Origin of the sequence: Streptomyces sp. NPDC093221, assembly GCF_044753885.1 — a bacterium.
Classification (GTDB): domain Bacteria; phylum Actinomycetota; class Actinomycetes; order Streptomycetales; family Streptomycetaceae; genus Actinacidiphila.
In genome coordinates, this window is the sequence record NZ_JBIVOA010000005.1 from 581,817 (window position 1) to 633,414 (window position 51,598).

General features: G+C 72.7%; 35 protein-coding genes and 1 pseudogene. 29 read left to right on the forward strand and 7 right to left on the reverse strand.

The window, feature by feature from the left end:
* Positions 1 to 193: 193 nt before the first annotated feature.
* Positions 194 to 2,782, reverse strand: coding sequence for an ABC transporter permease (locus ACIQCJ_RS22900; protein ID WP_402712337.1), 2,589 nt, complete (start codon positions 2,780 to 2,782; stop codon positions 194 to 196).
* The gene (locus ACIQCJ_RS22905; RefSeq protein ID WP_402712338.1) at positions 2,779 to 3,639 is read right to left on the reverse strand and encodes an ABC transporter ATP-binding protein; all 861 of its coding nucleotides are present in this window, start codon (positions 3,637 to 3,639) and stop codon (positions 2,779 to 2,781) included. Before ACIQCJ_RS22905 ends, ACIQCJ_RS22900 begins: the two co-directional genes overlap by 4 nt.
* A 550-nt stretch (positions 3,640 to 4,189) precedes the next feature.
* On the opposite strand from ACIQCJ_RS22905, the gene ACIQCJ_RS22910 reads away from it, so the two are divergent.
* On the forward strand, positions 4,190 to 4,489 hold the full coding sequence (locus tag ACIQCJ_RS22910; protein ID WP_402712339.1) for a hypothetical protein: 300 nt from the start codon (positions 4,190 to 4,192) through the stop codon (positions 4,487 to 4,489).
* Between the two features lie 365 nt (positions 4,490 to 4,854).
* The gene (pepN, locus tag ACIQCJ_RS22915) at positions 4,855 to 7,428 is read left to right on the forward strand and encodes an aminopeptidase N (protein WP_401715539.1); all 2,574 of its coding nucleotides are present in this window, start codon (positions 4,855 to 4,857) and stop codon (positions 7,426 to 7,428) included.
* A gap of 303 nt (positions 7,429 to 7,731) precedes the next feature.
* Here the strand turns inward: pepN and ACIQCJ_RS22920 are convergent, their stop codons facing one another.
* Positions 7,732 to 9,069, reverse strand: coding sequence for an MFS transporter (locus ACIQCJ_RS22920; RefSeq protein WP_402712340.1), 1,338 nt, complete (start codon positions 9,067 to 9,069; stop codon positions 7,732 to 7,734).
* 137 nt (positions 9,070 to 9,206) lie between these two features.
* Between ACIQCJ_RS22920 and ACIQCJ_RS22925 the strand changes: the two genes are divergently transcribed.
* A complete protein-coding gene (locus tag ACIQCJ_RS22925) occupies positions 9,207 to 9,722 on the forward strand; it encodes a MarR family transcriptional regulator (protein ID WP_355337179.1) in 516 nt (171 codons plus the stop codon).
* Between the two features lie 156 nt (positions 9,723 to 9,878).
* Here ACIQCJ_RS22925 and ACIQCJ_RS22930 read toward each other — a convergent pair whose 3' ends face one another.
* Both ACIQCJ_RS22930 and malQ read right to left on the reverse strand, forming a co-directional pair.
* Positions 9,879 to 10,130: a hypothetical protein gene (locus ACIQCJ_RS22930; protein ID WP_188282296.1), complete on the reverse strand. Its 252-nt coding sequence runs from the start codon at positions 10,128 to 10,130 to the stop codon at positions 9,879 to 9,881.
* Between the two features lie 48 nt (positions 10,131 to 10,178).
* A complete protein-coding gene (gene malQ / locus ACIQCJ_RS22935; RefSeq protein WP_402712341.1) occupies positions 10,179 to 12,368 on the reverse strand; it encodes a 4-alpha-glucanotransferase in 2,190 nt (729 codons plus the stop codon).
* A gap of 372 nt (positions 12,369 to 12,740) precedes the next feature.
* Between malQ and ACIQCJ_RS22940 the strand changes: the two genes are divergently transcribed.
* The 6 genes from ACIQCJ_RS22940 (at position 12,741) to ACIQCJ_RS22965 (ending at position 20,918) form a co-directional block, all read left to right on the forward strand.
* Entirely contained in the window at positions 12,741 to 16,244 is a 3,504-nt protein-coding gene (locus tag ACIQCJ_RS22940; protein WP_402712342.1) for a beta-N-acetylglucosaminidase domain-containing protein, read from the forward strand.
* Positions 16,245 to 16,423: 179 nt separating this feature from the next.
* Entirely contained in the window at positions 16,424 to 17,080 is a 657-nt protein-coding gene (locus ACIQCJ_RS22945; protein WP_402712343.1) for a hypothetical protein, read from the forward strand.
* A 20-nt stretch (positions 17,081 to 17,100) separates the two neighbouring features.
* Positions 17,101 to 18,132: a hypothetical protein gene (locus ACIQCJ_RS22950; protein WP_402712344.1), complete on the forward strand. Its 1,032-nt coding sequence runs from the start codon at positions 17,101 to 17,103 to the stop codon at positions 18,130 to 18,132.
* 27 nt (positions 18,133 to 18,159) lie between these two features.
* Positions 18,160 to 18,450 (forward strand): hypothetical protein, encoded by a 291-nt coding sequence (locus tag ACIQCJ_RS22955; RefSeq protein WP_402712345.1) that lies wholly within the window; start codon positions 18,160 to 18,162, stop codon positions 18,448 to 18,450.
* A 15-nt stretch (positions 18,451 to 18,465) separates the two neighbouring features.
* Positions 18,466 to 20,403 carry an alpha/beta hydrolase gene (locus tag ACIQCJ_RS22960; RefSeq protein WP_402712346.1) on the forward strand — a complete coding sequence of 646 codons (1,938 nt, stop codon included), beginning with the start codon at positions 18,466 to 18,468 and terminating at the stop codon, positions 20,401 to 20,403.
* Between the two features lie 11 nt (positions 20,404 to 20,414).
* On the forward strand, positions 20,415 to 20,918 hold the full coding sequence (locus ACIQCJ_RS22965) for a hypothetical protein (protein ID WP_401715556.1): 504 nt from the start codon (positions 20,415 to 20,417) through the stop codon (positions 20,916 to 20,918).
* 192 nt (positions 20,919 to 21,110) lie between these two features.
* Here ACIQCJ_RS22965 and ACIQCJ_RS22970 read toward each other — a convergent pair whose 3' ends face one another.
* The gene (locus tag ACIQCJ_RS22970) at positions 21,111 to 21,647 is read right to left on the reverse strand and encodes an HNH endonuclease (RefSeq protein ID WP_075016193.1); all 537 of its coding nucleotides are present in this window, start codon (positions 21,645 to 21,647) and stop codon (positions 21,111 to 21,113) included.
* A 232-nt stretch (positions 21,648 to 21,879) separates the two neighbouring features.
* Between ACIQCJ_RS22970 and ACIQCJ_RS22975 the strand changes: the two genes are divergently transcribed.
* The 16 genes and pseudogenes from ACIQCJ_RS22975 (at position 21,880) to ACIQCJ_RS23050 (ending at position 41,935) form a co-directional block, all read left to right on the forward strand.
* On the forward strand, positions 21,880 to 22,947 hold the full coding sequence (locus tag ACIQCJ_RS22975; protein ID WP_391046747.1) for a mechanosensitive ion channel domain-containing protein: 1,068 nt from the start codon (positions 21,880 to 21,882) through the stop codon (positions 22,945 to 22,947).
* A gap of 170 nt (positions 22,948 to 23,117) precedes the next feature.
* Positions 23,118 to 24,353 carry an ROK family transcriptional regulator gene (locus ACIQCJ_RS22980; RefSeq protein ID WP_355337173.1) on the forward strand — a complete coding sequence of 412 codons (1,236 nt, stop codon included), beginning with the start codon at positions 23,118 to 23,120 and terminating at the stop codon, positions 24,351 to 24,353.
* Between the two features lie 263 nt (positions 24,354 to 24,616).
* The gene (locus ACIQCJ_RS22985) at positions 24,617 to 25,948 is read left to right on the forward strand and encodes an ABC transporter substrate-binding protein (protein WP_402712347.1); all 1,332 of its coding nucleotides are present in this window, start codon (positions 24,617 to 24,619) and stop codon (positions 25,946 to 25,948) included.
* The gene (locus tag ACIQCJ_RS22990; protein WP_355337169.1) at positions 25,948 to 26,898 is read left to right on the forward strand and encodes a sugar ABC transporter permease; all 951 of its coding nucleotides are present in this window, start codon (positions 25,948 to 25,950) and stop codon (positions 26,896 to 26,898) included. Before ACIQCJ_RS22985 ends, ACIQCJ_RS22990 begins: the two co-directional genes overlap by 1 nt.
* A gap of 2 nt (positions 26,899 to 26,900) precedes the next feature.
* A complete protein-coding gene (locus ACIQCJ_RS22995) occupies positions 26,901 to 27,815 on the forward strand; it encodes an ABC transporter permease subunit (protein ID WP_391160398.1) in 915 nt (304 codons plus the stop codon).
* Positions 27,812 to 29,074 carry a 6-phospho-beta-glucosidase gene (locus tag ACIQCJ_RS23000; protein WP_402712348.1) on the forward strand — a complete coding sequence of 421 codons (1,263 nt, stop codon included), beginning with the start codon at positions 27,812 to 27,814 and terminating at the stop codon, positions 29,072 to 29,074. The genes ACIQCJ_RS22995 and ACIQCJ_RS23000 overlap by 4 nt, the downstream gene beginning before the upstream one ends.
* The gene (locus ACIQCJ_RS23005; protein WP_355337163.1) at positions 29,071 to 30,093 is read left to right on the forward strand and encodes a BadF/BadG/BcrA/BcrD ATPase family protein; all 1,023 of its coding nucleotides are present in this window, start codon (positions 29,071 to 29,073) and stop codon (positions 30,091 to 30,093) included. Before ACIQCJ_RS23000 ends, ACIQCJ_RS23005 begins: the two co-directional genes overlap by 4 nt.
* Positions 30,094 to 30,294: 201 nt before the next feature.
* Entirely contained in the window at positions 30,295 to 31,701 is a 1,407-nt protein-coding gene (locus ACIQCJ_RS23010; protein ID WP_402712349.1) for a hypothetical protein, read from the forward strand.
* Between the two features lie 107 nt (positions 31,702 to 31,808).
* Positions 31,809 to 32,783: a glutamate ABC transporter substrate-binding protein gene (locus ACIQCJ_RS23015; RefSeq protein WP_402712350.1), complete on the forward strand. Its 975-nt coding sequence runs from the start codon at positions 31,809 to 31,811 to the stop codon at positions 32,781 to 32,783.
* A 57-nt stretch (positions 32,784 to 32,840) separates the two neighbouring features.
* Complete coding sequence (locus tag ACIQCJ_RS23020; protein ID WP_355337161.1) at positions 32,841 to 34,136, forward strand: hypothetical protein; 1,296 nt, start codon at positions 32,841 to 32,843, stop codon at positions 34,134 to 34,136.
* A 139-nt stretch (positions 34,137 to 34,275) separates the two neighbouring features.
* Positions 34,276 to 36,891, forward strand: coding sequence for a tetratricopeptide repeat protein (locus tag ACIQCJ_RS23025; RefSeq protein WP_402712351.1), 2,616 nt, complete (start codon positions 34,276 to 34,278; stop codon positions 36,889 to 36,891).
* 14 nt (positions 36,892 to 36,905) lie between these two features.
* Positions 36,906 to 36,998, forward strand: a pseudogene (locus tag ACIQCJ_RS23030) (zinc ribbon domain-containing protein); the annotation flags it as partial.
* A 414-nt stretch (positions 36,999 to 37,412) separates the two neighbouring features.
* Positions 37,413 to 38,603 carry a PP2C family protein-serine/threonine phosphatase gene (locus ACIQCJ_RS23035; RefSeq protein ID WP_402712374.1) on the forward strand — a complete coding sequence of 397 codons (1,191 nt, stop codon included), beginning with the start codon at positions 37,413 to 37,415 and terminating at the stop codon, positions 38,601 to 38,603.
* A 14-nt stretch (positions 38,604 to 38,617) separates the two neighbouring features.
* The gene (locus ACIQCJ_RS23040; RefSeq protein WP_355337155.1) at positions 38,618 to 39,964 is read left to right on the forward strand and encodes a VWA domain-containing protein; all 1,347 of its coding nucleotides are present in this window, start codon (positions 38,618 to 38,620) and stop codon (positions 39,962 to 39,964) included.
* 106 nt (positions 39,965 to 40,070) lie between these two features.
* Positions 40,071 to 41,222 (forward strand): FHA domain-containing protein, encoded by a 1,152-nt coding sequence (locus tag ACIQCJ_RS23045; protein ID WP_355337153.1) that lies wholly within the window; start codon positions 40,071 to 40,073, stop codon positions 41,220 to 41,222.
* Positions 41,192 to 41,935, forward strand: coding sequence for an N-acyl homoserine lactonase family protein (locus ACIQCJ_RS23050; RefSeq protein ID WP_355337151.1), 744 nt, complete (start codon positions 41,192 to 41,194; stop codon positions 41,933 to 41,935). Before ACIQCJ_RS23045 ends, ACIQCJ_RS23050 begins: the two co-directional genes overlap by 31 nt.
* A 56-nt stretch (positions 41,936 to 41,991) precedes the next feature.
* Here the strand turns inward: ACIQCJ_RS23050 and ACIQCJ_RS23055 are convergent, their stop codons facing one another.
* Positions 41,992 to 43,218: a methyltransferase domain-containing protein gene (locus ACIQCJ_RS23055; protein WP_402712353.1), complete on the reverse strand. Its 1,227-nt coding sequence runs from the start codon at positions 43,216 to 43,218 to the stop codon at positions 41,992 to 41,994.
* A gap of 73 nt (positions 43,219 to 43,291) precedes the next feature.
* Between ACIQCJ_RS23055 and ACIQCJ_RS23060 the strand changes: the two genes are divergently transcribed.
* From ACIQCJ_RS23060 to ACIQCJ_RS23075, 4 genes are all read left to right on the forward strand, one after another.
* The gene (locus ACIQCJ_RS23060; RefSeq protein ID WP_355337149.1) at positions 43,292 to 43,696 is read left to right on the forward strand and encodes a globin; all 405 of its coding nucleotides are present in this window, start codon (positions 43,292 to 43,294) and stop codon (positions 43,694 to 43,696) included.
* A gap of 132 nt (positions 43,697 to 43,828) precedes the next feature.
* The gene (locus ACIQCJ_RS23065) at positions 43,829 to 47,326 is read left to right on the forward strand and encodes an ABC transporter permease (RefSeq protein WP_402712354.1); all 3,498 of its coding nucleotides are present in this window, start codon (positions 43,829 to 43,831) and stop codon (positions 47,324 to 47,326) included.
* A gap of 217 nt (positions 47,327 to 47,543) precedes the next feature.
* A complete protein-coding gene (locus ACIQCJ_RS23070) occupies positions 47,544 to 50,300 on the forward strand; it encodes an FtsX-like permease family protein (protein WP_402712355.1) in 2,757 nt (918 codons plus the stop codon).
* Entirely contained in the window at positions 50,297 to 51,349 is a 1,053-nt protein-coding gene (locus ACIQCJ_RS23075) for an ABC transporter ATP-binding protein (RefSeq protein WP_402712356.1), read from the forward strand. The genes ACIQCJ_RS23070 and ACIQCJ_RS23075 overlap by 4 nt, the downstream gene beginning before the upstream one ends.
* Positions 51,350 to 51,598: the final 249 nt, after the last annotated feature.

The window sequence follows — 51,598 nt, forward strand, 5'->3', positions numbered from 1 at the left end:
GGGGGGGGGGGGGGGGGGGGGGGCGGGGGTCGGTTAATCACGCCCCGGGGCGCGGGGGGGGGGGGGGGGGGGGGGGGGGGGGGGGCCCCCCCCCCCCCCCACCCCCGGTACGTACCTGAACAGGGCGGCCGTCTTCCTGACGGCCGCCCTGTCCGCGTGCACCGAACGCGTTCAACTCACCGTGTCCGGTAGGCTATTCGCGGGCCGCGCCCGCCGCCGCCGGGTTGGCGCGCAGCAGCGCGCGGGCCGGAAGGGCGGTGGAGAGCAGGCCGATGACCGTCGCGGCGCCCGCGAGGCCGAGAGCCGTGCCCGGCGGGATGTACGGGCTCGCGCCGGTCAGACCGCGGGCGATCGGGACGAGGGTGATCCACGCGATGGCACCGCCGATCAGCAGCCCGGCCGCGGCGACCAGCAGCGCCTCCAGGCGGACCATGCCGAGCACCTGGCGGCGCGTGGTGCCCGCCAGCCGCAGCAGCGCGACCTCGCGGCGCCGGTCCAGCACCGTCATCACCAGCGTGTTCGCGGCGGCGACCGCGGCGAATCCGCCGAGGACGGCGGCCATGACGCTGTTCGCCCAGGCGTTCAACTCAAGCTCCTTGTCGGCCTGCTGGCGGTACCCGGCGCGGTCGGTGACCGTGAGCCCGGCGACGCCCAGCCGCGACAGGTCCCGCGCGACGGCCGTACGGTCCGCGCCGGGCGCGTCGTGCACCAGCACCTGCGTGTCGTACGCCGTCCGCGCGTGGTCGGCCACCGCCGCGCGCGGCATCAGCAACTGACCGATGCCCAGGCCGCGTTCGTACGTCGCCACGACCGTGGGCCGCACCTGGGTGCCGTCCCCGAGCCACAGCGGGATCCGGTCGCCGACCTTCACCTTCGCCGTACCGGCGAGCAGCGAATCCACGGCGACGGTCCGGCCGTCACCGGTCAGCGCGCTCAACGAGCCGGTCTTGACCCCCAGTTGGAGGACGTCGGGCAGCTTGCCCGGGTCTCCGGAAACACCCAGCAGGGACGCGGAGTTGAGCGAGCCGGAAGCCCGGTAGAGCGCGCCGGTGCGCAGGACGCCGACCGCGCCGTCCACGCCGGGCACCTTCGCGGCGCGCTGCGCGGTGTCGGCGGGCACCCCCGCGCCGGACGAGCCGAGCACCTGGTCGGCGACGACGCCGTCCTTGATCTGGTGGGCAGCCTCGTGCTTGAGCGAGCCCTGCATGCACAGGAGCGTGCCGCAGAAGGCGGTGACCAGCACGATCGGGGTGATCGCGGAGGCCAGCCTGCGGGCGTTGGCCCGGCTGTTGGCGGCGGCGAGCTGCGAGGCGGCACCGCCCGCGCGCAGCGGCAGGCCGAGCAGCGCGGCGGCGGCCCAGGCCACGACGGGCCCGAGGAAGGCCACGCCGACCATGAAGCAGAAGACGATGCCGAGGGCGACGTTCGCGGCGTCCTCGCCCGTGGTGTGCGCGGCGACGGCGGCCAGGACGCAGCCGCCCGCGACGGCCGCCGCGCCGAGCACGGTCCTGATGACGCCGGGCCTGCGGCGCTCCACCGCGGCCTCGCCGAGCGCCTGGCTCGGCCGGGCCTTCGACGGGCGGCGGGCGGCCAGATATCCGGCGGCCAGCGCCGCGAGCAGGCCCGCGCCGACCGCGCTCACCATCGGGATCCAGCCGGTGCTGAGCGTCACCCCGGCCGGGACGGCGTCCCGGTGGACGAGCTGCCTCACCCACCAGCGGGCCAGCGCCACGCCGGGCAGGATGCCCGCGGCGCCCGCGATCGGCGCCACCAGCATCGCCTCGGTCGCCACGGTCCGGCGGATCTGCCGCGGGGTCGCGCCGACGGCGCGCAACAGCGCGATCTCCCGGCCGCGCTGGCCGATCGCCAGCGCGACGGTGCCCATCACCACGAACACGGCCGTCGCCGTGGCGATCCCGCCGAACGAGGCGCCGATCGCCGTCAGCATCTCCTTGCCCTCGGCCAGCTCCGGGTGCTCGGCGAGACCGCGGCCGTCGCCGGTGCGCACCTTCGCCGGGTCGCCGGGGGCGCCCTTGACCGCGGCCTCCACCTGCCGGGCCAGCTCGTCCGTGCTCACGCCCTTGGCGGGCAGCACGGCGATGGCGTCGGTGCGGCCCGGGTGTCCCGACAGGCGGTCGGCGACGGGGTCGGCGAAGTAGGCCGAGGCGCCGGCCGTGGCGCTTGTCGTAGCGCTTGCCCTGGTGCCGTCTTTCGCGCCGGCGCCGGTGCTGGTCTCCGTGTCGGTCAGGCCCGAGACCTTGTACGTGGTCGCGCCCGTCGGGGTGGTCAGCGTGAGGGTGTCGCCGACGCCGACGTGCGCCGCCCGGGCGGTGGCCGCCGACAGGGCGACCTCGCCCGTACCGGGTGCCCGCCCCCGCACCACCGTGCTCGCGTCGATCGCGTGGGCCGACCAGTCGCGGCCGGTCAGCGGCGGCAGCGTCTTCGACTGCACCGGGAAGGCCGTGTCGGGTACGGCCGCCGACACGCCCGGCGCGCGGGCGATGCGGTCGGCGAGCGCCGTGTCCACGCGGGGCTGGTCCGGCAGCGACGCCGCGTCGCTGTCGGCGTCGTCGCCGTGCCCCGTGGTGATCCGCGCCGACGGGTCGGCCGCCACCACGACGGGCGTGGCCGCGTACCGCACCGGCTTCACATGCGCCGTGATCCCGGTCTGGAGCATGCTGCCGCACGCCGTGATGACGGCGGACGCGAACAGCAGCGCGACGAAGGTGCCCACGAAGGACGCGGGCCTGAAGCGCACGGAGGCGCGGGCCAGGCCGTTCATGCCGCCGCCCCCACCCGTCCCGCGCCGCGCCCGGTCTCGCGCTGGGTCTCGCGCTGGGTCTCGCGCTGGGTCAGCGCCACCATCCGGTCCGCGACCGCCGTCGGCTCGGGGTGCCACAGCTCGTCAGCGAACGAGCCGTCCGCCAGGAACAGCACGCGGTCCGCGTACGACGCCGCCACCGGGTCGTGCGTCACCATCACCACGGTCGCGCCGAGCCCGTTCACCGCGTGCCGCAGCAGCCCCAGCACCTCGCGGGCCGTCCCCGTGTCCAGGGCCCCCGTCGGCTCGTCCGCGAAGATCACGTCAGGCTCCGTGACCAGCGCCCGCGCGATGGCCACGCGCTGCTGCTGCCCGCCGGAGAGCTGGCCGGGGCGGCGCCTTCCGTGGCCTTCCAGGCCCACCTGGGCCAGCAGCTCCGCCACCCGGCGCCGGTCGGGGCGCTCGCCCGCCAGGCGCTGCGGGAGCTGGACGTTCTGCTGCACGGTCAGCGACGGCAGCAGATTGAACGACTGGAACACGAACCCGATGCGGCTGCGCCGCAGCTCCGTCAGCCGCTTCTCGCTCAGCGCGGTGATCTCCACCCCGCCCAGCAGCACCTGCCCGGCGCTCGGCTTGTCCAGTCCGGCCGCGCACTGGAGGAACGTGCTCTTCCCCGAGCCGGAGGGGCCCATCACCGCCGTGAAGCTGCCGCGGGGCAGCCCCAGATCGATGCCGCGCAGCGCGTGTACCGCGGCCTCGCCGCGGCCGTATGTGCGCCGCAGTTCTCTCAGCTCCACCGCGTACGCCGTGGCCGGCGTGCCTGTCGTTTCGGCGTCCGCCGCCTTCTGTGCCCGCTTGCGTTCGCGCCGCGACGCCATCTCTTTCCCCTCAGCTCAGTTCGCTTCCCGACCCTCTCGACGCTACGGAGCCGCGCTCTCCCGAACCATGGCGTCCCCTGGCGTCCCCATGGTGGGGACAACCCCCGTCCCGGCGTGACGGCTGCCGCCGTTGTCTTGTCTTTCCCGCCCGCCCACCCGTGCGGGTGCTTTCTCCGTCTGCGGGTGCCGCTTGTGCCTGGTCGGTGCCGGTCCGGGGCACCTCCTCGAAATGCGGCTACCTGTTCTCCTGTATCCGGTGCCCTTCTTGTCACCGCATTTCTGCGGGGGCACCCCGGCCCGTCCCCTCCCGGTACGTCGGCGTCCGCCTGTCCGGTGGGGGTGGCCGGGGAGGGGGGTGGGCGGGTGGGCTCGGGTACGTCGGCGCCCGCCTGCCGGTGGGGGTGCCGGGAGGGGGGTGGTGGGCTCGGGTGCGTCGGTGGGGGCCAAGGGGCTGCTGGCGGGTGGGGGCTGGGGGGCGTTGGTGATCGTTGGCAGGGTCGGGTGGAATGGGGGGTGTTGATCACTCTCATGCGATGGGCGAGGAGCTGGCGTGGCCCGATGGATGGTCCTGATAAGTCCGGTCGGCGGTTCGCCTTACGGGCCCTATCGGGTTGACACCCTCACCGAGTTCGAGGCCAGCCATGAGGAGGCGCCGGGCGTCTTCCTCAACCTGGTGAACACCTTCGATCGCGATGTCCGCAAACCCCGGCGCAGGCAGGCGTTCAAGTGCTCCGAGCGGACGTACGTCCTCCGTGTCGAGGGGTACATGAAACAACTCGAGTACCGCTTCGAGCTCGCCGAACTCGTAGCCGACACCGCTGCCCCAGACCTTCCCGACACCATCCAGTAGCCCACCCCCGTTCCCCGCCACCACAGCGGAGAGACCACCGCCGACGGGCCCCACCCCCCCACTACCTCCCTCCCCCGGCCACCCCCACCGGCAGGCGGACGCCGACGGACCGGGAGGGGACGGGGCGGGGTGCCCCCGCAGAAATGCGGTGACGGGGAGGGTGCCGGATACACGGGAGCAGGCAGCCGCATTTCGAGGAGGTGCCCCGGACCGGGACCGACCCAGGCACAGGCGGCACCCGCAGACGACAAAGCACCCGCACGGGTGGGCGGGCGGGAAAAGACAAAGCCCTGGCGGCGAGCCGTGGAACGGAAACGTGCCGTGCGAGGATGGGCGTCTCATCTGACGAGAAGGAGTGGGCCACCGTGCCTGGTACGAACCTCACGCGTGAGGAGGCGCAGGAGCGTGCGCGCCTGCTCACCGTGGACGCTTATGACATCGAGCTGGACCTGCGCGGCGCCCAGGAGGGCGGCACCTTCCGGTCGGTGACCACCGTACGGTTCGAGGCCGCCGAGGCGGGAGCGGAAACGTTCATCGACCTGGTCGCGCCCCTCGTGCACGAGGTGGTGCTCAACGGCGAGCCCCTGGACGCGGCAGCCGCGTTCAAGGACTCGCGGATCGCGCTGCCCGGCCTGCGCTCCGGCGAGAACGAGCTGCGGGTCGTCGCGGACTGCGCGTACACCAACACCGGCGAGGGCCTGCACCGGTTCGTCGACCCGGTCGACAAGCAAGCATATTTGTACACGCAGTTCGAAGTACCGGACGCCCGCCGCGTCTTCGCCAGCTTCGAGCAGCCGGATCTGAAGGCGAGCTTCGCCTTCACGGTCCAGGCCCCGGCCGGCTGGACGGTGATCTCGAACTCCCCGACGCCCGAGCCCCCGGCGGACGGTGTGTGGGTGTTCGCGCCGACCCCGCGCATCTCGTCGTACATCACGGCCCTGATCGTCGGCCCGTACGCGTCGGTGCACAGCAGTTGGGAGGGGAACGGCCGCAGCGTGCCGCTGGGCATCTACTGCCGTCCCTCGCTGGCGGAGTACCTGGACGCCGAGGCGATCTTCGAGGTCACCCGGCAGGGCTTCGACTGGTTCGAGGAGAAGTTCGCGTACGCGTACCCCTTCCCGAAGTACGACCAGCTCTTCGTGCCGGAGTTCAACGCGGGCGCGATGGAGAACGCGGGCGCGGTGACGATCCGCGACCAGTACGTGTTCCGGTCGAAGGTCACGGACGCCGCGTACGAGACGCGGGCCGAGACGATCCTGCACGAGCTGGCGCACATGTGGTTCGGCGACCTGGTCACCATGGAGTGGTGGAACGACCTGTGGCTGAACGAGTCGTTCGCCACGTACACCTCGATCGCCTGCCAGGCGTACGCGCCGGGCTCGAAGTGGCCGCACTCGTGGACGAGTTTCGCCAACTCGATGAAGACGTGGGCGTACCGGCAGGACCAACTGCCGTCCACGCACCCGATCATGGCGGAGATCAACGACCTGGACGACGTGCTGGTCAACTTCGACGGCATCACGTACGCCAAGGGCGCCTCGGTGCTGAAGCAGCTCGTCGCGTACGTGGGCGAGGACGAGTTCTTCGCGGGCGTGCAGGCGTACTTCAAGCGGCACGCGTGGGGCAACACGCGGCTGGCGGATCTGCTGGGCGCGCTGGAGGAGACCTCGGGGCGCGACCTGAAGACCTGGTCGAAGGCGTGGCTGGAGACGGCGGGCATCAATGTGCTGCGGCCGGAGGTGACGGTGGCCGAGGACGGTACGGTCGCCTCGCTCGCGGTACGGCAGGAGGCCCCGGCGCTGCCCGTCGGCGCTAAGGGCGAGGCCGTGCTGCGCCCGCACCGGATCGCGGTCGGCGCGTACGACCTCGTGGACGGCAAGCTGGTACGGACCCAGCGCGTCGAGCTGGACGTCGTTGGCGAGTCGACGCAGGTGCCGTTCCCCGCGGGGACACCGCGCCCGGCCGTCATCCTGCTCAACGACGACGACCTGTCGTACGCGAAGGTGCGGCTGGACGAGCAGTCGCTGGCCGTGGTCCGCGACCACGTCGGGGACTTCACGGAGTCGCTGCCGCGCGCGCTGGTGTGGGCGTCGGCCTGGGACATGACGCGGGACGGCGAACTGGCCGCCCGTGACTACCTGGAGCTGGTGCTGCAGGGCATCGGCAAGGAGACCGACATCGGCGTGGTGCAGTCGCTGCACCGGCAGGCGAAGCTGGCGCTCGACCTGTACGCCGACCCGGCCTGGCGCGACACCGGCCTGGCCCGGTGGACCGAGGCGGCGCTGGAGCACCTGCGGACGGCGGCGCCGGGCAGCGACCACCAGCTCGCCTGGGCACGCGCGTTCACCCTCGCGGCCCGCACCGACGCCCAACTGGACGTACTGGCCGGGCTGTTGGACGGCACGGTGACGTACGAGGGACTGGCCGTCGACACGGATCTGCGGTGGGCGCTGCTGTCCCGGCTCGCGGCGACCGGCCGCGCGGACGAGAAGGCGATCGACGCGGAGCTGGCGCTCGACCCGACCTCGGCGGGCGAGCAGCACGCCGCGGCGGTACGGGCGGCGCGGCCGAGCGCCGACGTCAAGGCGGCGGTCTGGGCCTCTGTCGTGGAGGACGACAAGCTGCCGAACGCCGTGCAGGAGGCGGTGATCGGCGGCTTCGTGCAGACCGACCAGCGCGAGCTGCTGGCCCCGTACACCGAGCGGTACTTCGCGACGGTGAAGGACGTGTGGGACTCGCGCAGCCACGAGATGGCCCAGCAGATCGTGGTCGGCCTCTACCCGGCTCTCCAGGTCTCGCAGGCCACCTTGGACGCCACCGACGCCTGGCTGGCGTCGGCCGATCCGGCCCCGGCGCTGCGTCGCCTGGTCGTGGAGTCCCGCTCCAGCGTGGAGCGTTCGCTGCGCGCCCAGGCTGCCGACGCCGCCGCCGCCGGCTGACCGTCCGGGCTTCTCGCCACCGGGGCCCCGGACCGCCTTCGCGGTCCGGGGCCCCGGTGCGGTTCTTCCGCCAGGGCGGCGGCCCCATCTTTCAGGGGGTACGGGGCTGCGTTCGATGTGCGGCTGCCGCCCTCCTGCGGGTCACCACCCGCCCCGGCGGGGCAGTTCGGTTGTCGCCGGACCACCCGCCGGTGGGGGCTTGTCGCGCAGTTCCCCGCGCCCCCAAAAGCCAGGCCCTGCGCAAGGTGAACGCACCGGGGCCGCGCCCCGGAAAGGCACGTCCCGCGCAAGGTGAACCCATGGCTAGGCCGCGAGGGCCGGGGTCGAGGTGGGCGGCGTCGGGCAGGGAGGCACTGGGCAAGGGGGCGCCGGGAGGGGGGCGAGGCGGACCGCGGCAGCGGGAAGGCGGGGCTCGAGGCGGAGGAGAAGGGCGGCGGCGCAGAGCGCCGTGAGGGTGAGCAGGGCCCAGGGAAGCCGGGCGTCGGCGGCGAAGAGGGCCGTGAAGAGGGAAGGGGCGAGGGTCGCGGCCAGGGACCAGGAGAGCTGGTAGGTGGCCATGTAGCGCCCGCGCAGAGCCTCGGGGGCGGCGGCGACGGCGAGCGCGCTGGAGGACGGGTTGTGCACCAGTTCGGCGACCGTGTAGAGCGCCACCAGTGCGAACACCCCACCGGCGACAGCCCATCCGGCCTGCGGCCGTACCGCGCCGAACACCCCGAGCCCCACGAAGGCGGCGGCGAAGATCACCGCGCCGAGCGCGGCGGACCGGGTGCGGCGGGCGCCGCGCCCGCGGACGCGCCCGGCGACGTGGACGCCGCCGACGGCGCACAGCACGGTGTTGACGGTGAAGGCCGCGCCGGTCAGCGACTGCGGGCCGTTCAGGGTGCCCGCGATGAAGAGCGGGAAGAGCACGGCGAGGGCCGAATAACCCAGCGCGGTGAGGAAGTTGGCGGCGGTGAGGCCGAGGAAGGCCCGGTCGGCGAGGACGAGCCGGTAACCGGCGGCGGCGGGCCGCTCGGCCGTCGCGGAACCGTCCGGCACCCGCGAGGCGCGGATACTCCGTATCAGCAGGGCGGCGACGCCGAAGCTCAGCGCGTTGAGCCAGGCGGCAGCGGTGAAGCCGCGGTCACCGGCGACGGTGATGACCAGCGAGGCGAGCAGCGCCCCGGCGCCGAGCCCGGCGTTGCGCAGGGCGCGGGCGGCGGCCTGGAGGCGGTCGCGGTCGAGGCCGCTCGCGACCTCGCCGATGTACGCCTGCTGGACGGCGGGGAAGGCGCGGTCGCCGAAAGCGGTGCCGAGGGCCACGACAGCGAAGGCGGGCAGCGAGGTCGCGAAGGGATAGAGCGCGAATCCGGCGCCGCGCACCCCGTAGAGCAGGAGTTGGACGCGGCGGGCGCCGTAGCGGTCGACGGCGGTCCCGGCGAGCGGCAGGGCGCCCATGCCGATGAGTCCGACGACGGTCAGGACGGCGCCGACCACGGCGAAGGAGAGCCCGGTGATGTGGTGGAAGAAGACCAGGCTGAAGGGGATGTACATCCCGGAGCCGACCGAGTCGACGCCCATCGCCCCGAGCAGGGCCCGCTCCCCCGGAATCCGGGCGACGGCGGGTCGTGCGGTGGTGGCTCGCGTACGCGGCAGCGACATGGTGAAGCTCCCCGATCCCGGTTCCGGTTCCGAACGAAGGCCGACCGGTCAGGTCGACAGAAGATAGCTTAGCACTAAGCTACTTACTTGTAAGCTACTTTCTTGCCGTCGAGCGACCCCGCCCCGATACTGAGGCCATGACTCAGGAACCCCTCGACGTCGTCGACGCCATCACCGGTCAGTGGAAGTCGGAGCGCCCGGACCTCGACACGCTTCCGATGGCCGTCTTCGGCCGGATCTACCGGATCGCGCGCCTGATGGGCGACCGGATGGAGAAGGAGTACCAGCGGTACGGCATCGGCCGCGGCGAGTTCGACGTGCTGGCGACGCTGCGCCGCTCCGGCGAGCCGTACACCCTCTCGCCCCGGCAGCTCTCGGCCGCCCTGATGCTCACCACCGGCGGGATGACCGGCCGGCTGGACAAGCTGGAGCGGGCCGGGCTGCTGGACCGCGCGCCCGATCCGAACGACCGCCGCGGCCTGCGCGTCTCCCTCACCGAGAAGGGGCTGCGGGTGATCGACCAGGCGGTCGGCGCCGGGCTCGCCCTCCAGAAGGCGACGCTCGACGCCGTCGAACCGGCGCAGGCGGAACAGCTCGCCGACCTGCTGCGGCTGCTGCTGGCCGCGTCGGCGGAACCGGGCGCCCGGCGCTGAGACCCGCCACGCGCAGACCCGCCACGCGCAGACCCGTATCGCGCAGACCCGTCACCCGCCCGCGCGCCCGACGCCGCGCGGGCAGCACAAAGCCCCCTGGCGCGCCGGGAAGTCCGGCGCCGAGGGGGCGAAGGGGCCCGAGGGCCGAGTGCGCGGCTACTGCTTCGGGTGCTCCTGCTCCTTGCGGGTCTTGTCGGTCACCATGACCAGACCCGCGATGACCCCGAACAGGACGAGCGGGGCGAGCACGAACAGGCTGAGCGTCTCGATGACGCTCAGGCCGGAACCCGGGTCGTCGCCGTCGTCGCGGGCGAGCGCGAACGCCGGGGTCGACATGAGCAGCATGAGCGTCGTACCGGCGGTGATGACTCCGGCGCGCACGGCCTTCTTGGTGAGCTTCTTGTCCACGCCCTCAATGTAGTGAAGCCCCTCACGGGCCGCGCGCCCGGGGTGTCCTTACGGGTGTTCCGGGCCTTCCGGGTGTTCCGCCGCCCCGGCCCCGGCCACGACGGCCGGCCCGCTCCCGGTCCCGGCGGTCGCCGCGCTCCCGGCCGCCGCCGCGACCGCCTTGTCCCCCGCCTCCGCCATCGCCTGCCGTACGTCGTCCACGAGCGCGTACAGCCGCGGCGAGACGGCGATCCGGTCCAGGGTGAGCGGGGTGCCGTCGGCGTCGGCGACGGGCAGCCGCCAGTTCGGGTACTGGTCCCAGGTGCCGGGCAGATTCTGCGGGCGGCGGTCGCCGACCGTGTCCGGCAGCCAGATGCCGACCATGCTCGCGGGCGTACGCGCCAGGAAGCGGTGAACGGCCTTCACCACCGCCTCCTCGTCGACCGCGCCCTCCGGCAGCAGCCCGAGCCGGCCGAGCAGCGCCAGCCACTCCGCGACCTCGGCGGCGTCGGCCGCCTCCTCCTCCGCGAGCGGGCGGGTCAGCAGCCCGAGCCGGTGCCGCAGCTCGACGTGTTCGCCGGTGAGCCGGGCCGCCGTGCTGGGCAGGTCGTGGGTGGTGACGGTCGCCAGGCACGACTCGCGCCACGCCTCGGGCAGCAGCGGACGGCCGTCGCCGCCCTCGGGCCCGGTCCCCTCGTAATCGCGTTCGAACCACATCACCGAGGTGCCGAGGATGCCGCGGCCCGCCAACTCCTCGCGTACGCCGGGCTCGACGGTGCCCAGGTCCTCGCCGATCACCACCGCGCCCGCGCGGTGCGCCTCCAGGGCCAGCAGGCCGAGCATCGCCTCCGCGTCGTAGCGGACGTAGGCACCCTCGGTCGGCGGGCGGCCCTCCGGCACCCACCAGAGCCGGAACAGCCCCATGACGTGGTCGATCCTCAGGCCGCCCGCGTGCCGCAGCATCCGCGCGATGAGGTCGCGGTACGGCGCGTAGCCGGTCGCGGCCAGCGCGTCGGGGCGCCAGGGCGGCAGACCCCAGTCCTGGCCGCGGGAGTTGAAGGCGTCGGGCGGTGCGCCCACCGACATGCCCGTGGCCAGGACGTGCTGCATGGACCAGGCGTCGGAACCGGCGGGGTGCACGCCCACGGCCAGGTCGTGCACGACGCCGATGGTCATGCCCGCGTCCCGCGCGGACCGCTGCGCGGCGCCGAGTTGGGCGTCGGTCAGCCAGCTCAGCCAGCAGTGGAAGTCGACCCGGTCCATGTGCTCGCTGCGGGCCCGCGCGACCTGCGGCGAACGCGGGTCGCGCAGCCCCGCGGGCCACTTGTGCCAGTCGGCGCCGTGCAGTTCGGCCAGGGTGGACCAGGTGGCGTGGTCGTCGAGGGCCTGGCCCTGCTCGGCGAGGAAGTCGACGTAGGCGGCGCGGCGGCCGGGGCTCAGCGGCACCTCGCGCAGCAGTTCCAGGGCCTCGGCCTTCAGCGCCCAGACCGCGTCCCGGTCGATCAGCGCGTCCTTGAGCAGCACGGTGTCGCGCAGCGCGGCGGCCCTGCGGGACAGCGCGTCGGCCTTCTCCCTGGCCTCGCCGGACAGGTACGCGTACTCCGGCACCTCCTCGATCCGCAGGTACACAGGGTCGGGGAAGCGGCGGGAGGACGGGCGGTACGGGGAGGGGTCGGTGGGCGGGCCGGGGACGGCCGCGTGCAGCGGGTTGATCTGGACGAATCCGGCGCCCAGCGTCCGTCCCGACCAGGCGGCGAGGTCGGCGAGGTCACCGAGGTCGCCCATGCCCCAGGAGCGCTGCGAGAGCGTGGAGTAGAGCTGCGCCATGAAGCCGAAGGCGCGTCCCGTCGGGCCCGCCAGCCGCTCGGGCGCCACGATCAGGTCGCCTCTGGAGGTACGTCCGTCGGCGGTGGCCGCGCGCAGCGCGTACCGCCCCGGCGGGGGCGTCACGGCGGGGTCCAGCGCCTCGCCCGTCTCGGTCTCGACGGTGAGCCGGGTGTCCTCGGGCAGTGCGCGCAGCGCCTGCGCGAGCGTGCCGCGGCCCGATCTGAGCACCGTGCACGGCGGGAGCAGCCGGTTGGCCCGGCGCGTCTCGTACGCCGTGAGGGCGGACTTGACCGCGCTGGGCGTCGAGGCGTCCACGCCGAGCGCCGCGAGGACGGCGACGACCGTCTCCTCCGGCACCGGGACCTCCCGCCCGGGTGCCGGCCGGTACGTCACGTCCACGCCATAGAGCCCGGCAAGCCGCACCCGGTCCATCGGGCCTCCGCATTCGTCAGTCAAGGGGTTGATCGGTCGGTCACGCGTCCTCGCTCGCACGGGTTTGTCCCGGGAGCCGCACTGACCCCTACCCCGACGCCGCGCGCTGTACCCGGAGGCGCGCCGCGCCGCTCGTTCGAGGGGAGTTCCGGAAGGCGGCCCGCGGCCCGTCCGCGACGCGCCGAAAGGGCCGCCCGTGGCGCTCCCGCCCCTGCCTGCGGCGGAAGGCGGCGGAAGGCGGCGGCGAGGCGACCGGGAGGCGGACGGAATCCGGCGGCAAAGCGGAGGAAACTCCAGCCACATTGACACCGCACCGCGAGGAGTGATGGGCTCGGCGTCCGTCGTCGGTGCAGCACTCCGCAAGGAGGAACCGTGCAGGCCCTCCGGAGGAGTTCCGCCGCAGCCATCGCGGCCACGTTCATCGGCGGCTGGCTGGCCCAGTCGCCCGCCGCGACCGCCGCTCCCGCGCCGCCGAGCACACCGCCCGCCGGGACCAGGACGGACACCGCGGCCTCCCCGCGGCCCCCGGCGGTGTGGCCGCGCCCTCAGAGTCTGCGCGCGCAGGGGCAGTTCGCGCGCGTGACGAGGACGGTGACGCTGGTCGCGGGCACGGACGCCGACCCGTACGCGCTCGATGTGATCGAGGACGCGCTGCGCGGCGCGGGCGCCCAGGAGATCCGCAGGTCGGACACGCCGGGGTCCGGGCTGACCGTCTACGCGGGCGACGCGGCGCAGCCCCGGCTGACCGCGCTCAAGGCCCCCGAGCAGGACGACTTGGCGTCCGGCGGCTACCGGCTCGCGGTGGACGGCGGCACGGTGGCGCTGGCCGGAGCGGGCGAGGACGGCCTGTTCCACGCGGCGCAGACGCTGCGTCAGCTCGTCACCAGCGACAGCGGCGGCGAGCGCGGCTTCGCGGGCGTGGTCGTACGCGACTGGCCGACGGCGGCGGTGCGCGGGGTGACCGAGGGGTACTACGGCGTGCCGTGGACGCAGTACCAGCGGCTGTCGCAACTGGACTTCCTGGCCAGGACCAAGCAGAACCGCTATCTGTACGCGCCGGGCGACGACCCGTACCGGCAGGCGCAGTGGCGCGACCCCTATCCGGCGGGTCAGCGCGCGGACTTCAGGGCGCTGGCGGAGCGGGCGACGCGGGACCATGTGACGCTGGCGTGGGCGGTGGCCCCCGGACAGGCGATGTGCTTCTCGTCGAAGTCCGACCAGCGGGCGCTGGAGCGGAAGCTGGACGCGATGTGGGCGCTGGGCGTGCGGGCGTTCCAATTGCAGTTCCAGGACGTGAGCTACAGCGAGTGGCACTGCGGCGCGGACGCGCGGGAGTTCGGCTCGGGGCCCGACGCGGCGGCGCGCGCCCAGGCGAAGGTCGCCAACGTGGTGGCCGCGTATCTGGCGCGGCGCTACGGCAGCGCCGATCTGTCGCTGCTGCCCACGGAGTACTACCAGGACGGCACGACCCCGTACCGCACGGCGCTGGCGAAGGCGCTGAGCCCGGACGTGACGGTCGCCTGGACCGGTGTCGGGGTGCTGCCCGCGCGGATCACCGGCACCCAAGTGGCGGACGCGGCAGCCGCGTTGAAGCACCCGCTGGTGACGGTGGACAACTACCCGGTGAACGACTTCGCGCCGGGCAGGCTCTTCCTCGGCCCGTACACCGGCCGTCAGCCCGCGGTGGCGACGGTCTCGGCGGGGGTGCTGGCGAGCGCGATGCAGCAGCCCGCCGCGTCCCGTATCCCGCTGTTCACGGCGGCGGACTTCGCCTGGAATCCGCGCGGTTACGACCCGGCGGCCTCCTGGCAGGCGGCGATCGACGACCTGGCGGGGCCGGATCAGGCGGCCCGTGCGGCGCTGCGCGCGCTGGCGGGGAACGAGGCGTCGTCGGCGCTCGGCGGCGACGAGTCGGCGTATCTGCGCCCGCTGACCAAGGAGTTCTGGGCCGCGCTGGACTCCGGCGACCGCGCCCGGCTGACGGCGGCGGCGGCCCGGCTGCGGTCGGCCTTCACGGTGATGAGCGGCGCGCCGCACGCCCTGCGCGGGCTCGCCGACGGCACCTTCGGCGCCGAGGTGCGGCCGTGGCTGGACCGGCTGTCGGCGTACGGGACGGCGGGCGGGCACGCGGTCGACATGCTGGTGGCGCAGGCGGCGGGCGACGGCGCGGCGGCCTGGAAGGCCCGGCAGTCGCTGGACCGCGGCCGGGCGGCGCTGACGCAGGGCACGGCGAAGGTCGGCGAGGACGTGCTCGACGGCTTCCTGTCGCGGGCGGTCGACGACGGCGACGCCTGGTCGGGGCTGCGCGCGGACGGCAGGACCGCGACGGCCACGCTCGCCTCGGGGCGCGGCACCGACCCGTCGGCGATGGTGGACGGCAAGAATTCCACGGCGTGGTCGAGCAACGCTCCCCCGCAGCCCGACGACTCCTTCGGGGTCGATCTCGGGACGGCCAAGCAGGTCGGCTCGGTGCGGATCGCGATGGGCGACGGCAGCGGCTCCGACGACTTCCTGCACGACGCGGTCCTCGAACTGTCCGCGGACGACGGCACCGGCTGGCACCGGGTCGGCGAGTACCACGACCAGGCGGTGATCTCGGCGACGCTCCCCGCGGGCACCCGCGCCCGCCAGGTGCGGCTGCGCGCGAGCGACGGGCAGTCGGGGGCGGTGACGGTGCGGGAGTTCACCGTGTCGGTGAGCGGCGAGGTGGCTCCGACGGCCAGCGGTCCCGACGACGCGTCGGCCGTGGTGGACGGCGACCTCTCCACCTCGACCGCCGCGGATTCCGACGCGGGCGCGCTGACGGTGGACTTCGGCGGCGCGCGGCTGCTGGACAGCGTGACGATCGCCGCGTCCGGTGCGCGTACGGGGTCGGGCGCCCCCGCCGCAGCGGTCGATCCGGCGCCGGGGCCGATGGCGGGTTCCCCCTTCGGCCCGCATCCGATCGCCGTACGGGACACGGGCCCGCCCACCCGCACGGCCACCGGCCGGGTGACCAAGGCGCCCGCGGCCGTGGAGGTGCACACCCCGGGCGGCGGCTGGCAGCGGATCGGAAGCCTGACCGCGGACTGGACGGAGCTGCCCGCGGGGGTCGTCGCCGACGCGGTACGGCTGTCGGACGGCGCCGGGGTGCACGAGGTGGTGCCGTGGTTCGCCGGGGCGCCGCGCGTCACGTTCGACCAGCCGGAGGTGGACGCCGAGATCGGCGGCTCCGCCGTCCCGGTGACGGCGTCGGTGGCCTCGGGGCTGCCGCGCGACGAGAAGGCGGCGGTCTCGGTGGCCGCGCCGAAGGGCAGGGCGACGGCGACCGCGCCCGCGTCGGTCCCGCTGCGGCGGGGCGCCGCGGGAGCGGTGCCGCTGAGCGTGTCGGTGCCCGCGGGTACGGCGCCCGGCACGTACAGCCTGCCGGTGCGGATCACCGTGGCGGGCCGCACCGTGGAGCGGCGGATCACCGTACGGGCGCGGGTGCGGACCGCGGGGCCCGATCTGCTGCGCGGCGGCGCGGCGACGTCCTCGGGTGACGAGACCCCGGACTTCCCGGCCTCCGCGGTGGCCGACGGCGATCCGGAGACCCGCTGGTCCTCGCCGGTGGACGACCACGCCTGGGTGCAGGTGGAGCTGGCGGCCCCGGCCCGGGTCGGCAGGGTCGTCCTGCACTGGCAGGACGCGTACGCGGCCGGATATCAGGTGCGGACCTCCGCCGATGGAGTGACCTGGCACACGGCGGCCACCGTGACCGACGGCGGCGGCGGGACCGAGACGGTGTGGCTCGACGCGCAGGACGGCACCCGGTACGTGCGGGTGCAGGGCGAGCGCCGGGCGACCAAATTCGGCTACTCGCTGTTCGGCGTCGAGGCGTACGCGGTGGCGGACTGAATGGCGGGCACATAGGCGCTTCGGCGGACGCCTGAGGACACCCTGTGTGGCTTGTGTCGCGGTTGGGCAAACCCGCTTCCGACACCTCACGAGCAACGCATAGTGTGAGGAGCCACTAACACATCGCTAGTGGCGTCACGCCTCACGACGACGCCGTTGCCACACAGGGGGACTCGTCCGTGACACGAAGTTCGGTGCCGGCTGCCGCGCTGACCACCACCGCACTTATCCTGCTCACCGCATGCGGCGGAAGCGACGGGGACAAGGGGTCGGACAAGATCGCCTCGACACCGCCGGCCAGGGCCACGACGAGCGCGAGCGCGTCGCCTTCGGCGAGTGCGACGGCTACCGTCCAGCGCCCGGTGATCAGCTTTCCGCCAGGTTCCAAAACGGTGTACGCGGACCAGCACACGGGAGACCCGGAGAAGGACGCGGTTCTCGCTGACGAATCGCATGCGGTCGACTCGGCATACGCAGCCATCCTGGAGGGCAAGGCCCGTACACCGGCCATGGAGTTCTACAACTCCGGCACGGCGCTGCGGGACGCCATCGACTTCGTCCAGGGTTGGCTGGACAAGGGCGACACCTGGGTCGGCACTGTCCGGTACTTCGACCGCAAGGTTACTTTGCGGAGTGACGGATCCGCGGTGGTTATTTACTGCTCCGACGAGACCAAGGCGTTCGTCAAGTCAACCAAGACGGGCAAGGTCGGCCAGGACAGCGCCTCAGCGGATGACTACGTGCTCTACAACGAGCGGTTGCTCAAGAGCGGTCAGGGCGTGTGGATTCTCAACAGCGTGACGCCGAAACGGGGGGCGAGTGAATGCCAGCCGTAAGCTCCCCTACCAGGGCCCTTATGGCTCTGGCCGCAGCCATGACGCTGCTGACGGTCACGCCCGGTATTGCCCATGCCGGGATCGGCGGGCCTGGTACCAAGGGGCGAGCCAAGCCACCTGCTCGCCCCAAGTCCGAGGGGACCGCTGACGGCGGAAAGATCTCAGCCCTCGCCGGCGTCCAGTTCGACCTCTCCAAGAACGGCACTGGTCCCAAAACAGGCGCCGTCACCCCTGTCTCCAACTGGACACCACCCGCGTGCTGGTACGCCCCCAAGTACGACTCCGAAGGCGCAGCTCGGGACTTCCTGGGGTATGACCGCAGCCCGAACCACACCGGCATGGAAGACGCTCAGTGGGTCAGGGACCGGTACGTCAACGGGCACCCGTACACCAATTTCAACCTGGCCAAACAGGGCAAGGGCTACTGGTGGGGCACATTCTTCGACGAGAACCAACTCACCGATCCCGCCGCCGACGATTGCACCAAACCGCCGTTCTGGGTCGACACGGGTGCCGCTCCACCGCCGGTCAAGAACGCCGTCACGCCGGAGATCCTCGCACAGCTCGCCTATGCCCAGATCCTCATCCCGCAAGGCAAAGCGAACCTCAACCCGGACGGCACCCTCATCGTGAACGTGGCCACATGGGTGTGGATGGACCACACGACATTCCACCCGGTGTCCGTACGGGCCTACGTCTCGGTCCTCGGCATCGAGGCGACGACGACGGCTACCCCCATCGGTCTGCACATCGATCCCGGCACCGATGACGCCACCCTCATTCCGGCCTCGGGGGAATGCCCCATCGACGCCCACGGCAACGTCGGAACCCCGTACCCCAAGGGAGCAGACAGCGACAATCCGCCGTGCGGGGTCACCTACCATCGCTCCACCCAGAACCAAGGCCCCTACCCGCTCAAGGCCACGGTCACGTGGAAGATCAGCTGGACCGGCACCGGCCAGCCCACGCCCGTAGCTCTGCCGGACGGAACTTTCGGAACTCCGCAGGACGCTTTCGTACGCGAATACCAAACGGTAGTTGTGAACCGCTGAACGCATCGGCACTCGGGGGGAATCACCATGACGGATCTCGCCGTCAACGAAGCGGACATGCAGTCGCTGAGCGCCGCTCTTGGGACAGCGCTTCTCGAACTGACAGCACTCCAGCAATCCTTGCACCACATGAATCTGGATCCGGTGGGAGCGCCGCCGCTGCTGGATGAGCAGACGATCTACACCCGTACGCGATACGACGACGTCACCGATCTTGGCAAGAACCTCAACGACAGGATCGATGACGTCGAGCGGGTCGGACCCACCCTCCAACGCACCGACCACCAACTGTCGGACAACGCGCCGCAGACGCGGTGAAGGAGGGAGACAACCGTGGGGCTCTCTCGTTATCCGACACTTGGGTTCGACCCGACTCCTGGCGACCCCGAAGGCGTCACCACGCTCGCGGGCGAATGGCAAGACGCAGCATTCCTCATGATCAAGATAGCCATGAAGCTGGACAGCACTGAGGGTGCGCAAGCCCGGTGGCGGGGCAAGGCAGCGGACGCCTTTCGGTCCAAGCTTTCGGCTCAGCGCGTCATGATCGGGAAACTCCGGGCCTCGTACGAGGACAATGCGGCACTGCTGACGGGGTGGGCGGGCCAACTCACCGAGTTTCAGCGGGAGGCCGCCGCGCTGGAGCTTCGGGCCGCAGGGCTCGACGAAAAGCGCCGGTGTCAAATCATCGGCCCGCAGAACATCCCTGTGCCGATGCTACAGGCCAGCCCCGCTCCGCCCGGACAGACCCCGACGCCATCGATACCGCCTGAGCAACTACAGGAAGAGATATCCGGAGTTCATCATCAGGCGGAGCAGTTGCACGAGCGATATCTCGATGCTGCTCGCGCCCTTGCTCGGACGGTGGAAAATCTGCTGCCCTTGCCGACAGGGAACAGGGGCTGGTACGGGCAGGACATCGACGCCGCGCAGGAGTCCATGCTCGTCCAGCAGGAGGCGACACGTAAGGGTGGCCCGGTCCCCGTCGATCCCGCGCTGCGGGCGATTTGGTGGAACAGCCTCACCCCGGACGAGCAGGCCGTAGCGGCCCGCGAATACGCCAACGCCCCAGCCGCCGACGTCTACTCGACCCAGGGCCTGCCTGCCGGCGCGGCCGACAGGCTGAACCGGCTGAGGCTTCAGGCAGAGGTGCGGAAGCCGGGCTGCCCGCAGCGGCTGAAAGATCTGTGGGATCGGCTGACCAATAAGCATAGATACGACTTCCAGGACGACGTCTTCCTGTTGGGCTTCGACGACGTGGGCAACGGTCACGTGGCTGTATCGTTCGGCAACCCTGACACTTCGTCCAACACCGCCGTCTACGTGCCCGGAACGGGTTCTTCCCTGGACAAGGCCAACGGAGATCTGAACCGGGCGCAGACGCTGTACGCGTCGGCGAACAGCCAGAATCCCCACTCGACCGCGTCGGTCTACTGGCTCGGCTACGACGCACCCGGCTGGGACGTTCCCGGTCCGGCGTCGCAGAGCTTCGCCGACGCGGGTGCCCCGAAACTGGCCGCGTTCGTCAATTCCCTCGGGGCGAACCACCGTGGCGCGGGCCATCTCACGGTGATCGGGCACAGTTACGGTTCCACGCTCGTCGGTGACGCCTTCGCGCACGCCGGAATGAAGGCCGACGACGTGATCTTCGTCGGATCGCCGGGCGTCACCGTGGACAGTGCATCGCAGTTGGGCCTCGATCCCAGCCACGTGTGGGCGAGCAAGGCGAAGTTCGACCCCGTACCCGAGATCTCGGCACCGCTGAATCCGTTGAAATGGACCGACGACCACAGTGTCAGATACGGCAACGACCCGACATCCACGGCGTTCGGCGGCCGGACCTTCGACGCCGGTGACGGCACCCGCGTCGGGCACGCGCACAGCGAATACTGGGACCCAGGTCCGTCCCTGGACAACATGACGCGTATTGTGACCGGCCAGCCCGACAGGGTCACGGCAATGCCGACCGAGCACAAGGTCGGCGTCCTCCCGAACCTCGCGGACCTGCCGGTACCTGTCATCGCTGCTCCGGAGTTCGGCGGAGCGGCCCTCCAGAACCTCGGCCACCACGTGGGAGGCTACTGGGGCAAGCCGATGGAGGACGCCGGCGACGCCCTGCACGAATTCGGGCAAGCCGAGAACAACGTGGTCAACATCGGCGGTGACCTCCTGACCGGCGACCTCCACGGCGCGGGCACCGATGCCAAGGACCTCGGCAGCGACCTGAAGGACAGCGGCAAGAACGCCATCAAAACCGTGACCGACTTCTTCTAGCGGTGGGAAGCATGAGCAAGAGCGAGCGAATGGCGAAAAGCGCTGCGGTCGGCACCCTCATGGTGCTGGCGGCAACTGGGTGCGGAGGTGCGATGAACAACGGCAACGTCTCGCCCGACTCGGTCGAGAAGAAGGCACACACGCTCACCCAACAGGCCCTCGACGCCCTCACCCCGGTCATCGGCTCCGCCGACACGTCGGTCGAGCACCAGGGCTGGAAGCAGTGCTCAACCGAAACACCGGGTAATCACCGCTTCGAATACACCTACATCCTGAAACTGGATGTCCTCGTACAGGACCCGGAGGCTGCCCTGGCCGCCGCCAAAGCCCATTTCGCGAAGGAGGGCTACCTTCCCGGCCCACCGCAGACGGACCGGGTCAGCGCCAGTGAAGCGCATTCCACGTGGGGGGTGGCCGTAGGAGTGGACGATGACAAAAAGTCCATGTTCATCAGTGTCGACTCGGACTGCGTCTTCACCACCCACGACCCCCCGAAGACCGGCAGCTCGTCGTAGCAGGCTGCTCGCCGTCCGCAGACATCGAGGGCGGGAGGCCCGCATATATATGCGGGCACATGCACACGTCATCTCACTGAAGTTTACGCCATCAGTGGTAACGCGCCGTTCCCCGGAGGACGCTCCCGCACCCGCATCCGCGCGGATCGGGAGCGTCCTCCCGGGAATACCGGAAATAGCTGAGCCCGGATCTCAGGCTGATATGCCGTCGATCCGGGCCAGGGCGTCGTCCGCGCCGAACGGTTGCAGGTATGGCAACCAGCGCGGGTCCCTATGTCCGGTCCCGATGATCCGCCAGGCGAGCCCGGACGGCGGGGCGGGTTGATGGCGCAGCCGCCAGCCGAGTTCCGCCACGTGGCGGTCGGCCTTCACGTGATTGCAGCGTCTGCACGCGGCCACCACGTTCTCCCAGGCGTGCTGGCCGCCCCGGCTGCGCGGAATGACGTGGTCGACGCTGGTGGCGGCGGCTCCGCAATACGCGCACTTGCCGCCGTCGCGGGCGAACAGCGCCCTACGGGTCAGCGGCACGGTGCCCCGAAAGGGGACTCGCACGAATTTGGTGAGCTTCACGACACTGGGCGCGGGCAGCGCCTGTGTCTCACTGTGCAGATAGGCGCCGGATTCCTCGAGGCAGACGGCCTTGTTGTTGAGCACGAGGACAAGCGCACGGCGGAGCGGTACGACGCCGAGCGGCTCGTACGACGCGTTCAGGACCAGGACATGCGGCACGGATGCCTCCTTTAACGCCGGCGGCGCGTGGCTCGCGCCGGGACGATCTGGCCTAAGTCTCTCCGGAAGGCGGCCCATGGCGCCACCATGCCCGGGTAACGGACCGAGGGTGTTTTGCAGCACACCTGTGTTCATCCCCACGATCGTGGCCTGCCCCTCCTCCCGCACGGCAACGAGACGGCATCGGTCGTCCCGTTAGTGTGGAGGCTTGTTTCCCACCGGAGGTTCCGCAGTGCCCACCGCGACGTCCACCGCCGCCGCCGTACCGTCCCGCCTGTTCCCGCTCGCCGCCGGAGACCGTGATTCGTCGGTCTACCGGGCCGGCGGCTGGATACAGGAGAACTGGGCGAGCTGGCTGAGCGCGGGGCTGCGCATTTTGTTGATCGTCGCCATCGCGATCGTGCTGCGCTCGGTGGTGCGGCGGACGATCAGCAGACTCATCGACCGGATGAACCGGGGCGCGGAGGCCGCGGCCTCCACCGCGCTGGGCGGCCTGCTGGTCAACGCGGAGCGGCGCAAGCAGCGCAGCGAGGCGATCGGCTCGGTGCTGCGCAGTGTGGCGTCCTTCCTGATCCTGGGCACGGCCGCGCTGACCGTGCTGTCGGTGCTCAAGATCAATCTGGCGCCGCTGCTGGCCAGCGCCGGGGTCGCCGGGGTCGCGATCGGCTTCGGCGCGCGCAATCTGGTGACGGACTTCCTGTCCGGCGTCTTCATGATCCTGGAGGACCAGTACGGCGTCGGCGACGTGATCGACGCGGGGGTGGCCAGCGGCACCGTCATAGAGGTGGGCCTGCGGGTCACCAAGCTGCGCGGTGACAACGGCGAGATCTGGTACGTGCGCAACGGCGAGGTCAAGCGGATCGGCAACCTCAGCCAGGGCTGGGCGACGGCCGTGGTGGACGTGCAGGTCGGCGCGGGCGAGGACCTGGAGCGGGCGCGCCAGGTGATCGCGGCCACCGGCGAGGACATGGGCAAGGAGGACCCCTGGGACGAGATGCTGTGGGAGCCCGTACGGGTCCTCGGCCTGGAGTCGGTCGGCACGGACTTCGTGGTGATCCAGACGCACGCCAAGACGATGCCGGGGCGGGCCACCGATGTCGCCCGTGAGCTGCGCTGGCGGATCAAGCGGGCGTTCGACGAGGCGGGCATCGTGATCTCCGGCGGTACGCCGACGGTGGAGGTCACCGAGGCGACGGTGCCCGAGGGCGCGTCGGAGGTGGCCGAGATGCGGCGGCAGACCGCCGTGGAGGACGCGCGCCCCGCGGCGCCCGTGCCGCCGCCCGCCTCCGGCGAGCGCTGACCCCCGGCACCTGTCGCTTTGCCGAAGCCCCTGGCACCCTGATGGCGCCGGGGGCTTCGTTCATAACGACTTGGCCGTCCTGCCGTCGACCCCCCTTGACGCTCCGCCAATGGCGGGCCTACCTTTCGTTTTGCCAATAGGAAACTTTCCTAACAGTGAACTGAGGGAGGATGGCGCGCATGGCTGGCACCCCTGGAACGCCGCGCGTACTGCGCGCCATGAACGACCGCGCCGCACTCGACCTCCTGCTGGAGCACGGCACGCTCTCCCGTACCCGGATCGGCAAGCTGACCGGACTGTCCAAGCCCACCGCGTCGCAGCTGCTGGCGCGCCTGGAGGCGGCGGGGCTGGTCCAGGCCACCGGCACCACGGCGGGCCGCCCCGGCCCCAACGCCCAGCTCTACTCGGTCAATCCGGCCGCCGCGTACGTGGCGGGACTCGATGTCAACTCCGAGCGGATCAGGGCCGCGGTCGCCGACATCACCGGCCGTACCGTCGGCACCTTCAAGCTGCTCACCCCGCGCCGCCGCACCGCGGGCAACGCGGTGGAGCAGGTCGTGCAGGCCGTGGACGGCGCGGCCAAGGCCGCCGGGCTGAACCGTTCCGACCTGCACAGGATCGTCATAGGCACGCCCGGCGCCTTCGACCCCAGCACCGGACGGCTGCGCTACGCCAGCCACCTGCCCGGCTGGCACGCGCCCGCGCTGCTGGACGAGCTGGCCGCCGCGCTGCCGATGCCGCTGGAGTACGACAACGACGTCAACCTCGCCGCCGTCGCCGAACAGCGGATCGGCGCCGCCCGCGAGCACGACGACTTCGTGCTGCTGTGGAACGAGGAGGGCATCGGCGCCGCCATCGTCATCGGCGGCCGGCTGCACCGCGGCTGGACCGGCGGCGCGGGCGAGGTCGGCTTCCTGCCGGTGCCCGGCACCCCGCTGGTCCGCAACGTCACCAAGGCCAACAACGGCGGCTTCCAGGAACTCGCGGGCTGCAACGCCGTGTTGCGGCTGGCCAGGGAACTCGGCATCGACGTCCCGGCCGGCACCCAGCAGGACGCCGCCGCCGAACTGCTCGCCGAGGCCGCGCTGCGGCACACCGCGAGCGAGGAGACCGGCGCCGACAGCGGCCCGTACGGCGAACTGCTCGCCCGGTTCGCCACCGGCACCGCCATCGGTCTGGCCTCGCTGGTCGCCGTGCTCGACCCGGCGATGATCGTGCTGTCGGGCGATGTGACCGTGGCGGGCGGCGAACCGCTGCGCGCCCTGGTCCAGGCCGAACTCGCCGAACTGGCCGTACCCCGGCCGCATCTGGTGCTCGGCACGGTCCAGGACCACCCCGTACTGAGCGGGGCGCTGGAGAGCGCGCTCGCCACCACCCGCGACGAGGTGTTCGACACCTCGCGCTGACCCCGCCCCGACAACAGACCCCGCCACCCCGAACCGCCCGAGCCAGAGCCAGAACCGCCACAGCCAGAACCGCCACAGCCAGAACCACCAGAGCCCAGAACCCGCGTACCCCGCAGATCCAGCGGACCGGCGCACCCCGCCGCTCCGGTGGTCCCGCACACCCTCAGCACACCCTCAACAGGCCCTCAGCACACCCTCGACCAGTCCTTGAAAGCAGTACTTGAAAGGCCCGCAAGGCCCGAAGATCCCCCGGAGGAAGCGCAGTGTCCCGTCTGACGAAGGCAGCCGCCGCCGTAGCGGCCACCGCCGCGATATCGCTGCTCGCGAGCGCATGTACCGGCCAGAGTTCCGGCTCGGCCGACGACGACGCCAGCAAGGACGTCTCCATCACGTTCTGGCACGGCTGGACCGCGCCCAACGAGCTGAAGGCCATCAACGACAACGTCGCCCGGTTCGAGAAGGCCCACCCCAACATCCACGTCAAGGTGCAGGGCAACATCACCGACGACAAGATCAACCAGGCGCTGCGCGCGGGCGGTTCGAAGGCCCCCGACGTCGTCTCCTCCTTCACCACCGACAACGTCGGCCAGTTCTGCTCCTCCGGCTCGATGGCCGACCTCGGCCCGTTCCTGACGAAGTCGAAGATCGACCCGGCCGCCACCTTCCCCAAGCCGATGCTGGAGTACACCCAGTTCAACGGAACCCGCTGCACGCTGCCGCTGCTCGGTGACGCGTACGGGCTGTACTACAACAAGAAGGCGTTCGCCGCCGCCGGGATCAGCGCGCCGCCCAAGACCATGAGCGAGTTCAAGGCCGACGCGATCAAGCTGACGAAGTCCAAGGGCGACTCGTACAGCCAGCTCGGCTTCATGCCGAACTTCCACGGCTACGAGTCCACCACCACGCACCTGGCCGCGCAGTGGGGTGTGAAGTACTTCGACGCGAGCGGCAAGTCCCAGGTGGCCAAGGACCCCGGGTTCGCGAAGATGTTCGACTGGCAGCAGGACATGGTCAAGTCGCTGGGCGGCTTCGGCAAGCTGGAGAAGTACCGCAACACCTTCGGTGACGAATTCGGCGCGAAGAACCCGCTGCTGACCGGCCAGGTCGCGATGGGCATGGACGGCGAGTGGCGGCTGGGCATGGCCAAGGACGCCGGGATGAACGACCTCGGCGTGGCGCCCTTCCCGGTCCCCGACGACCAGGCGAGCACGTACGGCAAGGGCTACCTGTCCGGCACGATCATCGGCATCGCCAACACCAGCACGAAGAAGAACGCGGCCTGGGAGCTGGTGAAGTTCATGACCACCGACACCGACGCGGTCGTCTCCTTCGCCAACGCGATCCACAACGTGCCCTCCACGCTGGCCGCGCTGAAGTCGCCGAAGCTCGACGACGACCCCGGCTTCAGGACCTTCATCGACATCGCGCAGAACCCGAACAGCACCACCACCCCGCCGAGCATCAACGGCGGCGCGTACCAGCTCACGCTCCAGGACTTCGGTTACGCCTACGAGTCCGGCAAGTCCAAGGACCTTGAGCAGGGTCTCCAGGGTGTCGACGCGCAGGTCGACAAGGACATCGCGCAGGCCAAGTGATGACCGCCGCCCTCCATCCCCTGCTGAAGGCCAAGCGCCGCAAGTCGGCGCTGCGCACCCTGGCCTTCCTGTCCCCCTGGATCATCGGGTTCAGCGTCTTCTTCGTGTACCCGCTGGTCTCCACCGTCTACTTCTCGTTCATGAAGTACAACGGCATCAACGCGCCGACCTGGGTGGGCGGCAAGAACTGGTCGTACGTCTTCTCGGACTACCCGTTCTTCTGGCCCGCGCTGCGCAACACGCTGTGGCTGGTCGTCGTGATGGTGACGCTGCGGGTGCTGTTCGGACTCGGCATCGGCCTGCTCATCACGAAGATCAAGACGGGCGCGGGCTTCTTCCGTACGGCGTTCTACCTGCCGTACCTGGCCCCGCCGGTCGCCGCGACGATGGCGTTCGTCTTCCTGCTCAACCCCGGTACGGGACCGGTCAACCACCTGCTGGGCGACTTCGGTCTGCCCACCCCGGGCTGGTTCACCGATCCGCACTGGTCCAAGCCCGCGCTGACCATGCTGGCCGTGTGGGGCATCGGCGACCTGATGGTGATCTTCATGGCCGCGCTGCTCGACGTGCCCAAGGAGCAGTACGAGGCGGCGGAGCTGGACGGCGCGGGCCCCTGGCACCGCTTCCGGTTCGTGACGCTGCCGAACATCTCGCCGATCGTGATGTTCGCGGTGGTCACCGGTGTCATCCAGACCATGCAGTACTACACACAGCCGCTGGTCGCGGGGAAGGTCGCGAGCGGGGTGATCGGCAACTCCGGCCAGCAGGTGGAGCCCGGCTACCCCGACAAGTCGACCCTCACCCTGCCGCAACTGGTCTACGAACGCGGCTTCCAGCGCTTCGACTACGGCTCGGCGTGCGTCATCGCCCTCGTGCTGTTCGTGCTCTCGATGGCGTTCACGGCGCTGCTGCTGCGCCGCCGCAACGGCTTCCTGTCGGCGGAGGACTGATCATGACCCAAGCGACCATCGCGCCCGGCGGCGCCGTCCGCGACCCCGCCGCGGGCCGCGGCCCCGACCTCCGCGCCCGGCGCAAGGCGCGCCGCAAGGAGACCCTGCACTGGATCGCCGTGCACTCGCTCGGCATCGCGGCGGCGGCCTTCTTCGTGCTGCCCTTCGTCTTCGTCTTCCTCACCGCGGTGATGAGCGACAACCAGGCGCTCACCCGCGACCTGTGGCCCGACCACTGGCAGTGGTCCAACTTCCGCACGGTGTGGGACACCCCGGGCTTTCTGACCTGGTGGCGCAACACGCTGGTGTACGCGGTCGGCGGCACCGTGCTGACCGTGGTGTCGTCCCTGCCGGTGGCGTACGCGCTCGCCAAGTTCCGCTTCCGCGGCCGTAATCTGGTCATGGTCCTGGTGATCTCGACGATGATGCTGCCGCCGCAGGTGGTCATCATCCCGATGTACCTGTTCTGGACCAAGCAGTTGGGGATGGACGGCAGCCTGTGGCCGCTGATCATCCCGATGGCCTTCGGTGACGCGTTCACCATCTTCCTGCTGCGGCAGTTCCTGCTGACGATCCCCAAGGAGTACACCGAGGCCGCCAAGGTCGACGGCTGCGGTGAGCTGCGCACGCTGCTCACCGTCATCGTCCCGATGATCAGGCCGGCCCTGGCCGCGGTGGCGCTCTTCCAGTTCTTCTACTGCTGGAACGACTACTTCGGGCCGCAGATCTACGCCAGCTCCAACCCCGGGGCCTGGACGCTCAGCTACGGACTGGAGTCCTTCAAGGGCGCACACCACACCAACTGGAATCTGACCATGGCGGCCACCGTTCTCGTGATGGCCCCGGTGATCGTGGTCTTCTTCTTCGCGCAAAAGGCCTTCATCGAAGGCGTGACCCTGACGGGAGTCAAGGGATGAAACTGGCAGTCGTGGGCGGCGGGTCCACGTACACCCCCGAACTCATCGACGGATTCGCGCGGTTGCGCGACACTCTGCCGATCGAGGAACTGGTGCTGGTCGACCCGGCCGCGGACCGCCTGGAGTTGGTCGGCGGGCTCGCCCGGCGGATCTTCGCCAAGCAGGGCCATCCGGGCACCATCACCACCACCGCCGACCTGGAGTCGGGGGTGGCCGGCGCGGACGCCGTGCTGCTCCAGCTCAGGATCGGCGGGCAGGCCGCGCGCAACCAGGACGAGACGTGGCCGCTCGAATGCGGCTGCGTCGGCCAGGAGACCACCGGCGCGGGCGGTCTCGCCAAGGCGCTGCGCACGGTCCCGGTGGTCCTCGACATCGCCGAGCGGGTGCGCAGGGTCGCGCCGCAGGCGTGGATCATCGACTTCACCAACCCGGTCGGCATCGTGACCCGGGCGCTGCTCCAGGCCGGGCACAAGGCCGTCGGGCTGTGCAATGTGGCGATCGGCTTCCAGCGCAAATTCGCCAAGCTGCTGGACGTCTCGCCGGAGCAGGTGCACCTGGACCACGTCGGGCTCAACCACCTGACGTGGGAGCGCGGGGTGCGCCTGGGCGGGCCGCAGGGCGAGGACATGCTGCCCAAGCTGCTCGCGGAGCACGGCGACACGATCGCCGCCGACCTGCACCTGCCGCGCGAGATCGTGGACCGGCTCGGCGTCGTCCCCTCGTACTACCTGCGCTACTACTACGCGCACGACGAGGTGGTGCGCGAGCTGCGGACCACGCCGTCGCGGGCCTCCCAAGTGGCCGCGATGGAGAAGCAGTTGCTGGAGATGTACGGCGACCCGGCGCTGGACGAGAAGCCGGAACTGCTGGCCAAGCGCGGCGGCGCCTTCTACTCGGAGGCCGCGGTGGCGCTGGCGTCCTCGCTGCTGCGCAACACCGGCGACGTTCAGGTGGTGAACACGTACAACAACGGCACGCTGCCGTTCCTCGCCGACGACGCCGTCATCGAGGTGCCCGCGGTGGTCGACGGGAACGGCACGAAGCCGCTGCCGGTCGCGCCGCTCGACCCGCTGTACGCGGGCCTGATCGCCAATGTCACGGCGTACGAGGACCTGGCGCTCGAGGCCGCGCTGCGCGGCGGCCGGGACCGGGTGTTCAAGGCGCTGCTGTCGCACCCGCTGATCGGCCAGTACGAGTACGCCGAGGCGCTCACCGACAGTCTCGTCGCGCACAACCGGGAGCACTTGGCGTGGGCGTGAGCCGGGAACCGCTCGTCCCCGGTGGCGTCCTCGCCATCGACGCGGGCAACAGCAAGACCGACGTGGCGCTGGTCGCCGCCGACGGAACGGTGCTCGGCGCCGCCCGCGGCGGCGGCTTCCAGCCGCCGGTCGTCGGGGTCGGGGCAGCCGTCGACGCCCTCGCGCGCATCGTGGAGCGCGCGGCGGCCGACGCGGGCCTGCGGCGTGCCGCGGACGGTTCCGACAGCGCCGATACGGGGACACCTCTGGTGGAGCACACCTCGGCCTGTCTGGCCAACGCGGACCTGCCGGTCGAGGAGCAGCAGCTCGAAGCGGCGGTGCACGGGCGCGGCTGGGCGAGGTCGACACGCGTCGCCAACGACACCTTCGCGATCCTGCGGGCGGGCGTGGACGCGCCCCGCGGGGTGGCGGTGGTGTGCGGCGCGGGCATCAACTGCGTGGGCATGCTGCCGGACGGCAGGACGGCCCGTTTCCCGGCGATCGGCAAGATCTCCGGGGACTGGGGCGGCGGTTCGGGTCTCGCCGAGGAGGCCCTGTTCCACGCCGCCCGCGCCGAGGACGGCCGGGGCGGACCGACGGCGCTGGCGGCCACACTGCCCGCGCACTTCGGACTGCCCACGATGTACGCGCTGATCGAGGCGCTGCACCTGGAAACGATTCCGGCGGCCCGCAAGTACGAGCTGACGCCCGTGCTGTTCGCGACCTCCGACGCGGGGGACGCGGTAGCCCGCTCGATACTCGACCAGCAGGCCGACGAGATCGTGGCCCTGGCCACGGTGGCGCTGGCCAGACTCGACCTGCTGGACGAGGAGGCCGACGTGGTGCTGGGCGGCGGGGTCATGGCGGCCAGGAATCCGTATCTCATGGACGCCCTGACCGAACGGCTCACCGCCCGTGCCCCCAAGGCCCGGCCGCACGTCGTGACGGCGCCGCCGGTGCTCGGCGCGGCCCTGCTGGGTCTGGACCACCTGGCGGCCCCGCCGCGGTCCCACGCGGCACTGCGGGCCCACTACGCGTAACGCCTCACACCGCCCTGTTCGGTTCCCGGTCGCCCGGGAACCGAACAGGGCGTTGACGCGTGTGGGGGGTTAGGGGAGCAGGCAAGGCGGTCGTGCGGCAAGATCCACCGGTTGGCTAGGTGGATGCAGGTGGCTGCGGCCATACTGCTGGCTGAGAGCGTGACTTCCGCGGACGCGGTGGTCGGTCCCGGGGGAGGGTGAGTGACGCAGACGCCGACGATGGGCGGGGGTTCGAACGGGCTGAACCGGGCGGGGGTACCGGCGCAGCGCCGCCGGGCCTGGGTGGAACGTACGGATCAGCTCAAGGCCGCCGCCACCACGGAGCCGGGCCGGCTGCGGATCATCGGCGCCGTACTGGCCCTGCTGGTCGTGGCGTTCGGCGCCGTCACGGCCTGGCAGGTCAGCGACCGTACGACGGCCGCGGGCAGCGTGCTCCACCACAGCGGGCCGCTGAGCGCGGACGCGGCGGAGATCTACCGCAGCCTCGCCGACGCCGACGCGACGGTGGCGGGCGGCTTCCTCGTCGGCGGCCAGGAGCCGCGCTCGGTCACCGACCGCTACGACAAGGACATCGACACCGCGGCCGAGCTGATCACGCACGCCGCCGCGAACACGCAAGGGTCCGCGGAGGCGAGCGCGCAGATCTCCTCGCTCAACCAGCAGCTCCCGCGGTACACCAAGCTGGTTGCCACCGCTCAGGCCAACAACCGGCAGGGCCTGCCGCTGGGCGGCGCCTACCTGCGGTTCGCCAACGAGCAGATGCGCAAGCCCGGCGGGCTGCTCGACGCCTCCAAGAAGCTGTACGAGGCGGAGTCGGCGCGGCTGGACGACGACTACTCCGGCGCCAAGGCGCTGCCCTACGCCTCCTGGGCGCTGGGCATCGTGGCGCTCGGCGGCCTGGTGTGGGCGCAGCGCCGCCACTACCGGCGCACCAACCGGGTGTTCAACCACGGCATGCTCGCCGCGTCCGCCGCCTGCGCGGTGGTCCTGCTGTGGCTGGTGGTGGGACACACGGTGGCGCGTACGCAGCTCGACAACTCCGACGCGCACGGCGCGGAGTCGATGAAGGTGCTCAACAGCGCGCGGATCGCGGTGCTCCAGGCCCGCGGCGACGAGAATCTGACGCTGGTGGCCCGCGGTTCCGGCAGCGCGTACGACGCGACGTTCCAGAGCGGCATGGAGACGCTGGCGGGCAAGGACCCCAAGGGCGTGGGCGGTGAGCTGGCGAAGGCGCTGAAGCTGGCCGACAACACGGCGGGCCGCACCCCGGTCGATTCCGCGATCAAGGGTGTGCAGGCGTGGCGCGGCAGGCACGATGTGGCCAGGGCGAGTGACAACAACGGTGACTACGCCACGGCGGTCGCCGAGGTGATCGGCGGCAAGGACAGCAAGGGCAAGGCGGTCACGGAGACCACCGGGCAGTGCTTCGACGTGGTCGACGCCAGTCTGGAGAAGGCCGTCGCGCAGGAGCAGCACGAGTTCCAGCAGGCCGCGAGGAACGGCCACGGCGCGCTGTCGCTCCTGCCGTACGGCGCGGCGGTGCTCGCGGTGCTGGCGGCGGCGGGCGCGGTGTTCGGCATCGGGCGCCGCCTGTCGGAGTACCGGTGATGAGCGTGCGGAACGAACCCGGGGTGAGGCGGACTGTGGAAGCGATACGGCCAGGACGCGGCAGGCGGGCCAGGGCCAGGCTGCGCGGCTGGGGCGGAGTCGCGGGGATGGCCTCGGCGTGCGCGCTGGCGCTGAGCGCCGCGCTGCTGCTGCCGTCGGACACCGCTCCCGCCGCCGACGCGGGCAGGACCGCCCCGCGGGCGCCGGTGACGCACGCGCAGTACGCGGCCGACGACGCGTGCGAGAACTCCGCGACGGCCCTGGACCCGGCGACCGGCGCGGTCACCAGCCTCGACCCCGACGGCGGGACGCGGGACGGCGCGGCGGTGGAGCGGATCAGGCGGAACAAGCGGCTGATCGTCGGTGTCGACCAGAACAGCTATCTGTGGGGTTACCGCGACCCGGTCTCCGGTGAGATCACCGGCTTCGACATCGCCATCGTCAAGGCCATCGCGAAAAGCATCCTCGGCGAGAACGCGCAGGTGCAGTACCTGACGATACCGACCGACCAGCGCGTCCCGATGATCCTGACCCACAAGGTCGACATGGTGGTGCGCACGATGAGCATCACGTGTTCCCGGCTGACCGAGAAGGACAAGCAGATCGCCTTCTCCAGCGCCTACTTCATGGCGGGCCAGCAGCTTCTGGCACCCGAGGGCTCCCCCGTCACCGGCTTCGACGACTCGCTGAGCGGCAAGAAGGTCTGCACCGCGTCCGGTTCGACCGGTGCGACCAAGCTCCAGGCGGACCCGCACGGCGCGAAGATCATGCTGGTGCCGAACCAGCTCGACTGTCTGGTGCGGGTGCAACTCGGCCTCGCGGACGCGGTGTTCACCGACAACGCGCTCGCGGCCGGCCAGGCCGCGCAGGACCCGTCGATGCGGCTGGTCGGCAAACCGGTCACCACCGAGCCGTACGGTGTGGCGATGAACCTGGCGGACACCGACCTGATCCGGCAGGTCAACCAGGTGCTGGCGACGTACAGCGGCGGCGCCGACAGCGAGTGGATGCGGCAGTACCACCGCTGGCTCGGCCAGCACCTGTCCGGGATCACCGGCCCGCCGGAGGCCCACTACAAGTAACGGCGCGACGCAGTCGGGGGCACCAACAGCGCACACGGACAGCGGAAAGAGGGTGTGATGGCGGTCGCTGGACCCACCGGACCGGTCATGGGACGGGAAGAGGTCGACCGTGCCCTGGAGCGGCTCGGCACCGAGCACGAGGCGATCGAGTCCTCGCTGCTCGCCCTCCAGGACCACTCGGGCCGCCGTCTGCTGGAGGGCGCCGAGCTGACCGGGGTCACCAAGGAGCGCTGGGCGGAGACCGACGCGGCGATCACCCTGTTGTGGGCGCATTTCGAGGCGTACACCGAGGCGTTGGACAGCGCGCGTGAGCTGCGGGCCAAGCGCCGCTGGCCGACGCAGACCGAACTGGTCCGGCTGACCGAACTGCTGCGCGGCGAGGGCGTGACCGTCACCGGGGCCGCCACCCCGGACGCCGCCAGGTCGCTGACCGGCCCGGCGAAACTGACCGAGAAGTTCAGCCTGGAGCAGTTGCTCGCGCGGATGAACGGCTGGTACGACCAGGCCATGGAGACGGTGGCCGCCGCCGACTCCGTGTGGTCGGCGCTGCCCGCCAGGATCGACCTGCTGGCCGCCGAGACCCGGCGGGTCCAGTCGCTGGCGGACTCGGTGGGCGTACGGCCGGGCACGCACCCGGCGGGCGACGAACTGGCCGGTCTGATCGACGACTTGGGCGTGCTGCGCGCCCGTACCGTCTCCGACCCGCTCGCCTTCTGGCGGGCCGCGCCCTCGCCCGGCCGCCCCGACACCGAGCGGTACGAGCAGGCGGGCCGCCAACTGGAGCAGATCCGCCGCGAGGTGGAGGCGGTGCTGCACGTACGGGACGACGCCGAGCACCGGCTGCTGCGGCTGCGTGACGTGCTGTCGCGCGCCGACCGCACGCTGACCGAGGCGCGCAGCGCCCGGGTCGAGGTGCTGTCGAAGATCCTGGCGTCCGACGTGCCCGCGGTCAGCGGCCCGGCGGCGGCGCTGCACGAACAGCTCGCGTCCGCCGAGGCGTTCTGGCGCGGCTCGCAGTGGCACCGGCTGTCCCCGCTGCTGGACGGCCTGGAGGAGCGCGCGGACGAGGAGCTGCTGCGGGCCCGTGACTCGCTGACGGCGGTGACCGCGCCGCTGGCGGTCAGGGCGGAGCTGCGCGGCAGACTGGACGCGTACCGCGCGAAGGTGGCGCGGCTGGGGATGGCCGAGGACCCGCTGCTGATCGAGCGGTACGACCAGGCGCGCCGTCTGCTGTGGAGCGCGCCGTGCGACCTGGCCGCGGCCGAGCGGACCGTGCAGCGGTATCAGCAGGCGGTCGCGGAGGTCACCGTGCCGCGGACGTCGGGGCCGCAGGACAGCAGGGGGCCGGTATGACCGGGACCGCCGGAATGTCGTCGTCGGGCGGGACCGTTGCGTACAGGGCGCGCGTGGCGTACGCGCGACAGGGGAAAGGCTGAGGGGGAACACCGTGAGCAAGTGCCAACGGCCCGGTTGCGGCGGGACCTTGGAGGACATGGGAGGCGGCGAGCTGTACTGCGACACCTGCGGCCTCGCACCGCTGCCGGTGGCCGCGCAGGGCGGCGCGGGTCCGGTGGGCGCGGCGGGCTCGGTGCCCGGCGCGCGCGGCGCGGACTCGGGCCGCTCCGGCCGTTCGGTGTCCTCGCAGACCTCGTCGCACTCCTCCTCGCGGTCCTCCAAGTCGTCCTCCCGCGCCTCGCGCCGTTCGGTCTCCGGGCGGCTGTCGCGGTCGCTGAGCGGCACCGCCACCGGCCGTTCGGTGTCGGTGCGCAGCAGCCGCAGTTCCAGCAGCGGCTCCACCCGCGGCAAGCTCGGCGCGGGCCTGGTGTCGGTGCCGACGGTGCCGCGGCCGGACCCGGCCGCCGCGGTGCTGGAGAACCCCGAGGTGCCCGAGCGCAAGCGCTTTTGCAGCAAGGGCGACTGCGGCGCGCCCGTCGGCCGCAGCCGCGGCGACCGCCCCGGCCGTACCGAGGGCTACTGCAGCAAGTGCGGCCACCCGTACTCGTTCTCGCCCAAGCTGCGGCCCGGCGACATCGTGCACGGCCAGTACGACGTGGTGGGCTGCCTGGCACACGGCGGGCTCGGCTGGATCTACCTGGCGGTGGACCGGGCGGTGTCCGACCGCTGGGTGGTGCTCAAGGGCCTGCTCGACACCGGGGACGAGGACGCGCTGGCCGCGGCCGTCTCCGAGCGGCGCTTCCTCGCCGAGATCGAGCACCCCAACATCGTCCGGATCTACAACTTCGTCGAGCACCTCGACCAGCGCACCGGCACCCTCGACGGGTACATCGTGATGGCGTACGTCGGCGGCAAGTCGATGAAGGAGATCGCCAACGAGCGGCGTACGCCGGACGGCAGGCGCGAGCCGCTGCCGGTCGCGCAGGCCATCGCGTACGCCATCGAGGCGCTGGACGCGCTGGGGCACCTGCACAGCCGCAATCTGCTCTACTGCGACTTCAAGGTCGACAACGCCATCCAGACCGAGGACCGCCTCGAACTCATCGACATGGGCGCCGTGCGGCGGATGGACGACACCGAGTCGGCGATATACGGCACGGTCGGCTACCAGGCGCCCGAGGTCGCCGAGGTCGGCCCCTCGGTCGCCTCCGACCTGTACACGGTGGCGCGGACGCTCGCGGTGCTGACCTTCGACTTCCAGGGCTACACGAACGTCTTCGTGGACAGCCTGCCCGACCCGGGCAACATCGAGGTCTTCTCCCGCTACGAGTCCTTCTACCGGCTGCTGGTCCGCGCGACCGACCCGGACCCGGACAAGCGGTTCTCCTCCGCCGAGGAGATGTCCGACCAGCTCCTGGGCGTGCTGCGCGAGGTCGTCGCCCTGGAGACCGGCCGCCCGCGGCCCGCGCTGTCCACCCTCTTCGGCCCCGAACTGCGCGTGGTGGACACCGAGTTGGTACGGCCGGTGACCGGTGACACCTCGACCCTCGGCGCCGACCGCGCGCTGGAGAAGGCGTCGCGGCGCCGCGACCGGGTCGGCGGCAACGGGTCGGCGCCCGCGCTGCCCGCCGGAAGCATCCCGGCCCAGCCCGCGGGGCTGCCCGCGGTGCCCGGCCCCGGCGCGTACAGCCCGACCGTGATCGGCGCCCCGCTGCCCAACTGGGGCCCGCCGCCCGCCACCAGCCCCACCGTGTCGCGGCTGAACGCGGGCGCGGCCGTACTGGCGCTGCCCGTACCGCATGTCGACCCCGCCGACCCCAACGCGGGCTTCCTGGCCGGGCTTTCGGCCGCGGCCCCGGCCGAGCTGGTGGCGGCGCTGCACTCCGCGCCGCAGGACTCGGTGGAGAAGCGGCTGCGGGAGCTGCGGGCGCGGCTGGAGATGGCCGACCTCGACGGCGCCCAGCAGGTGATGGCGACGCTCGCCGACACCGAGGACGACGCCATCGACTGGCGGGTGGTGTGGCACCGCGGCCTGGCGGCGCTGTGCACGGGCGACCACGAGACGGCGGCGCTGAGCTTCGACGCGGTCTACGACGCGTTCCCCGGTGAGCCCGCGCCGAAGCTGGCACTGGGCATCTGCGCCGAGGTGCTGGGGCAGTTGGACAACGCGGCCGAGTACTACCGGCTGGTGTGGACGACCGACCAGAGCTATGTGAGCGCGGCCTTCGGTCTCGGCCGGGTGCTGCTGGCCTCCGGCGACCGGCAGGGCGCGGTACGCGTCCTGGAGTCGGTGCCCGAGTCGTCGATCCACTTCACCGCCGCGCGGGTGGCGGCGATCAGGGCCCGGCTGCGGGACAGATCGCCGCAGGAGCCGCTGCTGGCCGACCTCCAGGCGGCCGGGCTCCAGGTGGAGGAGCTGCAACGGCAGGGCCTGGACTCCGACCGGCGCGAGCAGCTCGCCACCGAGGTGCTGGGCAGCGCGCTGGACTGGGTGCTGGCGGGCCGTGTCGGGGACCTCCCGGCGGGCGCTCCGGGCGTACCGTCAACAGCCGGACCGCACAAGGCCGTTCTGGGCTCCGCCCTGAACGAGCGGGACCTGCGGTTCGGCCTGGAGCGCTCGTACCGGGTGCTGGCCAGGCTCGCCCAGCAGGGCAGTACGAGGATCGAACTGGTGGAACGCGCCAACCGCTTCCGCCCCCGGACGTGGGTGTAAACGAGATGCCGCCAATGCCCGAGTCGCCGCCTTCCACGACGACGCTGTGCCCCTCCTGTGCGGAGCCGCTGGACGCGGAGGACCGCTTCTGCGAACACTGCGGCGCGGACCTCAGCCTCAGCGTCTCCGGCGCGGACCCGTCAACGGCGGGGTCCGCCGCCTCGCCTTCCGGCGCGGAAGCGCCCGGCGCCGCGGGCGGTCCGGCGGGAGCCGCGCCCTCGCCCGCCGGCCTCGCGGGCACGGACGGCGACCGCCTCGGCTCCACGGCCGCCGCTGCCGGGCCCCCCGGTGAAGGGCCCGGCGCCGCTGGCGCTACGGCGGGCGCGAGCGCCGGACACCCGGCTGCCGGAACGGCGAGTACCCGATCGGCAGGCGCCGCGCCTTCCGCTGCTGCCGGAACGGCGGGTACCCGATCGGCAGGCGCCGCGCCTTCGGCTGGCGGAGCGGCGAGTGCCCGATCGGCAGGCGCCGCGCCTTCGGCTGCCGGAGCGGCGGGCACGGGCGGCGACCCGCACGGCGGCGTGCGCCCGCAGGCCGCAGGCGGCGGCCAGGAGGGTCAGCTCGGCGGCGGGCACGGCGGCACCGGGCAACCCGGCGGTGGAGCCGAAGGCGAAGGCCCCGCGACCGACGCGTTCCTGCTCGCTCCCCCGCAGGCCGCGGCGCAGCCGGGCGGCGGCGGCGACACGCTCGCGCTCGGGGTGCCGCTGGCCGGTGCGAAGGTGTCGGATCCGCGCGAGGAGGAACCGGCGGAGGAGAACGGCACGGTGTGCGTGGCGTGCGGCCTCGGCGGGGTCGACGCGGACGGGTACTGCGAGCACTGCGGGCACGCCCAGCCGCGCAAACGGGACCACCAGGAGCAGGAGTTGGAGGGCGTGGCCGCGGTGAGCGACCGCGGTCTGCGGCACCACCGCAACGAGGACGCCTTCGCCCTGTCCACGACCTCGCTGCCGGACGGCACCCCCGCGGTCGCCGCGGTGGTCTGCGACGGCGTGTCCACCGCGTACCGCCCGGACGACGCGTCGGCCGCCGCGTCGGTGGCGGGCAACGAGTCGCTGCTGGCCTCGCTGGAGCGCGGCGCCCCCGCCGAGGAGGCCATGCGCGGCGCGCTGATGGCGGCCTTCGACGCGGTGAGCGCGCTCGCCGAGGAGGAGACCCAGGACGGCGTCCCGCACCACAACGCACCGGCCTGCACCTGCGTCAGCGCCGTCGTCACCGGCCCGGTCTTCACCGTCGGCTGGATCGGCGACAGCCGCGCGTACTGGATCCCCGACGACCGCGACCGCCCGTCGGCCCGGCTCACCGAGGACGACTCGTGGGCGGCCAGGATGGTCTCCGCCGGTCTGATGACCGAGGCGGAGGCGTACGCGGACGACCGGGCGCACGCGATCACCGGCTGGCTCGGCGCGGACGCCGTCGAGGTCGACCCGCATGTGGCGGCCTTCCAGCCGGAGAGCCCCGGCGTCATCGTGGTGTGCACCGACGGGCTGTGGAACTACGCGGAGTCGGCCGCCGAGATGGCCGAGGTCGTACCGCCGGACGCCAGGACCCGCCCGCTGCACAGCGCGCGGACGCTGGTCGGGGTGGCGCTGGACGGCGGCGGCCACGACAACGTAACGGTCGCGGTGCTGCCGTTCCCGGCCGCCGTGTCGCGGGCAGGATTCCCACCCGCCCAGGTCACGGAGGGCCTGGGCGGGGCTGTGAACGGGCTTTAAGGAGCGCAGTACCGATGGCCAAATTCTCGAAGTCGAACGTGCCGCAGTTCTCGGTCGACATCTATCAGAACGAGTTCCTTCCCGAGGGCGGCCGCGAGGTCAACGCCATCGTCACCGTGACGTCGACCGGCGGCGGCACCTCGGGCGGGCAGCCGCTGCCGGGTCCGGCGTCCGCCGCCGGGGGCGCGGCGCCCAGCGCGGGCGTGGTCATCATGGTCGACTGCTCGGGCTCGATGGAGTATCCGCCGACGAAGATGCGCAACGCCCGTGACGCCACGGCCGTCGCGATCGACACCATCCGCGACGGCGTCGCCTTCGCGGTGGTCGGCGGCACCCACCAGGCGCGCGAGGTCTACCCGGCCAACGGCACGCTGGCGGTGGCCGATCCGACCACCCGCGCGCAGGCCAAGCAGGCGCTGCGCAAGCTGACGGCGGGCGGCGGCACCGCGATCGGCACCTGGCTGCGGCTGGCCGACCGGCTGCTGGCCAGCACCGACGTGGCCATACGGCACGGCATCCTGCTCACCGACGGCCGCAACGAGCACGAGAAGCCGGAGGACCTTCAGGCCACCCTCGACGCGTGCACGGGCCGTTTCACCTGTGACGCGCGCGGTGTCGGCACCGACTGGGAGGTCAAGGAGCTGACCGGGATCGCCTCGGCGATGCTCGGCTCGGTCGACATCGTCGCCGATCCGGCCGGACTCGCCGCGGACTTCCAGGCGATGATGGAGAACGCGATGGGCAAGGAGGTCGCGGACGTCAGCCTGCGGCTGTGGACCCCGCAGGGCTCCGAGATCGCGTTCGTGAAGCAGGTCGCGCCGACCGTGGAGGACCTGAGCGCGCGGCGCACCGAGGCCGGTCCGCGCGCGGGCGACTACCCGACCGGGTCGTGGGGCGACGAGTCCCGTGACTACCACGTGTGCGTGCGGGTGCCGGTGGCCGGAGTCGGCCAGGAGATGCTGGCGGCGCGGCTGTCGCTGGTGCTGCCGCAGCCGGACGGCACCGTCGAGGTGCTGTCGCAGGGCCTGGTCCGCGCGGTGTGGACGGACGACATGGCCGCCTCCACCCGGATCAACCCGCAGGTCGCCCACTACACCGGGCAGGCGGAGCTGGCGCAGGTCATCCAGCAGGGTCTGGAGGCCCGCAAGTCCGGTGACATGGACGGCGCGACGGCGAAGCTGGGCCGCGCGGTGCAGCTCGCGAGCGCGTCGGGCAACGAGGACACCGCGAAGCTGCTGTCGAAGGTCGTGGACGTGGTCGACGCGGCGAGCGGTACGGTGCGGCTGAAGGCCAGGGTCGCCGACGCGGACGAGATGACCCTGGAGACCCGGTCGACGAAGACCGTGCGTGTGAAGAAGTGACCCGTGCGGTCGCGACATGTGACGACGTAACGTGTGAGGACGTAACCGTCAGCAGCTCGCACGGATTGTGACCCCGCCCCCGGCGGGCGGAGGGGGAGCCAGCACCATGCCGACTTGTCCGAACGGCCATCAGTCCGGGACCGACGACTGGTGCGAGGTCTGCGGGATGCGGATCGCCGTGCCGTCGTCCTCGTACGGGACCCGGCCGCCGTCCTCGTCGGCGTCCGCGTCCGCGTCGGCGTCCAGTTCGCCGGTGTCGACCTCGCCGGGGGCGTCGTCGCGCGGCTACGAGCCGGACGGGCCGGCGGCGCCGGAGGTGTGCCCGCAGTGCGGGACGCCGCGGGAGGGGATGGCGCTGTTCTGCGAGGAGTGCCGTTTCAACTTCCAGACGCACACCTCCACCACCTTCGTCGCGCCGCCCGCCCCGCCCGTTCCGCCGCCGACGGCGTCCGGTTTCCCGCCGTATCCGGACTACGGCTCGCAGCGGTCCCGCCCCTCGCAGGTGAACCGGCCGGCGGAGCCGCTGCCGTCGCAGTCGGTGACGTCGGGTTCCGGGGACTTCCTGCTGGACCCGCCGTCCTCGCAGGTGAAGGCGGTGGGGACGGGTCCGGCTCCGGTGGCGGAGCCGGAGGTCTCCGCCGAGCAGCCGCCCGCCGCGCGGCCGACGCCCACCGAGGCGTCGGCGGCTCCGCCCGCGTCCGCCACGCGCCGCCCGATCGAGGGCGGCGGCCCCGAGCACGCGCCGTCCTCGCCGGCGGCGCCTCCGTTCCAGAACCCGTATCTGTCCGGTGAGCAGTCCGGGCCCTCGGTCTCCCCCGGGTCCGGCCACGAGCCGCCCGCGGCGTCCGCCGGTACGGCGTGGGTCGCGGTGATCGGCGCGGACCGGGAGTACTTCACCGCGATGATGGCCCGCAGCGGCCCGGACGCGGAGGGCCTGTACTTCCCCGCGTTCTCGCCGGAGATCCAACTGCCCCTGATCGGCAACCAGATCACCATCGGACGGCGCCGCCAGAGCACCGGTGAGGCCCCCGACATCGACCTGTCCCGCTCCCCCGAGGACCCGGGCGTCTCCCACCAGCACGCGGTGCTGGTCCAGCAGCCGGACGGCTCCTGGGCGGTGGTCGACCAGGACTCCACCAACGGCACCACGGTCAACCTGGGCGAGGACGCGATCCGCCCGTACACCCCGATCCCGCTCTTCGAGGGCGACCGGGTCCACGTGGGGGCGTGGACGACGATCACACTCCGCCGGGCGTGACGCGGGTGTCCGGTACGGGGGCGGCCCTGCGCCGCCTCGACCTGGGCCGGTTCGTCCGGCCGGGCTCCGAGACCGCCGACGGGAAGCCGCGGGTGGAGCCCGCGCTCGGCTATCTGGTCGAGCACGACGGCGAACTCCTGCTCTTCGACACCGGGATCGGCACCGCGGACCCCGAGACGGACGCGCACTACCGCCCGTACCGCCGTCCGCTGCCCGACGCGCTCGCCGCGGCGGGGGTGACGACCGCGGACATCGCGCTGGTGGTCAACTGCCATCTGCACTTCGACCACATCGGCGGCAATCCGCTCTTCCCCGGCACTCCGGTGCTGGTGCAGGACGCCGAGCTGGCGGTGGCGCGCGGCGGCGGCCACACGCCCGAGCATCTGGTCGGCTTCCCCGGCGCCCGCTACGAGGAGCTGACCGGTGAAGTGGAGATCCGTCCGGGGCTGTGGATTCTGCCGACGCCTGGTCACACCGTCGGTCACCAGTCGCTGGTGATCCGCAGGCCGGACGGGACGGTGATCCTGGCCGGTCAGACGCACACCTCGGCGTCCGACTTCGCCGCCGCGCAGGGCGCGGTCCTGGCCGCCGCCGACGGTGCGGGTGCGCCGCTGCCCGAGCCCGACCCGTGGGTGGAGCGGCTGCTGGCGTACGACCCGCGGCGGATTCTGTTCGCGCACGACGCGGCGGTCTGGGAGCCGCTGTCCGGCTGAGGGCTTCTCGGCCGCCGCGGCTCACAGCGGCCAGCGGCTTTTCCGGCCGCCGCGGCTCACAGCGGCCAGCGGTACGGGCCCGCCGGGTCGTCCAGCCAGGTCCACTGGCGGGGGCCGTCGACGGTGAGGCCGAAGCGGGACCTGGCCGGGTGGCCGAGGTCGCGGAAGACGGTGTGCGCGGACTCGGCGAGCGCCCACAGGTCGCGGGGGCCGCTGACGCGGGTCGTGCCGTCGGCGGTGACGCGGGCGGTGGAGCCGTCGGCGGCCAGCAGCCGGGCGGTGCCGGTCCCGGGCGACCAGGTGAGGTCCAGCGGGCCCGCGACGAGGGTGAGCAGAAAGCGGAAGAGGTCGTTGCCGATGATCCGCGGCGGTGTGCGAGTGGCCCGTACCGCCTGCGCCGCGTCGTCGGCGGCGGGCGCAGGGGCCGTCGTGGAGGGGCCGCGCAGCGGGACGAAGAAGGCCGGGGTGGCCAGGAAGTGCCCTTCGGCCTCGGTGGCGCTCCGTACGGTGAGCGCGATCAGCCCGGTCCCGAGGGGCGCGAGGATCCGGGCGCCCGGCCGGCACTGGGCGAGCCAGGCCGCCGGGATCGCGGGCAGTTCGCAGGTCGCGATCACCCGGTCGTACGGGGCGCCGGCCGGGTGGCCGAGCGCGCCGTCGCCGGTGACGACGGTGACGGAGCGGGCGGCGGGTGTGCCGTACGCGGCCAGGTGCGCGCGGGCGGCGGCGGTGATCCGCTCGTCCAGGTCGATGGTGGTGACGGCGTCGGGGCCGAGCCGGTGGGCCAGCAGCGCCGCGTTGTAGCCGGTTCCGGCGCCGATCTCCAGGACGCGGTGGCCGTCCGCCACGTCGAGCGCTTCGCACATCAGGGCCATCAGCGAGGGCTGGCTGCTGGAGGAGAGCAGTTCGCCGTCCACCACGTCGGTGGCGATCGGCCGGTCGGCGTAGCTGCCCGCGAGCCAGCGCAGCCGGTGGCGCGGGTCGGGGTCGGCGGCGGTGAGCCGGTCCTGTCCGCCGCCGTGCGCCGAGCGCTGGTAGTCGGGTACGAACAGGTGGCGCGGCACCTCGGCGAAGGCGGCCCGCCAGGCCGGGTCGGTGAGGCCGCCGCCCGCGACGATGCGGCGGACCATGCGGGTGCGCAGCGCGGAGGCCGCGGCCCGGTACCGCCCGGCCGCGCCCGTACCCGTATCCGCGCCCGTAGCTGTATCCGTATCCGTATCCGAGGTCGTACCGTCCGCGCCCGTGTCCGTACCCTCCGTGCCCGCTTCCGCGTCTGTGTCGGCCATGCCTCCATCGTGCGCCCGCGGGCCCGGTCCTACGACTCCGGTACTCGGCCGGTCCTTCTGCGACCATGGGGGTGTGAATGAGATCCCGCGCGGCACGGTGCAGCAGCAGACGTTCTACGAGCTGGTCGGCGGCGAGGAAACCTTCCGCCGTCTGGTGCACGTCTTCTATCAGGGGGTGGCGGGCGATCCCGAACTGCGGGCGATGTACCCCGAGGAGGATCTCGGCCCGGCGGAGGACCGGCTGCGGCTCTTCCTCATGCAGTACTGGGGCGGTCCCCGTACGTACAGCGACGAGCGCGGCCACCCGCGGCTGCGGATGCGGCACGCGCCCTTCGAGGTGAACAAGGCGGCGCACGACGCGTGGCTACGCCATATGCGGGCGGCGGTCGACGAGTTGGGCCTTGAACCCGCGCACGAGCAGCAGTTGTGGGACTACCTGACGTACGCCGCCGCGTCGATGGTCAACACCCCCGGCTGAAAACGGCCCTGAGCGGAGGCGAATCGTCCGCTCAACGGTCGGTCACGATCGTATTCCGACAACCTCCGGCACCGTTCACCACGCCCTCCCCCTTTGAGACCATCCGGTCAGCGACAGGACGGGGGCTCGCCGGTGACCGGTTTCGTGCTGCTGCGCGTCCGCGCGCACCGGTTGCTGCTCGCCGCCGCGCTGCTCACGGTGGTCCTCACCACCTCCGTGCTGGCCACCTTCACCGCCTTCACGGGCGCGATCGGCGACGCGGCGCTGCGCCGCACCCTCCAGCACCAGGCCGCGGACCGGTCGACGGTCGAGGTGCAGGCATCGGTCACCGGGCCGACGCGGGACGGGCTGGATTCGGCCGTACGGCGCATCGTGCCCGACGCCTTCGACGGGCTCCCGGCCACGGTCAGGTCGAGCACCAGGTCGGGCCCGTACGGGCTGCCGTTCGCGCTGCGCCCCGCCGGGTCGCCGACGGGCGGGGACCCGGATCTGACGCTGCTGGCCACCTTCGACCGCTCGCGCGTCACGATCACCGAGGGCGCCTGGCCGACGCCCGCGGCCAAGGGCTCCGCCGAGGTGCGGGTCGCCATGCCGGTGGTCGCGGCCCAGGCGCTCACCGTGCGCACCGGCAGCGTCCTCACGCTCACCGACCGGCTCGGCGGGCCGCCGCTGCGCATCCGCGTGACCGGCCTCTACCGCCCCGCCGACCCCGCCGCGCCGTACTGGCACCTGGACCCGCTGCGCGGACGCGGCATCCACACGCTGTCGTTCACCACCTACGGGCCGATGCTCGTGGACGGCGGCACCTTCGGCTCGGGGCGGGTGGCGCCCGCCGAGATGTCCTGGCAGGGCACGGCGGACTTCGGCGGCGTGGGCGTGGGCCGGATGGACGCGCTGGAGCGCAGCGCGAAAGCGGCCGTCGCCGACCTCCATGACGCGAAGCCGACCGGCTCCGCGCAGGTGTCGAGCGAGCTGCCGACACTGCTCGACGGGCTGCGCCGCAGCCTGCTGGTGACCCGTTCGACGCTGCTGATCGGCGCGCTCCAGCTCGTCATCCTGGCGGGCTTCGCACTGCTGCTGGTCGCGCAACTGCTGGCCGAGGAGCGGGCCGGGGAGACCGCGCTGCTGCGGGCCCGCGGCGGCTCCCGCTCGCGGGTGGCCCGGCTGGCGGCCGGGGAGGCGCTGCTGCTGGCGGTGCCCGCCGCGCTGATCGCGCCGCTGCTCGCCGGTCCCGTCACGCGACTCCTGGCGGGGACCGGCGCGCTGGCCCGTACCGGCGTCACACTCGGCGGCGGCAGTGGCGGCGCGGCCTGGCTCGTGGCCGTGTGCGCGGCGCTGGCCTGCGCCTTCGCGGTGATCGTGCCCGCGGTGCGCGGCGGCGGCTCCTTCACGGCCGGGCGCGCGGCACGGTCCCGGCGGGGCGCGCTGCCGGGCGCCCTCCAGGCCGGGGCGGACGTCGGGCTGCTGGTGGTCGCCGGGGTCGCGTACTGGCAGCTGCAGCGCCGGGCGTCCGGCGGCGGCGTGCTGAGCGCCGACGGCGCGGGCGGTCTCGGCGTGGACCCGGTCCTGGTGGCCGCGCCCGCGCTGTGCCTGCTGGCGGGCACGGTGCTGGTGCTGCGGCTGCTGCCGCTGGCGGCCGGGCTCGGTGAGCGGCGCGCGGCGCGCGGTCGCGGGCTCGCGCCGGCCCTGGCGGGCTGGCAGTTCGCCCGCCGTCCGCGGCGCGGCGCGAGCGCGGTGCTGCTGCTGGTACTGGCCGTGGCGATGGGGATGTTCGCGATCGGGCAGGGCGCGAGCTGGGACCGTTCGCAGCGCGACCAGGCGGACTTCACCGTCGGCTCCGACATCAGGGTCACCGGGATGACGACCCCGCCGTTCGGGCAGGCCGGGATCTACGCGAAGGTGCCGGGCATCACGGCGGTGGCCCCCGCGGCCCGCGACGAGGTGCTGCTGACCCAGCAGCGGCACGCGACGGTCCTGGCCATCGACACCGAGCAGGCGGGCAGGGCGATGCGGTTCCGCTCCGACCTCACGGCGGGGCGGCCGGTCGCGGAGCTGCTCGCGCCGCTGAGGGCGGGAGGGAAGGGCGGGGCCGCGGGGAGTGGCGGGGATTCGGGCCGGGCCACTGGGAGCGCCGGGGATTCGGGCCGGGCGGCTGGGGATTCGGGCCGGGCCGCCGGGAGCGCCGGGGATTCGGGCGGGTTCGCCGTCCCCGGTGACGCGCGCCGGGTGGAGTTCACCGCGTCGCTGCGGGCGGTGGACCGGCACGGCCGCCCGATCGCGTCCGCCAACGGCCCCGACCATCTGACCGCCGCGCTGACGGACGCCACGGGTGTGGTGTACGAGTTCGAACTGGGCGACCTGCCGCCGGACGGCGCCCCGCACCGGCTCACCCTGGACCTGGCCTCTGCGGCGGGCACGGCGGGCGGCGGGCCTGCGGGACCGCTGCGGCTGACCCGGATCGACACCGTCTTCTCGCTGCCGGGCGTGAAAGAGACGCACCGACTGACGATCTCCTCCGCGCGGGTCGTCGGGCCGGACGGCGGCGGCGAGGCGCTGAGCGCGGCGGGTACCGGTACGGCGCGGGGCGCCGCTTCGTGGGACGCGCGGGCGGACTTCGACGACCCGAGCCTGGCGGGCGATCCCGGTGCGGTGCCGCCGTCCGCCGAACCGCCCGTGCTGGGCGGCCCCGCGCTGTTCGGCCTGGAGTACGCCACCGGTTCCACGGAGGTGGTCCCGGACAGCTGGCAGGCGCCGCCGACCGCCACCGTACGCACGCGCGTCGAATCGCTCGTGCCGCCCGAACTCCCGGCCGTCGCCACCGACTCGTACCTCAAGGCGGTCGGCGCGAAGGTCGGCGGCACCGCGCGGCTCCAGCTCAACGGTGTGGACATCGTCGCCCGCGTCACGGCCGCCGTCCGCGCGATCCCCGGCACGGCGGACCGGAGCGCCGCCGCCGCGGACGGTACGCAGGACGCGCAGAGCCGTGAGGACCTGGACGCGGGCGCCCTGCTGCTCGATCTCCGGTCCGTCAACCGGCTGTTGGAGTCGCAGGACGCGCGTTCCATGGAGCCCACCGAGTGGTGGCTGGCCACCGGGCCCGGCATGACCGCGCGGGTCGCCGCCGCGTTGCGCGCCCGTACCGACGTCGACGTGGTGCTCGTACGGGACGAGACCGCGGCGGATCTGCGGGCCGATCCGCTGGGCGCGGGACCGCAGTCGGCGCTGCCCGCAGCGGTGATCGCCGCGGCCGTACTGGCCGCGGTCGGCTTCGCGGTCAGCGCGGTCGGCGCGATCAGGGAGCGCAACGGCGAATTCGCGGTGCTGCGTGCCCTGGGCACCCCGCGCCGCCAGTTGGCCCGGATGATCGCCGCGGAACAGGGGACGCTCGTGCTGATCTCGCTCGTCGTGGGCGTGGTGCTGGGCGCGCTGCTGACCCGGCTGATCACCCCGCTGGTCGTGCTCACTTCGCAGGCCGCCCGGCCCGTCCCCGATCTGCTGGTCGAGATGCCCGCGGGGCCGCTGGCCGAACTGCTGGGCGTCGTCCTGATCGCGCCGCTGGTCGTCGTCCTCGCCACCGCGGTGCGCCGCGGCGATCCGGCGGCGGCGCTGCGGCGGCAGGGGGAGGACTGAGATGCCGGACGACAACTCGCGTGAGGGCGGGGGTATTTCGGAGGGCGCGTCGGGGGGTTCTTCGGAGCGGGCCTCGGGGCGGCGGGCTCCGGACCGGGCTCGGGAACGGTCCTCGGACCGGGCTTCGGGGCGGCGGGTTCCGGACCGGGCTTCAGGGCCGGCTTCGGGGCGGGCTTCTGTCGGCACGCCGGTGCCCGGTGCTGACGGTGGCGCGCGCGTGGACACCTCCTGGGTACGGGTCAGGCTGCGGTCCGCGCCCGCCGCCGCGCTCGCGACGGCCGTCCTGGTCCTGGTCACCGCCTTCCTCGCCGCGGCGCTCCCCCGCGCGGTCGACCGCTACGAGGACACCGCGCTGCGGCAGGCCGTCCGGGACGCGGCGCCGCTCGACCGCGGTGTCAGCCTGACCGGCCCCTACAGGCCCGAGTTCACGACGACCGAGCTGCTGGACCCCACCGCCGTCGACCATGTGGAGACGGTCTTCCAGCGGATGGCGAAGCCGCCGCTGCGGCTGCGGAAGGACCGGTCCGTCATCGGGGTGCGCGCCTCGGAGGCGCCGGTGCCCGACCAGGGGCTGCCCCGTACCTCCGAACTCTTCCCGGCCGCCAGCCTGGTGGCGCAGGCGGGACTGGCCGGGCACGGCCGCCTGGTCGCCGGGCGGCTGCCGGCTCCCGCGCCGGACGGGGGCGTTCCGGCGCCGCTGTCGGTCGAGGCCGCCGTCACCGTACGGACCGCCGAGGTCATGCGTCTCACGGTCGGTCAAACCGTGCACCTGCACGGCCGCACCCCGACCGCGCTGACCGTCCGGATCTCGGGCATCGTCGCGCCCCGTGACCCCGCCGACGACTTCTGGACCGAGAACAGCGACCTGCTGACCCCGCAGCTGTCCGCGCCGCCGACCCCGCCGGGCAGCGAGCCCAAGACGTACTGGCACTTCTCGCTGCTCGTCGACCGTACGGCCGCGCGCTCGATGCCGCTGCTGGGCACGCTGGTGACCCGGTACTGGCACCACCCGCTGGCCACCGACGGCCTGGCCGCGCACGATGTGCCCGCGCTGCAAAGGCAGTTGGCGTCCTTCAACGCCGGGCCCGACTCGGTGGCCCTGCAACAGGCCACCGACCCCGACATCCGGCTCACCGGCGGCCTCGGCACCGTGCTGGACGACTACTCCGACGACCGGCGGGCGGTGTCGCCGCTGGTACTGATCGCGGCGGTCGGCGTCGGCACGACGGCATTCGCGGTGCTGCTGATGGCGGGCGGCCTCGCCGCCGAGCGGCGGCGCGGTGAGATCGCGTTGCTGCGCTCGCGCGGCGCCGCCCTGCGCGGCGTCTTCCGGCGGCTGCTCGGCGAGACGACGGCCGCCGCCGTGCCGGGCGGCGCCCTCGGCGTCGCCCTGGCGCTGCTGGCGCTGCCGACCTCGCGCTACGGCACGTCGCTGCTGCTGGGCGCGGCGGTCACCGCGGTCGCCGCGCTGGCGCTGCCGGTCCGGGCCGTGGCGGCGGCCCGGCGGCCACGCGCGGCGGGCCGCGAGGACGTCACCGCTGCCCGGCCGTCGCGCCGCAGACTGGTCGCGGAACTGACCGTCACCGTCCTGGTCGTGGGAGCCGTACTGACCCTGCGGCGGCGCGGCACCGACAGCGGCGGCGACCCGTATCTGGCGGCGGCCCCCGTGCTGGTCGCCGTCGCGGCGGCGCTGGTGCTGCTGCGCCTGTATCCGCTGCCGCTACGTCTGTTGGCGCGCCCCGCGGCCCGGCTGCCCGGCGCGGTCACCCATCTGGGCCTGGCCCGCGCGGGCCGCTCCCCCGCCACCAGCCAACTGCCGCTGCTGGCGCTGCTGGTGGCCCTGACCGTGGCGTCCTTCGGCGGCTCGGTGCTGGCCGGTATCGACCACGGCAGGGACCGGGCGGCGAGCGTCCTGGTCGGCGCGGACGCGCGGGTCGACTCCCGCTTCGGGCTCCCCCGCCAACTGCCCGACGAGGTACGGAAGAAGGTGCCCGGCGTCGGCCGGGTCGTCACCGCCCGCGTCGAGCCGAACAGCCCGACCGCGCCCTTCGGCCTGTCCTACTCGCTGGTGATCGTCGACCCGGCCGCGTACACGCGGCTGACCCACGACATCGGGCTGCCCGCCTTCCCCGCGCAGGCGTTCGACCACGATCCGGGGCGGGGGACGCTGCCCGCCGTGCTCAGCCCCGGCCTCGCCTCGCTGCTCGGCGACGGAACGGCCCGGGTGGACGCCGCCGTCGGCGCCGTCACCGTCAGGACCGCGGCCGTCCTGACCAGCACCCCGGCCGCGCCCGGCGCCGAGTTCGTGATCGTCTCCGCGGCGCAACTGGCCGCCAGACACCCGGACCTGGCCGCGTACAGCCAGTACAGCGGTCCTACGGTGCTGCTGGCGATGAACGCGCCGGGCAGTCACATCGACGGCGGGGCGCTGCGCGCGGTCGCCAAGGAGCCCGCGTCCTTCGTGACGGTGCTGACGCGCGGCGAACAGCGGTCCCGGCTGGGCGACTTCCCCTTGCAGCGCGGCGCGCGCTCGATCTATCTAGCGGCGGTCGCGGCGGGCGCCGCCTTCAGCGCGCTGGCCCTGCTGCTGTCGCTGCTCCAGGCCGCGCCGCAACGGGCCACGCTGCTGGCCAGGTTGCGCACCATGGGCATGACGCGGCGGCAGTCGCGGCGGCTGGTCCTGCTGGAGATGCTGCCGCAGGCGCTGCTCGCCGCCGTCGGCGGTGTCCTGGTGGGCCTGGCGGTGGTCCCGCTGCTCGGACCGGGCGTCGATCTGCGGGCGCTCACCTTCGGCGGCGGCGAACAGGGCGTGGAACCGGCCGACTTCGGGCTCGGCCTGCGGGCCGATCCATGGTCCCTTGCCCTGCCGTCGGCGGGGCTGCTGATACTGGCCTGTGCGGTGCTGCTGATCCAGGTGCGGGTGAGCGGACGGCGGCGGGAGAGCGCGGAGTTGAGAGTGGGGGACCGGGTATGACGGGCGAAGCGGGCGGCGAGGTGCGCGGAGCGGTGGCGGGTCCGGTGACGGGACCTGACCGCGCTCCCGTCAGCAGTCTCGCGGATCTGGAGCGGGCGGTCGCCGAGCGGCGGGAGCGGCCCGCGTACGGCAAGGACGCGCTGATCAGTTGCGACCGGCTGGTGCGGATCTTCACCGCGGACGGGGTGGAGGTGCAGGCCCTCCAGGGGCTCGATCTACTCGTCGGCAAGGGCGAGTTGATGGCCCTGGTCGGCGCGTCGGGCAGCGGGAAGTCCACGCTGCTCAACATCCTGGCCGGGCTCGACGTGCCGACCGCGGGCGCCGCGTCCGTCGGCGGCTACGACCTGCTGGCGATGGACGCCGCGTCGCGGCTGCGGTACCGCAGGGAGGTGGTGGGGTTCGTCTGGCAGCAGACCGGCCGCAATCTGCTGCCGTACCTCACGGCCGCGCAGAACGTGGTCCTGCCGATGCAGCTCGCCGGCCGCACCGGCGGGCTGCGCACGAAGCGGCAGCGCACCGCGCGGGCCACCGAACTGCTCGGCATGCTCGGCGTCGGCTACTGCCACGACCGGCACCCCGGCCAGATGTCCGGCGGCGAGCAGCAGCGCGCCGCCATCGCCGTCGCCCTGGCGAACAGCCCGTCCGTCGTCCTCGCCGACGAACCCACCGGCGAACTCGACTCCGCCACCGCCGAGCAGGTCTTCGCCTCTTTCCGCACCGCCAACGAGGAGTTGGGCACCACGGTCGTGGTCGTCACCCACGACCACGCCGTCGCCAACGCCGTCCGCCGCACCGTCGCCATCCGCGACGGCCGCACCGCCTCCGAGGTCGTCCGCCACACCGAGGTCGACGAACACGGCCAGGAGTCCGTCGTGGCCCGCGAATACGCCACCGTCGACCGCGCCGGCCGCCTCCAACTCCCCCGCGACTACACCGACTCCCTCTCCATCCGCTCCCGCGTCCTCCTCGAACTCGAACCCGACCACATCTCCCTCTGGCCCGACCCCTCCCAACCCCCTCAGCGGACGGATGAGCCCCAGGACGGCTGACGGCCACTCACGTCCGCACCCGCGACGACGAGCACCATGGGGCCGAACGCGGCACGGCAGCCGCCGACGGCGGGAGGGTGCACGGGGGGGGACCCTCCCGCAGGGGTGGAAGCATCTGCACGGGTGGGCGGGTGGGAAAAAAAGCGGACAGGCCCTAGGTGTATTGACCTGGAGGGTTGTTGACGCGGGTGATGGGTGGCTGGCCGCCGAGTGCGGTGTGGGTGCGGTGGTGGTTGTAGGTGTGGAGGA

Excerpts from the sequence above, each read along its gene's own strand:
- ACIQCJ_RS22900 (WP_402712337.1), bottom strand. The coding sequence starts at position 2,782 with ATGAACGGCCTGGCCCGCGCCTCCGTGCGCTTCAGGCCCGCGTCCTTC.
- ACIQCJ_RS22905 (WP_402712338.1), bottom strand. The coding sequence starts at position 3,639 with ATGGCGTCGCGGCGCGAACGCAAGCGGGCACAGAAGGCGGCGGACGCC.
- ACIQCJ_RS22920 (WP_402712340.1), bottom strand. The coding sequence starts at position 9,069 with ATGTCGCTGCCGCGTACGCGAGCCACCACCGCACGACCCGCCGTCGCC.
- ACIQCJ_RS22925 (WP_355337179.1), top strand. The coding sequence starts at position 9,207 with ATGACTCAGGAACCCCTCGACGTCGTCGACGCCATCACCGGTCAGTGG.
- malQ (WP_402712341.1), bottom strand. The coding sequence starts at position 12,368 with ATGGACCGGGTGCGGCTTGCCGGGCTCTATGGCGTGGACGTGACGTAC.
- ACIQCJ_RS22950 (WP_402712344.1), top strand. The coding sequence starts at position 17,101 with ATGGCTCTGGCCGCAGCCATGACGCTGCTGACGGTCACGCCCGGTATT.
- ACIQCJ_RS22955 (WP_402712345.1), top strand. The coding sequence starts at position 18,160 with ATGACGGATCTCGCCGTCAACGAAGCGGACATGCAGTCGCTGAGCGCC.
- ACIQCJ_RS22965 (WP_401715556.1), top strand. The coding sequence starts at position 20,415 with ATGAGCAAGAGCGAGCGAATGGCGAAAAGCGCTGCGGTCGGCACCCTC.
- ACIQCJ_RS22980 (WP_355337173.1), top strand. The coding sequence starts at position 23,118 with ATGGCGCGCATGGCTGGCACCCCTGGAACGCCGCGCGTACTGCGCGCC.
- ACIQCJ_RS22990 (WP_355337169.1), top strand. The coding sequence starts at position 25,948 with ATGACCGCCGCCCTCCATCCCCTGCTGAAGGCCAAGCGCCGCAAGTCG.
- ACIQCJ_RS22995 (WP_391160398.1), top strand. The coding sequence starts at position 26,901 with ATGACCCAAGCGACCATCGCGCCCGGCGGCGCCGTCCGCGACCCCGCC.
- ACIQCJ_RS23000 (WP_402712348.1), top strand. The coding sequence starts at position 27,812 with ATGAAACTGGCAGTCGTGGGCGGCGGGTCCACGTACACCCCCGAACTC.
- ACIQCJ_RS23015 (WP_402712350.1), top strand. The coding sequence starts at position 31,809 with ATGGCCTCGGCGTGCGCGCTGGCGCTGAGCGCCGCGCTGCTGCTGCCG.
- ACIQCJ_RS23020 (WP_355337161.1), top strand. The coding sequence starts at position 32,841 with ATGGCGGTCGCTGGACCCACCGGACCGGTCATGGGACGGGAAGAGGTC.
- ACIQCJ_RS23025 (WP_402712351.1), top strand. The coding sequence starts at position 34,276 with ATGGGAGGCGGCGAGCTGTACTGCGACACCTGCGGCCTCGCACCGCTG.
- ACIQCJ_RS23040 (WP_355337155.1), top strand. The coding sequence starts at position 38,618 with ATGGCCAAATTCTCGAAGTCGAACGTGCCGCAGTTCTCGGTCGACATC.
- ACIQCJ_RS23045 (WP_355337153.1), top strand. The coding sequence starts at position 40,071 with ATGCCGACTTGTCCGAACGGCCATCAGTCCGGGACCGACGACTGGTGC.
- ACIQCJ_RS23055 (WP_402712353.1), bottom strand. The coding sequence starts at position 43,218 with ATGGCCGACACAGACGCGGAAGCGGGCACGGAGGGTACGGACACGGGC.
- ACIQCJ_RS23075 (WP_402712356.1), top strand. The coding sequence starts at position 50,297 with ATGACGGGCGAAGCGGGCGGCGAGGTGCGCGGAGCGGTGGCGGGTCCG.